This window comes from Komagataeibacter oboediens, assembly GCF_018491655.1.
GTDB lineage: Bacteria > Pseudomonadota > Alphaproteobacteria > Acetobacterales > Acetobacteraceae > Komagataeibacter > Komagataeibacter oboediens.
The window spans coordinates 1-57,671 of sequence record NZ_JABLUU010000014.1 but is presented as its reverse complement, the minus strand read 5'-3'; the positions used below and the strand labels follow the sequence as shown (position 1 = coordinate 57,671).

Below are 57,671 nucleotides of genomic sequence, written 5' to 3'. Positions count from 1 at the left end.
CGGCGTGCAACTGCAGGTTGAAAAACTGGATGTGACCAATGCGGCGGACCGTGACCGCTTCAGCGAAGTGGATGTTGACGTTCTGCTCAATAACGCGGGCATTGGCGAAGGCGGGTCCATGGTGGACATACCCGAAGCGGCGTTACGCCGGCAGTTCGAGGTCAACGTGACTGGCCCGGTAATGCTGACACAGGCCATCGCCAGACGCATGGTAGCGCGCCGGGCGGGGAAAATCGTTTTCATGTCCTCCTGCGCGGGACTGACCTCGGACCCGTTTACCGGGGCCTATTCCGCATCCAAACACGCCATCGAGGCCATTGCCGAAGCACTGGGCAAGGAACTGCAGGAATTCAGCGTGGCGGTGGCCACCATCAACCCCGGCCCGTTCCTGACGGGGTTCAATGACCGGATTTTCGATTCATGGAAAAACTGGCCCACCGAACGGGAGGATACGCTGTTTGATTATGAACGGATCGCCTATCCATACAAACAGTTCGATATCGAACCCGTGGTCGAGACGACGATTGGCGTGATCGAAGGCACGATCGACAGCTACCGCAATGTTGAACCGAAACAGAATGCCGCCATGCAGCGCCAGCAGATGGATGCTGCATGGACCAGAAAATCCAGCGAGAACCTGGGCAGGCGCTTCGCAATGGTCCAGACCGCCTACGACATGCAGCCCGCCACGCCGGCGGATGAATAGCGGACAGCCCGCCGGACAGTCGGGCAGACACGCCCGGTGCAGGAAACCGCCACCCCGCAACCCGTCAGGGACCGGTTTGCCCCCGGCCACCCGCAGGTAGGTGACGGGGGCCACATATCCCCGCCGGGACGACCGGGGCAGGGCGCTGGTGCCATCCTCCCCGGAACATGGGCTGGATACATACCTCACCTGCCCTGCGCGGGCATGGCCGCTGTCCGGTTCAGGCCAGCTGGTAGATCACGCTTTCCCACGGGCGCAGCGCTATGGTGCCGTCCGTTACCGGGGCCGGGGGCGTCATGTTGCCGATCAGGCACTGCGTGGCACGCAGCCCCGCGGGCAGGGTGAAGGATGCCGCGCTGTCGGAAAAATTCAGCACGACCACCGCTGCCGTCCCGCCATCACGGCGGGTATAGGCATAGACCTGACTGCCGGGGGGCGAGACATCCCCATACCGCCCGGCTGACAGGCAGCGCCATGCCCGGCGCAGGCGGATCATGGCGCGGTAGAAGGACAGGACGGAATCCGGGTCCGCACGTTCCGTCCGGACATTGACCTGCCGGTAATTCGGGTTGACCGCAAACCACGGCCTGTCTGCCGTGGTAAAGCCCGCATTGGGTGTGTCATCCCACTGCATGGGCGTGCGGGCGTTGTCGCGGCTGACCTGGGCCAGGTTGCGCAGGAATTCCGCAGCCGGGACGTGGCCCGACAGCACCTCGTTGCGCCAGCCATTATGGGCCTGCACGTCGTTATAGTCCTCGATCCGCCTGAAGGGGAAATTGGTCATGCCGATTTCCTGCCCCTGATAGATATAGGGCGTGCCCTTGAGCGACAGCATCATCGTGGCCAGCAGCTTGGCCGACCGCGCGCCATATTCCGGCATGCCGGAGCCATAGCGCGAGGCGGCACGGGGAAAGTCGTGGTCCTCCAGATAGACCAGCGGCCAGACATGCGGGTTGTCGTTGAAGGCGTTGTCCGCATTGAAGGCGCGCATGTCATCCAGCCTGCATGGCAGCTTGCGCCAGCCATCCGCATCCTTCAGTTGCAGGTCAAAGCGGAAGGCGGAGGTGATTTCCCCCCGCCGGTCATCGGTCATGTTGATGATCGCATCATGCGACGCCCCCCATGCCTCGCCCACGGTATACAGGTCGGTCCCGGCAAAGACATGAGTGTACATGTCATGCAGGTAGCCATCCAGCCGTGGACCCACTTCGGCAAAGGATGCCTGTCCTGCATGCTGTCCGGGCGTAAAATCCCCCATGGCCTGCGGCTTCGCCAGACTGGTGATCGCATCGAAACGGAAACCGCTGACCCCCCTTGCAGCCCAGAAGCGCAGGATGTCATACAGTTCGGCGCGGACCTTCGGGTTTTCCCAGTTCAGGTCAGGCTGCTTGCTGACAAAGGTATGCAGGTAGTACTGCCCCGTCGCCGCATCGAACTGCCATGCCGATCCCGCGCCAAAGGCCGCCTTCCAGTTATTGGGCGGCCCGCCATCCCGTCCGTCGCGCCAGATATAGTAATCCCGGTACGGACTGGTGCGTGAACTGCGGCTTTTGACAAACCATTCATGCTCGTCGCTGGTATGGTTGAACACCATGTCCAGTATGACATGAATGCCGCGCGCCTTTGCCCGCGCCATGAAGCGGTCGAAATCCGCCATGGTGCCGAAATCTGGCATGATCCGGCGGTAATCGCGCACGTCGTAGCCGTTATCGGCATTGGGGGAGTCAAAGCAGGCGGCAACCCAGACCGCCCCGATGCCCAGATCGGCCAGATGGTCCACCCGTTCGGCCATGCCCACGAAATCCCCGATCCCGTCGCCATTGCCATCGCAGAAGGAGCGGGGATAGATCTCGTATGCCACGACATCCTTCCACCATGCCGTGGTCGTGCCGGCACGCGCCCGTGCTGCGGCGGGTGTCAGGAACAATGCGGTTCCAAGCAGGCGGGTCATATCCCGGCGGGTCAGGTCCATGTCGTGCGTTTCCTGTCCTGATCAGTTATTGTGTGGTGCAGCCGAGCCCGGCAGGCGCTGGCGCAGGCTGTCGATCGCCATGGCAAAGGCGGTCAGCAGGTCCGCATCAACACAGACCGTCCCGCCCGACAGGCGGATGAAGCCTTCGGTCATGGCGTTCTGCACCATGCCTTCGGAATGCACGATCAGGCCATCGGCATCTTCCATGCCGCCGCTGCCGCCTGTTCCCTGCCGTTCACGCAGCGCATCGCCCCATGCCCGGCTGCGGTATTCCGCCACCTTGCGCGGATAGGGCCGCCCGTCCACGGTGTACCCCGCCAGCATCTTGCCCTGTGCCGCCATGTACCCGATCTCGACCGCGGTGCCGGGGTCCATGTCGGCTGCACGACGGAAGGGGTCCAGACAGAACACGCCCGCGTCGCACCCGTCCATCAGGTCACGGTCAAGGCGGGCGATCAGCAGGCTGGTTTCCGCACCGGGGGCCAGCGCGTCCACCTCGGCCTGCCCGTCAAAGGGGCAGACACCTTCCAGCCCGGCGGCGGTGCAGATATCCTTCATCGCGCGGAACAGTTCGGCGGCTGCGGGTCGGAAAACCGTATCGCCCGCCAGATAGATACGCGGCGCGCGGGTCGTCTTGGGCTGGGTGGTCATGTAGGATCCTGCCTGTTCGTTATGGATGAATAATAATAAATCCGTTCCTGCCTGTATCGCCTTTTCCGCCGGGCCGTGGTCCCATTGGCCGGAATGCCACATGCAGGGATGCGTATTTTTTCCATGGAGCCATCATGAAAATCATTATCGACACCGACCCGGGGCAGGACGATGCCCTGACCATCCTGCTCGCGCTGGCCAGTCCCGAGATCGAACTGCTGGGCGTCACCACGGTCGCGGGCAACGTGCCGCTGGCCCAGACCACCGAAAACGCGCTCAAGACCCTCGACCTTGCAGGCCGCCCCGACATTCCGGTGCATGCCGGCGCCGACCGCCCGCTGCTGCGCCCGGGCGTGACCGCAACCCACGTGCATGGCCGCACCGGGTTTGAAGGTGTCGACCTGCCGCCACCCGGGCGGCCTGCAACGCCGGGACATGCGGTGGATTTCATTATCCGCACGGTCATGGACAACCCGCCGGGCGCCATCACGCTGTGCACCATTGGCCCGCTGACCAATATCGCCCTTGCACTGGCGCGTGAGCCACGCCTGCGTGAACGGATCGGCCGGATCGTGATGATGGGCTGCGCCTTTTCCGAAGTGGGGAACATTACCCCGGCCGCCGAATTCAATGTCTATGTCGATCCCCATGCAGCGGAAATGGTGTTCGCCTCCGGTGTGCCGATTGTGGTGTTCCCGCTGGATGTGACGCATCAGCTGCATACCAGCGCGGCCCGGCTGGAACGCATTGCGGCCATTCCCAACCGGATCGGCCCGGTCGTCGCGGCATGGCTGCGATTTGAAAAACGCTTCGAGGCCACGAAATACGGCACGGATGGCGGCCCCCTGCATGATCCCAACACGGTTGTCTGGCTGCTGAAGCCCGAACTGTATCGCGGGCGGCAGGTCAACGTACAGATTGAAACGGGCAGCCCCCTGACCATGGGCATGAGCGTGGTTGACTGGTGGGGCGTAGGTACCGCGCCCCCCAATGCCGTGTTCATGCGCGAGGTGGATGTGGAGGGCGTATACGACCTGGTGGTGGAACGCCTGTCGCGGTTCTAGCGCCGGGTACGGGCGGCGGGATGTCCCTGCCGCCCGGCCTGGTTGGTCAGCGCGGCCGCAGGGCAGGGCGTTCGACATAGCGGCCCGCGCCGCGTGTCGCGCGCAGATCGCCATCGTCCCACACCAGTCGGCCCGCGCTTATGGTGCGGCGGGCAAGTCCGGTTACGGTCATGCCTTCATAAATGTTGTAATCCACATTCTGGTGGTGGGTGCGCGCCGAAATGGTGCGCGTGCCCTGCGGGTCCCACAGCACCAGGTCCGCATCCGCGCCCACGGCAATGCAGCCCTTGCGCGGCAGCATGTTGAAGATCCGCGCCGTGTTGGTGGAGGTGATTGCCACGAATTCTTCCGCACTCAGCCGCCCCGTCGCCACGCCATGGTGCCACAGGATGCTCATGCGGTCCTCGATGCCGGGAACACCATTGGGGATATGGGTAAAATTGGTGCGGCCCTTTTCCTTCTGCCCCGCACAGAAGCAGCAGTGGTCGGTTGCGGTGGTCTGCAACTGCCCCGATGTCAGGCCCGCCCACAGCGCATGCTGGTGGTGTTTCGGGCGGAAGGGGGGGCTCATGACAAAGCGGGATGCGGTCAGCCAGTCGGGGTCTGAATACACGCTGTCGTCAAACACCAGGTGCTGCGGCAGGACCTCGCCATACACGCGCTGTCCGCGCATGCGGGCGTCGGCAATGGCGTGGGCCGCCTCGGCGGTGGAGACATGGACGATATAAACCGGCGCATCCAGCAGGCCGGCCAGTGCGATCACGCGCTGGGCTGCCTCGCCCTCCACCATGGGCGGGCGGGATGCGGGATGCGCGTCCGGGCCGGTGCGGCCTTCCGCCAGCATCTGCGCCTGCATGTAGGCCACGGCGTCGCCATTTTCCGCATGGACGGTGCACAGCGCGCCCAGTTCCCCCGCACGGCGGATGGAATGCAGCAGTACGTCGTCATCCACCATCAGCGCATTCTTGTACGCCATGAAGTGCTTGAACGAATTGACACCGCACTCATTCACCAGCGTTCCCATGTCACGATGAACCTGATCGTCCCAATGGGTCACCGCCACGTGGAAGGAATAGTCGGACGCCGCCTTTTCCGCCTTTACCCGCCATGCCTTCCATGCCTCCAGCAGTGACGTGCCGGCGTCGGGAATGACAAAATCGATGATGCTGGTCGTACCCCCCGCCAGTGCTGCCGCCGTACCGGTATAGAAATCCTCGCTGGCGACCGTGCCCATGAAGGGCATTTCCATATGGGTATGCGGGTCGATGCCGCCGGGCATGACCAGCAGGCCGTCCGCCTCCACCACCGTGCACCCGGCGGGCGTGTCGATTTCGGGCGCGATCGCGGCAATGCGCCCGTCATCGCCGCACAGTATGTCGGCCCTGAACGTCCGTTCGGCTGTGACAATCGTACCGCCCCTGACATGAAGCATGATCGTCTTCCTCCTGTTCTGGTATTGCGCATTCGAAACGGGGTTGTCATTCCATATCGGGACCGTATTGTTATTCTGACTTGGCGGTCAAGATTATATCTTCCCGCGACGGACCAAAAAGGAATCCCCATGCCGGACAGTATCGATCGCATGGACAGCCACCTGGTGAACGAGGATCTTGCCCCCGTGCGGGCCCGAAGCTGGGGATGGTTCGATTACGTCTCGTTATGGATGTCCAACGTGCACAGCGTGGGCGGATACGTGACGGCGGGCAGCCTGTTCGCTGTCGGGCTGCCGGCGGGGGACGTGTTCATCGCCCTTGTCGCCGGTATCATGATCGTGCAGGTGATCTGTAACCTGGCGGGACGGCCCAGCTTTGAATCCGGTGCGCCCTATCCGGTCATGGCGCGCATGGCCTTTGGCGTGCGCGGCGCCGTGGTGCCCGCGCTGGTACGCGGCGTCATTGCGGTGGGGTGGTACGGTATCCAGACATGGCTTGCGTCAAACGCGGTGCTGATCCTGCTGCTGCGGCAGTGGCCCGCGCTGGCGCCATGGGCGGACGTGCGGCTGCATGGCCTGCTGGGCCTGTCCACGCTGGGGTGGGGGGCATTCCTGCTGCTGTGGGGCATTCAGGCGGCGGTTTTCTGGCGCGGCATGGAAACGATCCGCCGGTTCATCGACTGGGCCGGGCCGGTGATCTATGTCGTCATGATCGCGCTGGATGGCTGGCTGCTGTGGAAGGCGGGTGGCCACATATCGCTGGATGTATTTGACGCGCCGCCCCACGGCATGGGGTGGCGGCTGCTGGGCATTGTCAACGCCATGGCGCTGATCGTGGCCTATTTTTCGCCCATTGCGCTGAATTTCGGGGATTTTGCGCGGTACGGCGTCAGCATGCGTGACATCCGGCGCGGCAATTTCTGGGGGCTGCCGGTCAATTTCTTCGGTTTTTCCGTACTGACGCTGGTGACGATCGTGCTGACGCGCCCGGTCTTTGGCCGCGTGATCCTGGACCCGGTGGAAACCGTGGCCCAGATCGACAGCCCGACCGCCGTGGCCATAGGGGTGCTGACCTTCGTCACCGCCACGGCGGGGATCAATATCGTGGCCAATTTCGTCTCGGCCGCGTTTGATTTCTCCAATCTCGCACCGCACGCCATAAGCTGGCGCGGGGGGGGACTGATCGCGGCCGTGGGCGCGCTGGTGGTCACGCCATGGAACCTGTATGCCCGGCCCGAACTGATTCACCTGACGCTGGACATACTGGGCACGTTCATCGGGCCGCTGACGGGCGTGCTGCTGGCGGATTACTATGGCGTGCACAGGGCGCGCACGGATACCGCCGCCCTGTATACCGCCAGCCCGCAGGCGCCATACTGGTACCGCAACGGCGTCAACCTCACGGCCATGGCCAGCCTGCTGTTTTCGGTCCTATGCGGGCTGGGGCTGGTGTTTGTTCCCGTATTCGCACCGGTGCGCAACCTGTCGTGGTTCGTGGGCTTCGGCTGCGCGGTCGCAAGCCACCTGGCCCTGTCACGCCCTGGCGCACGCGGGAACTGACCGTCCGGCCATGCGTACCGCCCGCAGCGGAAGCGGGACAGAAATGTCAGGTGGCGGCGCGCCGGGTCCGGGCGGAGCGCACAGTGGTACGGCGGCGTCCGGGTCGGGTCTTGATTGTGTCCTGCACGGGCGGCGGGGCGACGGGATCGGGCAGGATGGACGTGGCCAGTTGTATGATGGTCCGGCAGCCTGCTTCAAAATCCACCGTCGTCAGGCGGGGCTTGTCCAGCACGGCGGCCATCTGCACCCCCATATCGGCATAGGCCTGCGTCATCGCCCACAGGCAGAACAGGAAATGCGTCGGGTCCACCGTCCCGATCAGGCCCGCCGCATGCCATTTTTCAAAGACCTCGCGCCGGTGTTCGACATGCCGGCGCAGGGTATCGACCAGAAAGCCGTGAACATACCGGCCACCTGACAGGATTTCGTGGGCGAACAGGCGCGACCCCTCGGGGCGCTGGCGTGAAAACGCCATCTTGGATCGGATGAAACCTTCCAGCCCCTCCCGCGGGGATCTGTCGGCAGACAGCCATTTGCTGGCATCGCCCAGCCAGTCTTCCAGCAACTGCTGCAACGTGGCGCGGTACAGGTCTTCCTTGGTACGGAAATAATAGTGGATATTGGCCTTGGGCAGGTTGCTGGCCTCGGCAATATCGCTGACCCGCGTGCCCGACAGCCCGTGGGCCGCGAATACCTTTTCCGCCGCGTCCAGGATCTGGCGCGTATTGTTCTGGCGGGGCACGCTGGCGCGCGTTTTGCGGGGGGAACGTGATGTCTTGGACAGGGGCATGGGCAGGACAGGATTACCGTAAAAGGAAAAAATGGTTGATGGTGGCCCCCAACTTCTCAAGCCGGGCATTTCGCGTCAATCCATTCCATGACGGGATTCCCGCGCGCAGGACCGCAATGGGCAGGACAGGCGTGCGTGGGCACCATTTCATACTTATACAAATAAATGCACAGCCATATATCATTCTTTATACGAGATAATCGCGACCAGGACACGATTGAGGAAAAAACCTGATCATATGGTCAGAAAAAACATTGCGGAGCGTTACCGAACGCCCCTAAGGTTGATCCCAACACACAGATGCTGGAGCGATCATGCCGCAAGGTCCCGATATAGCGCCCGGACGTCTTACCGATGTCGAACTTGCGCTTAATTTTTCCGATGCCCATCCCCCGCTGACGCACGCACAGGCCGTTGTCGAGGCCGACCGCTGCTTCTACTGTTACGACGCACCGTGTATCGAGGCCTGTCCCACCGGCATCGACATCCCGCGCTTCATCCGCGCCATTGCGACGGACAACATGGCGGGTTCGGCCAGAATCATCCTTGAATCCAACATCCTTGGCGGGTCCTGCGCACGCGTGTGCCCGACCGAGATCCTGTGCGAACAGAAATGCGTGCACAACACGCGTGAGGAAGGCCAGCCCATCCGCATCGGCCTGCTGCAGCGCCACGCAACCGACTGGCAGATGGATCATGGCGGCCAGCCCTTCACCCGCGCGGCCCCGACGGGCCAGCGCATCGCCGTTGTCGGCGCGGGGCCTGCGGGTCTTGCCTGCGCACACCGGCTGGCCATGCATGGGCACGACGTGGTGATCCATGACCGCCACGCGCTGGCGGGCGGGCTGAACGAATATGGCGTCGCCGCCTACAAGCTGGCCGATGACTTCGCCCAGCGCGAGGTGGATTTCCTGCTGTCCATCGGCGGGATCACGTTTGAGGGCGGAAAGGTGCTGGGCCGCGACATGACGGTGGCCAGCCTGCGCCGCGAATATGACGCGGTGTTCCTGGCTGTCGGCCTTGCGGGCGTGCGTTCGCTGGGGATCGAGGGGGAAGACCTTGACGGCGTGATGAACGCGGTGGACTTCATCGAGGGCCTGCGTTCGGCCAACCGCCAGACCGTGCCGGTCGGCCGCCGCGTGGTGGTGATCGGCGGTGGCAACACCGCGGTCGATGCCGCCGTCCAGGCCCGCAGGCTGGGTGCCGAGGATGTGACCCTTGTCTACCGCCGGGGCGCGGAAAACATGTCCGCCACGCCGGTGGAACGCGAATGGGCGCAGACCAACGGCGTCACGGTCCGGCTGTGGGCCGCCCCGGTCCGGCTGGTGGCGCGCGATGGCGTGCTGGACGGGATCGAGTTCGCACGCGGCCGCATCGGCCCGGACGGGCGGCCTGTATATGACCCGGATGATACGTTCGTGGTGGCGGCGGACATGGTGCTCAAAGCCGTGGGGCAGACCTTCATGCCCGACCCGCTGAACGGGGAAAGCATTGCCATTTCCGGCGGGCGCATCATGGTGGATGCAACGGGCCAGACCACCATGCAGGGCGTCTATGCGGGTGGCGACTGCACGCCGGGCGAGGACCTGACGGTCGCCGCCGTGCGCGACGGGCGCGACGCGGCAGAGGCAATTCACGCGGCCTACATGGCGGCAGGCAGGTAAGGAAACCGGATATGGCTGATCTACGCACGAATTTTGTTGGCATCCGCTCGCCCAATCCGTTCTGGCTTGCCTCCGCGCCGCCTACGGACAAGGAATACAATGTCCGCCGCGCGTTTGAGGCGGGCTGGGGCGGCGTGGTCTGGAAAACGCTGGGGGAAGACCCGCCGGTGGTCAATGTCAGCTCGCGTTATGGTTCGCTGGACTATAACGGCACCCGCATGATCGGGCTGAACAACATCGAACTGATTTCCGACCGGCCGCTGGCCACGAACATTGCCGAAATCAAGTCCGTCAAGCGCGACTATCCCGACCGCGCGGTCGTGGTCAGCCTGATGGTGCCCTGCGTGGAGGAAAGCTGGAAAGCGATCCTGCCCATCGTGGAGGAAACGGGCGCTGACGGGATCGAACTCAATTTCGGCTGCCCGCACGGCATGTCCGAACGCAACATGGGTGCGGCGGTCGGGCAGGTGCCCGAATACGTGGAAATGGTCACGCGGTGGTGCAAGCAGAACACCCGCATGCCCGTGATCGTCAAGCTGACGCCCAACATCACCAACATCCTCATGCCTGCGCGCGCGGCCCTGCGGGGCGGGGCGGATGCGGTATCGCTGATCAATACCGTCCAGTCGGTCATTGGCGTTGACCTCGACCTCATGGCCCCCATGCCGGTGGTGGATGGCCAGGGCACGCATGGCGGCTATTGCGGCCCGGCGGTCAAGCCCATCGCGCTGCGCATGATTGGCGACATCGCCCGTGACCCGGAACTGGCGCGCCTGCCCATTTCAGGTATCGGCGGGATCGGGTCGTGGCGGGATGCCGCCGAATTCCTGGCCATGGGGGCGACCACGCTGCAGGTCTGCACGGCGGCCATGCATTACGGCTTCCGCATTGTCGAGGACATGACCGACGGCCTGTCCGCATGGATGGACCAGAAGGGATACGCCACCATTGCCGACGTGACCGGGCGCGCGGTCGAACGCTTCGTGCCGTGGAACCGGCTGAACATGAAGTTCAAGACCATTGCGAAGATTGACCAGGACGCCTGCATCAAATGCGGCCTGTGCCATATCGCGTGCGAAGATACCTCCCACCAGGCCATCGCCCGCAGCAAGGTGGACGGGGAACGGCATTACGAAGTGATTGATGAGGAATGCGTGGGCTGTAACCTGTGCGCGCATGTCTGCCCCGTTGATGAGTGCATCACCATGCAGCCGCAGCCGGTGGATGGCGTGCTGACATGGCCCGAACACCCCAGCAACCCCGCCCGCGTAACCGTAGGGTCGTAACAGGCCAGCAAAGGGTGCAGCCCGGCATGGAAGGAAGCTTATGACACAGCATACAACCGCGACACATGGCAGCAATCTTGGCATTGACGGGCAGGCCCTGTGGTCTGACCTTATGGAAACCGCCCGGTTTGGCGGCACGCCAAAGGGCGGGATCCGCCGCCTGACACTGACGGCGGAAGACAGGCAGGTGCGCGACTGGTTCGTGCGCACGTGCGAGGCACTGGGCTGCACGGTCACGCATGATTCCATGGGCAACCAGTTCGCCCGCCGACCGGGGCAGGATGACAGCCTGCCGCCCATCACCATTGGCAGCCACCTTGATACGCAGCCCACGGGCGGCAAGTATGACGGTATCCTTGGCGTTCTGGGTGGCCTTGCCGTCCTGCGCGCGCTGCACCGGTCCGGTTACGTGACCCGCCACCCGATCGAACTGATCAACTGGACGAACGAGGAGGGGTCGCGCTTTACCCCGCCCATGATGTGTTCGGGCGTCTTTGCCGGCGTGTTTACCGAACAGGAAGTGCTGGACAAGCGCGACCGGGCGGGAAAGCGCTTCGGTGATGAACTGGAGGCCATCGGCTATCGCGGCAGCGAACCGTGCGGGCAGCATCCGGTCACCGCGTATTTCGAACTGCATATCGAACAGGGTCCGATCCTGGAAGCCGAGGAAAAGACCATTGGCATTGTCACCGGCGTGCAGGGCGCGCGGTGGTACGAGGCCACGGTCACGGGCAAGGACGCCCACGCCGGTTCCACCCCCATGCCCATGCGCCACGACGCGCTGCTGGCCGCCGCCCGCATGATCGAGACGGTCAGCGAAGTGGCCCTGTCCCATGCGCCCACTGCGGTCGGCACCGTGGGGCTGATTGAAAACCGACCCAACAGCAACAACGTGGTCCCCGGCGAGGTGTTTTTCACCATCGACATGCGCGACCCCGATGATGCGGTCGTGCGCAGAATGGAAGAGCAGCTGTACAGCCAGTTGCCCGAAATCGCGCAGCGCAGTGGCGTCACACTGGATATCGTGCGGATCTGGGACGCACCAGCCGTGCATTTCAACCCCGCCTGCATCGACATGGTCGAGGCCGCGGCAGTGGAAAGCGGCTACAGCGCCCGGCGTATCGTATCCGGCCCCGGCCATGACGCGGCCTACATGGCGCGCATTACGCCGACGGCCATGATCTTCGTCCCCTGTGCCGATGGCCTGAGCCATAACGAGGCGGAAAGCATTACCGAACAGGATGCGACGGCCGGGGCGGATGTCCTTCTCCGGGCGGTGCTCAAGGCGGACGCAGCCTTCAACAGCAGATAATCGCGCCATGCCTGTTCTCGTCCTGCATGGGCGGGGCAGACATGATACGCACGATGATCAGGCCGGTCCGCCCTTATGGGTGGACCGGCCTGAATGCGTCTGCGGGGTAAAAATCCGGGTATGGGCTTTTCCCGCAACACGGCCGCGGGGAATACAGTCCGTCAGAACGGGCGGTTTTCAGAAACGCCCCCCGGAAAATATGGTGCGGGCAGAAGATGTTTTTTGGTGACGCGTTGTTCAGGACGATTCAGGACACGCCGCCTTTTTGAAAAAGGCGGCACCCAAAAAACTTCTGTTGTTTTGCAAAAATCAACTGCCGCGCGGCAGATCAGGGCATGATGATGCCGGCTATGGCCGCACTCATCAGGTTGGACAGCATGCCACCCAGCACGGCACGCGCGCTTTTATGGGCAATTTCCTCACGCCGGTCCGGGCACTGGCTGCCAAAGGCCGCCACGGCAAGCCCCAGCGAACTGAGATTGGCGAACCCGCACAGGGCGAACGACGCAATGGCCGCCGCCCGGGCTGACAGACGGCCTGCCTGTATGTCCGGCCCCAGCCGCAGGTAGGCGACGAATTCGTTCAGCACGACCTTCAGCCCCAGCACCGATCCCACCGCGTCGCATTCACCCGCAGGCACGCCCAGCATCCATGCCAGCGGCGCCAGCAGCAGGCCCATGATGTATTCCAGCGACAGTGCGGGCAGGCCGACATGCCCCCCGATACCCTGCAGCATGCCATTGACCAGCGCGATCAGACCAATACACGCAACCAGCATGGCCGCCACCGCCACGGCGGTCTGGGCGCCCTTCATCGCGCCTTCCATCACGGCTTCGAAAAAGGCGCGATGATAGGCGGCACGCCCGGCATCTATCGGGCTGACCGGGCTGTCCGGTGCGCGGGGTTCCAGCATCTTGGCGAACATCAGGCCGCCGGGAATGGCCATGAAGGACGCCGCCACCAGATAGTCCGCCGGAATACCCAGACCGAAATACCCGACCAGCGTCGCGCCGGAAACGGACGCCGTGCCGCTGCACATCACGCTGGCCAGTTCGCTTGTGCTCATGGATGCAAGATAGGGACCAAGGGCGACCGGCAGTTCGCTCTGGCCCACGAAAATGGTGATGATGGCGCCAAAGGATTCAACCGGCGACGTGCCCAGCAGCCACTGCAGCCCACGCCCCAGCAGCCGGGCAAAGGCCTGCATGATGCCAAAATGATAGAGAACGGCAATCAGCGCGCTGACATAGACCAGCGAAGGCAGCACCTGAAACGCAAAGACATAGGATCCGTCGGGAAACAGGTCATGCATGCGGGGACCGACCAGCCCCCCGAACAGGAAGCGCGCGCCCTCGCTGCCATAGGACAGGACCTGGGTCACCATGTCCGATATGGCCCGCAGCGCGGCCTGCCCCGACGGCACACGCAGCACCAGCAGGCCAATCCCCGCCTGCAGCAGCAGACAGGCGCCGATAATGCGCAGGTTGATGCGTTTCCGGTCCGTGGAAAACACCATGGCAACACATATCAGGAATATAATGCCGATAAAGCCACGGATATGCATGAGGAAACTTTCAGGCCGCAGAAACGCAAAATGGAATTTTCTGACTATTTAGTTAGGTTATCGTAACATCATGCCGCCCATCGTCAAGCATCTGTCTTGTCCCGCACGCATATTCCACGCACCGGGCGAAGGGGCGGGCAGGACCGTATCCATCACGGGGCACATCTGCCCGTAAGCGCATGATGCGCCGTGTCCTGCCAGCGTAATGGGAATTACGGCTGCATCAGACAGGCAGCATGGCAATGCTGCAGGCTTTCCCTTCAGCCTTCATGCCATCAGCGAACACCCGCATAGATAGAACGGCATGATCTCCCCAATGGCACATACCGGTCAGCCAGTCCTGCGCAGGCAGGATCGACAATGTCCGGCCCGGACCGCCGGAGAGGACATGGTGGACAGTACGCCGCAACCGGGCCAGATTACGGGTAACCTCTGATTTTCAGTCCATAATAAAAATAACAAACATTCGTAATAAAAGGAGAAGCCAGGCATGAACCGGACAATCGTGGTGCAGCCCCCAGGCGGGTTCGCGAATGTGGTCATGACGGATCAGCCCGTGCGCGCGCCCGCCGCAGGTGAAATCAGGGTGCGCCTGCATGCCTCGTCGCTGAATTATCATGATTACGCCGTTGTGAGCGGCATGTGGGGACCGGCCGTGCCGCGCATTCCCATGGCGGACGGGGCGGGCGAGGTAGTGGAAACCGGGGCAGGGGTCACGGAATTCGCGCCCGGCGACAGGGTGGTCAGCACGTTTTTCCCCACCTGGCTTTCCGGTGCGCCACAGGTCATCGGGTTTACGACCGTACCGGGCGACGGGGTGGACGGATATGCGCGCGAATACGTCACCGCCCCTGCAACATCATTTACCCATGCGCCCCGCGGATGGACGCACGCGCAGGCCGCGACACTCACCACCGCAGGCCTGACCGCGTGGCGCTCCCTGTTTGTTGATGACCGGATCAGTCCGGGCAACACCGTTGTGGTTCAGGGCACGGGCGGGGTGTCCATATTCGCTCTGCAGTTCGCCAAGATGGCGGGCGCAACGGTGATCGCAACGTCCTCCAGCGGTGCCAAGCTCGACCGCCTGCGTGAACTGGGCGCGGATCACGTGATCAATTACCGCGAAAACCCGCAATGGGGGAAAACCGCATGGGACCTGACCGGCGGCAGGGGGGTGGACCATGTCATTGAAGTGGGCGGCCCGGCAACCCTGGCGCAGTCAATGGAGGCGATCAGGGTCGGGGGGCATATTTCCACCATCGGCATCCTGAGCGGCGTTTCGGGCCATCTGGAAATCGTGTCCATGCTGCTGAAGCAGTTCCGCCTGCAGGGGGTTCTGGTCGGTAGCCGGGCAGACCAGCAGGCCATGGTGCGGGCCTTTGACGCGCACGCCATCCGCCCGGTCATTGATCGCGCCTTTCCGCTGGAAAACATTGTGGACGCGTTCCGCTATCAGGAAAGCAACCGGCATTTCGGCAAGATCTGCCTGGAAATCCAGTAATACGGAAAAACTGCCCCTGCATGGTCAGGGGCAGTCACCGGCCTGCCTTCTGGCGGCATGAAAAACCCGGGCCACGGGCGTGACCTGTTCTCGCTGAGGATCAAGGGTTTCATCAACAGAAAGCCGGTTCATGTACCAGCATGACACCGCCGGTAGAGGCGCCCGGGCCTGTACCGCGCGAAGGCATACCCGCCATGGGCGCATGTCATGTCGCGGGGCGGGGCGATGGCGCCTGAAAGGGGTTGTGTGGTATGGATCGCCTGTTTCTTTCGGAACAGATGCAACCAGAGGACCGGACATGCCTGACGTATCCCCAAGGCCCCAGCACACAGGCGGACGCCCGACACCTGAAGTGTCGGCGCAGCTTGACCGGCAGGTCCTTGAGGTTGCGACCGCCCTTTTTGTCGAACAGGGATATGCCGCCACTTCGCTGGAAAAGATTGCCCGCGTCATAGGATGCAGCAAGGCCACGCTGTACCGTCGCTATTCCTCGAAAGAGGACCTGTTCAAGGCCGTGGTGGCCGAACGGGGCCGGTTGCTGCTGCACGAAGCGGGGGCCATGGAGGCATCGTCCAAAGACCCGCTGGTAGCAACACGTGAAATTGCCCGGTTCTTTCTGGACTTCATGCTGCGGCCGGAAACGCGCGAAGCCTACCGGATTGTCATTAGCGACGGGCACCGCATTCCATTCGTTGCCGATGAAATGATGGTCACCATCGTGGAACCCTTCGTAGCAACCATAAGCCGCCTGCTGCGTGTAGCAGCGGACGCGGGACGTATTGAATCCCACGACCATGAGGAAATGACGCGCGTCCTCATGAGCCTGGTGATCGGATGGCCGTTGCAGAACACCATGCTGGGCCAGAACCGGATGCAGGATGCCGCCGCACGAAAAAAGTTTTTTGACAGGGCATGGGGGATTTTCCTGTCCGGCATATGCACAAACGCCAGCGCCTGACCTACCTGCCGCATTAATCCCCTTTTGGGGCATTCGTAAGTAAATCAGGCTGAGCAGACCCGCCCGCCAGGTTCATGGCATGAATGACTATGGTCCCGTATCCATGCACCAGACATGCTGACCCACAGGTTGCGGACCGTCCAGCCGGCAGAATGTCTGCCCGGTGCATGTCTTGGTGCGCCAGCCTTGATTCATCTGTCAGATAGACAGGGCGACCGGTGGCGGGGTTAGCGCCCCCGCAAACGGGGTGCCGGAATGATCCGGCAGCCCGCACCTGATATGAAACTTTCAGGCTGCCGCGTCACGCCGCGCCATCGTGCATCGCACGCAGGCATTCGTCGCCGCTGGTGACGAAACCGAAGCACTGCCGCACGTTATAGACCGTCGCCTGCGCACAGAAATCGGGCGATGTCGTGGCGGCGCAGTCCTCCAGCAGAATGCAGTCATACCCAAGACAGCTTGCATCCTGCAACGTGGCCATGACGCACTGGTCCATATTGACCCCCGCGAACAGCAGCGTGTCCACCCGCAGGTTACGCAGCACGCTGTCCAGCACCGTGTCCCAGAAGCCGCTCATGCGGTATTTGTCCACGTGGAGGTCACGCGACGCATCAGCCGCCAGTTCATCCACGATGCCGGCACTCCAGCTGCCATGTTCCAGCACGTGGGCATCATGCACCGGGAGCGCCCCGCCAAGACCCACGCCGTGTCCCTCGGGGTCATAGACATGCAGCAGGGAAGGGGGAATATTGGCCAGATCCTTCCGGTTGCCCCAGTTCACCCATATCACCGGCACGCCTGCGCCGCGCAGGGCGGGCAGCAGGCGCGACAGTGGCGCGATTGGCGCGCGCGCGGGCGTGATGTCCACCCCGATCCCCGCCAGCCAGCCCTCGGGGTGACAGAAATCATTCTGCATGTCGATCACGATCATGGCCGTCCGCGCCAGGTCAAGCGTGACCTGCTTGGGCGGCGCGCTGAGCGTGACTAGACGCGGCGTGACGGGGGGGCGCACAAGGTTGGCGGTGGTGTCGGACACCTGCCAGCGGTTACGGGTGTTGCAGCCCAGCGGGTTCATCGGGTCTTCCTTCAGCCGCACAGGACCGCACGGTCCTCATCATCCAGTTCGACAGGCGTGCCGCGACGGATCAGCGCACCGAATTTTTCATCCGGCACCATGACCGTCAGGGTATAGAGCTTTTTATCGCCGGTATTTTCCACGATATGCTCCGACCCCGGCTTGACCAGCAGTGCATCCCCCTTGCGCAGTTCGGTGGCCTGCCCGTTGCACAGCGCGCGGCCCTGTCCGCTCAGCACGAAAAACAGTTCATCTGCCGCCCGGTGCGTGTTGGGCGGTGTCTTGCCGCCGACCGTGAAGATTTCCACAACGGCGACGCAGGTCGTCCCGCCATCCTTTTCATCAAACAGCAGCACGAAATAGTTGCTGTCATTGGGTGAAATGCGACGGGCCTCGATCTGGCCGACCGATCTCTTGTAAAAGGCGTTCATGTCATTCTCCGGCTGGTGAAAGGGGAAGATGCAGGCATGTGCCGCCATCCCCGGTCACGATGTGTACGGTGGTCACGGTCATGTCCGGCAGGGCGGCGTCACATGGCGCGACACCCGTACCGGGATTGAGGGGAAAGGCCGGAAAGCATGACAGGGAAACCGAAAGCCGCAGGGCTTCGCCCGCTTCCACCCGCGCACAGGTGGCACGCATGGGCACGGTGGTCTCTCCCGGTCCGGCCCTGGCATAACCTTCCGCAAGGGTATAGGCCTGCCCCGCTGCGCTTATGCGCGACAGAACGGCATGCAGGTCAAAGGACGGATGCGCGCTGCGCACCACAAACCGGCACATGACCTGACCACACAGCAGGTGCGGCGCAGTCAGTGACGGGGTGGTGAACGTCGCGATGTCAGACCGGGCATCCGTCCGGCTGCGGTCAACCGGGCCGACCGGCATGCCAAAACTGCCGCCCTGCGCCGGGGCGGGCCGCCATGGGTCAAGGGTCAGGGACTGCGGCACATCTGCATCCGGCCGGATCTGGCCTGCGGGCACAAGCCCCCCGTCGCGCGTATCAATGGCGGCACGCCCGGTTCCGGACAGGTGGAACATGGCCTGAGGTTCCGGCAGGTCGGCGCCATCGCGCCAGACATGCGCCCCCATATCAAACAGGCGCACGGGCGCGTCGGGCGTGGCGGGGGGACGGTCTTTCAGCCACTGGTCGAACCAGCGGACCTGCTGCTGGTCGATATCGGTTATGGCGTCATTGCCAAAATCCAGATCCCCGGTGCGCCGGTCCCACGGGAAATGCCCCCATGGTCCCACCAGCAGCCGCGCCGGAACATGGCCCGACAGCGCCCGCCATGCCGCCAGCGTGCCGGGCAGGTGGCTGTCGTACCACCCACCAATCAGGAAAACCGCCGGTTTACTGGCAATGATCGCGTCCACATGCGCGGCGGGCGAGATTGATGCCCAGTACGGGTCATCCGCCGGGGTATCCAGCCATGTGGTATAATGGCTGTACCGGCGCAGCAGGTCGAGAATGGGCGGCCTGACAGGTGTCGACCCGGAAAAGGACATGCCGCGCGATGCCGCGAACAGGGTCGCCTGTGCTGCGTGGTCCCCGGCAAGACGCGCGGTCTCGGCCGCAAGCTGTATCGCCCACCCCAGGTTGGCGCGCAGGGGAAAGGCGTCATTTTCATAGGCCCAGTCACGGCGCAGGTCCCAGCCGATCATGGCTGGTGCCAGCGCGCGCAGGGCAGGGCAGTCCTGGGTCGCGGCCAGTAGCTGGTTGGTTCCCTGAAAGGAAAACCCGAACATCCCGACCCGCCCCGAACTGCCTGGCAATCCGGCAGCCCAGTTGACCGTATCGACCCCGTCCTGCGCTTCATACCGGAACAGGTCGAACGTGCCGCCGGATTCACCACGTCCGCGTGCGTCCTGCATGACCACGATATACCCACGTGCCGCGTACCATTCCGGCGGCGCATAGCACAGCGATGTGCCGATACGCCGGCCATAGGCCTGCCGCATCAGCAGGACGGGAAACGGCCCGTCCCCTTCGGGCTGCCATATGTCGGCCACCAGCACCGTCCCGTCGCGCGCGCACATGCGTTCGGTGCGCGGCGCGGCCACGGCGTACAGCCTGTCCGTCATGCCGGGGTTTCCTGCGCCACCGGGGTAAAGCTGCGCATCTTGCCGGGATTGAGCAGGCCCATCGGGTCATTGCGCTGCTTGGCCGCCAGCAGTTCCGGGGCGATCTGCTGGCGCGGGCTACCGTCCTCCAGCGTATAGACATGGGGGTTGGCCACGCTGACCCCATGCGCGCGGAACAGGGCGATGATCGCATCCAGCCGGTCCTGCGTGGTGAACCGGAATACCGGCAGGCCCGCGCAGGCGATCTGGCCGCCAACATTCATGAACTCCAGGTGGAACATCACCTCCTCACCCAGCAGCCGCGTCATCGTATCCACGCTTTCAAGCATATCCTGCGCGGGATGGAGACATTGCAGGTAGGTAAAGGAGCGGTCCTTCTTCAGCACCTGCAGGGTCGTGTGGTTCCACGTCAGTTCATACAGCGGCATCCGCGTGGGGTCGTCCTCGGCCTCATGCATGGCGGCGCGGTAGCATATGCTGCCATTCTGCTGGCGTGCGAGGTCGTCTACCACCGCCACGGCTGCAGGCGCCACCATGGCAATGACGATCGCATGGCCCGGCGGCACGACATCGGATAGATGCGGGAAATAGGGGACAAGCCGCGCGTCGATCACGCTGACCAGTTTCCTGTCGATGCCCGGCTGCATGGCCAGTGAGCGCCCGAACGCGGTGGCCGCGGCAAAATCCGCAAAGCCAATGGCCAGATCCTGCCATGCGATCACCGGCTCGACCGGTACGTCCACTTCCGTCACGATGCCCGTGGTGCCATAGGCATGCTGCAGGCAGAACACCTCCCTGTCGCGCAGGTCCTGTACCTCGGGTTCGGCTGCGAGGGAGACAAGCCGCGCACCCAGCAGGTTGCCCGGATTGCTCAGCCCGCCCCATCTGACCGAACCGATGCCGCCGGACCCCCCGCAGTAGAAACCACCAATCGACGCCGTGCGCTTGGTGGAGGGGAACATGCGGATTTCCAGCCCCTGCCCACGCAGTTCACGGTCAAGGGCAAGGATATTGGCACCCGCCTGCACCCGGGCCACGCCGTGTTCCACCTTCAGCACGCGGTTCATTTCGGTCATGTCCACGATCACGCCCTGCTGCAGCGGTACGGCCTGACCATAATTGCCCGTGCCCCCGCCGCGCACGGTCAGGGGAACATTATGCCGCCGCGCCGCCCGGGCTATGTCCAGCACGTCATCCGTCGTGCGGGGCATGACCACCGCCTGCGCCGCCAGCCCGTGCAACCGCGCCTTCAGTGCCGGGCTGTACCAGTAGAAATCCCGGCTTTTGCGCTTGACGATGGCAGGCTCGGTCTGGGCCGCGACATGCGGCAGGTCGTTGAGGAACGTATCCAGGGTCATATGCGTCTCTCCTATCCCCGATCGGCCTAGCGCCCCAGGTCCGGCGTGACCGGGCGTATGCGCTCCAGCGGGTAGCGGGCGACTTCCGCCATCAGTTCCAGAAAGCCCTCGATGTACTTGTCCGCAACCAGCCTGCCTTTTTCCGCAGTCGCCCCCGATGCATCGCCACATGCACCCGCGGGGTGAAGGTCATGGGCATGCCAGCCGAACCCCACGCGGCCTTCGGCCTGCAGCCACTTGTATTCCCTGGCCATTTCTTCGGGCCATGACACGAAGTTTTCCGCCCGCTCCATCCGTACCAGGTCGGGGCGCAGGTAGCACATGAGCGACGTTTCGACATCGCCGCCATGAATGCCGTATTTCAGTTCCTGCGGGGTGAACAGCCCCTCGGGGCAGCCGAAACGCCCCCATGCCACGCACACCACAAACAGGTTGTGGGTCCGCCGCAGTTCACGCGCCACGATGTCGAGTATCTGCGGCTGTCCCCCATGGGAATTGAGCAGCACCAGCCTGCGCACACCCGCGCGCGCGACGCTCGCCCCAAGGTCCAGCAGCACATGTAGCAGCGTATCAGCCGACAGCGTCAGCGTGCCGGGGTAGGCAATGTGTTCGTCACTCTTGCCCACGGCCTGCAGCGGCAGCGCCGTGATCGGCAGGTCGACGGGCGCGCGTTCTAGCGCACGTTCCAGCAGCCCCGCATTGATGCAGCTGTCCACGCTGACAGGCAGGTGCGGCCCGTGCTGTTCAATCGCGCCCACGGGCAGCACCGCGACCGTATTGTCCGGCAGCTCACGGAACTCACGCGAGATCATGTCCTGCCAGTAGCGACGGGGAAGGGTATTGGTCATATCAGGTCAGATTCCGAAAAAAAGGGGAGCAGGCGTCATGTGACCGGGCGCATCCAGCGCCCGAGCAGCAGGCGTTCGATGGTGGTCATGCCACCATGCAGAACCAGCCCCGTGACAGTGATGAGGAAAAGGGCGGCGAACATGCGCGGTATGTCCATCTGGAAGCCTGATTGCAGGATTTCATAGGCCAGTCCCGCGCTGTTGCCCCCCGTACCGGCCACGAATTCCGCCACGACCGCGCCGACAAGGGCCAGCCCACTGGCGATCCTGACACCGGCCATGAACATGGGCAGCGCACTGGGAATGCGCAGCCGCAGCAGCATCTGCATGCGCGTGGCCTTGTGCATGCGGAAATAGGCCTCCAGCCCCGGATCAACGGAGCCAAGGCCGATCAGCGTGTTGGAAATGACGGGAAAAATGGCAATCAGCGTGGCGCACAGCACCAGCGCCATGGACGTTGTCTTGACCAGCACGATGATCAGCGGCGCCACCGCCGCGATGGGGGTGACCTGCAGGATGATGACATACGGCATGAAACTGGCCTGCAGCAGCCTGTGCTGCACCAGCACGACCGCGATGGCCGTGCCCAGCAGGACCGAAACCAGCAGCGACACAAGGGTGACATACAGCGTGCTGCCCAGCGCATGAAGCAGCATGGGCCCGTTGGCATACAGCGAGGCCACGATATCGGACGGCGCCGGGAACAGGTACGTGGGAACGGCAAACAGCCGGCAGGCCGCCTGCCATATCCCCAGCGTGCACAGCCCCACCAGCACCGGTGCGAGCAGGCCCAGCCGTGCCGCATTGCGCGCGTTCATGGATTTACGCCCTCCGCGCCGGCAAAGGTTGCATGGGTTGCCTCCGTCAGCATCTGGCTCAGGTCGCGGCACATATGGGCGAACCCGTCGCTCAGCCGGAATGCGTCGTCACGGCGGATGGCGGGGTCGATATGGTATTCACCAAATATCCGCCCCGGATTGGCCGCCATGACAATGACACGCGACGACAGGAAAACCGCCTCGTACAGCGAATGCGTGACAAAAACCGTGGTCAGCCCGTTTTCGTAGCACAGGCGCGCCATTTCCCCATCCAGCCGGTCGCGGGTGAATTCGTCCAGCGCGCCGAACGGCTCATCCATCAGCAGCAGGTCGGGCCGCGTCACCAGTGCGCGCGCGATGGAGGTGCGCATTTTCATGCCGCCCGACAGCTGCGCAGGGTAATGCCGCAGCACATGGCCCAGCCCGACCTGTTCCAGCGCGGCACGGACCTGCGGCGCAGCGGTGGAGACGGGCACGCGTTCCAGGTCCAGCGGGAGGCGCACGTTATCTTCCACCCGCGCCCATGGCATGAGTGTCGGGTCCTGGAATACGAAGGCCATCCTGTGCCCTTCGGACCCCACATGCGTGAAATCGCGTCCCCACCACCGCACCAGCCCGGCCGTGGGCGGGTGGATGGAGGCAATGACCTTGAGCAGCGTGCTCTTGCCACAGCCGGACGGGCCGATCAGGCTTATGAATTCACCGGGCTGGATTTCCAGGTCAACCGGGGCAAGCGCGCGGACGCCACTGCCAAAGACCTTTTCGACCCCCCACAGGCCAACGACCGGGCTCATGCTACGGTCGTGCTCAGATGCGACACGAATTCGGTCGTATAGGCCCTGCGCCACGCCGGTGTGTCGGGAAACTGGCCATCAGCCGTGACAAGGTCATGCAGCGCCGCCCACTGGGCATCATCCATCATGCCGATCACGCTTCCTTTTTCCCCCAGCGCACTGATCCGGCGCAGCGCATCGCGCGAATAGGCAAGCTGGGCCGCCGACATGGACGGATTGTCAACGACGATATCCCTGTCCCCCGCCGTCGCATCGCCGTACAGGTACGTGTTCCACCCCACCGCACTGGCGCGCAGGAAGCGGGTCACGTCGTCCCCGCGCCGGGCAATGACATCACGCGTGGCCAGAAGCACGTTCCCGTATGTGCGATAGCCGGAATCAGACAGAAGCAGGTAATTGAAGGGGATGTTCTTCTGTGTCGCGGCAAAGGGTTCGGAGGTTACGAAGGTCTGGATCGCCAGACGCGGGTTCATGACGAATGGCTGGATGTTGTAAGTATAGACACCGGCCTGCGCGTCCGAAAAACCAAATCGCGCGCGCAGCCACGGCCAGAAGGTGGCCCGCCCCTCGGTATTGATCAGGATGGGGTGCCCCTTCAGCTGGTCAAGCGCGGTAATGTCCTTGTGCACCATAAGGCCGGTCACGGATTTCTGGAACGACGTGCCTATGGCCACAACCGGCAGGTCCTTTGCCGCGGCAAGCAGCGCAAGTTCCATGCTGCCGATCATGATGTCGGCCTGACCGCCAAGCAGCAGCTGCATGTTGTTGACCTGCGGCCCGCCCATTCTGATGGAGACGGGAACCCCGGCCTGCGCATACAGGCCGTCGGCCCGGGCCTGGTAAAAACCACCGTGTTCTGCCTGGGCATACCAGTTTGTCAGCAGCCGCAGCGTCGGCTGGTCCGCCGCTGCGGGGCGCGGGCGCATGAACATGGTGGCCATCATGGCGCCGCCGGCCGCCAGCATGCTACGTCTGCCTATGCCCTGATGGTGCATCGTCTTCCCCATTAACCCGGACGGCTGAATTTACAACGGCAGCGTAACATTATAGAATCGTATTGATAAAGCGGTATTTTTAACATGTCGTGTTGCTTAACTGGCATCATGCTGTTCCATTGCAATCGCGGCCGGATGCGGGATTAATGATACGATTCCGTTCTGGACAGGCCGCGCGCAGGGGCATGGCAGGCAGGCGGCATGGACCCGGGACATAATGATGGATCTTGCACTTTTCCCCGATAATGACGCCTACGTACTGGCCGATGCCACACTGCCCGCAGCCGATGGCAGCCTGCTGCGCCGCAATCTGGTCATCGAAGGCGGGCGGATCGCCGCCATATCCGAACGCGCGCCCGATACGGCCCTGCCGGTGGTGGCGCTGGATGGCGCCATGGTCTGGCCCGCCATGGCGGATATCCACACCCATCTGGACAAGGGGTTCATATGGGACCGGACCCCCAACCCCGACGGGACCTTCATGGGGGCGCTGCAGGCCGTCAATCAGGACCGCGAAGCTTACTGGAGCACGGAAGACGTACGCCGCCGCATGACATTCGCGCTGCGCTGCGCATACGCGCATGGCACGCAGGCGGTGCGTACCCATCTGGACACCATGGGTACGCACGGGCAGCGGGTGTGGCCACTGGTCCGGGACATGCAGGCGCAGTGGGCGGGCCGGATCGCGCTGCAGGCCGTCTCCCTCGTCATGCCGCAGTCCTACGCAGGGGAAGACGGCGAACGCATCGCGCGCGATGTTGCCAGCACGCCGGGCGCGTGTCTTGGCGCGGTGCTCATGCACGACAACGCCACGCCGGAACATCTGGAGCGCCTGTTCGCACTGGCGGAACGCTTTGGCTGCGGGCTGGACCTGCATGTGGACGAAAACAACGTGCGCGGCGGCACCGCCCTGCAGACCGTGGCCGAGACGGTCATGCGACGGCGCTTCAGGCTGCCGGTGCTGTGCGGGCACTGCTGCAGCCTGTCGGTGCAGGATGCGCCGCATCAGGCCGAGATCGTGAAAAGCGTGGCCGATGCGGGCATTGGCATCGTCAGCCTGCCCATGTGCAACATGTACCTGCAGGACCGCACGCCCGGCCGCACCCCGCTGTGGCGCGGCGTGACAATGGTGCACGAACTGCACGCGGCGGGCGTGCCGGTCATGTTCGCCAGCGACAACACGCGCGACCCGTTCTATGCCTATGGCGACCTTGACATGGCGGAGGTATTTTCGCAGGCCGTGCGTATTGCGCATCTTGACCATCCGTTCGGCGGGTGGTGGCAGTCCGTGTCCGTCACCCCTGCGCGATGGATGGGGCTGGACACGACGCTGCGGGCCGGCAGCCCCGCCGACCTGGTAATTTTCGCGGCCCGGGACATGAACCAGCTTGTCACCCGGCCCACGGCGCCACGGGCCGTCATACGCCACGGAAGGGCGATCGATGCACGCGCGCCCTCATACGCCGAACTGTGACAGGTCGCGCAAGCGTCCGGCCACACCCCTTTTTCTTTTGCTACCAGTTCTGAAAAATGGATAGACCATCATGAAGCCAATCGGAAAAAGAACCCTGCTGGCAGCCACGATGCTGTGCCTGCTGCCATTTGCCCATGCGGGTGCTGCGGACAGCCAGCCATCGTTTCTTGTAAAGAACGCTTATATATTTTCCATGTCGGATAAATATAAGAAGCCCTTTACCGGATACATGCTGATCGACGCCAATGGCACGATCCTGTCCGTTGCGCCCGGCACACCCGGCGCGGGCATCCATGCCACGACCACGCTTGACGCGCATGGCCACTGGATCATGCCGGGCTTCATTTCCGCCCACAGCCACCTGTGGCAGGCCGCCTATCGTGGTCTGGCGCAGGACAAGACGCTGCCGGGATGGATTGACGCGTTGTATGACAAGGCTGCCAGCCGCGCGCAGGCCGAGGATTTTTACTGGTTTACGCTGGATGGCGCGCTTGACCACCTGCAGCATGGCGTGACGGCAGCCTATAATTTCAATTACGGCAATCACTGGGGCCAGCCGAAAACCGAACGTGACAACGTGGACCACCAGCAGTTCCGCGCGGAAATGGATTCCGGCCTGCGCTTCGTACACGGCATCAACCCCACGGCGGACGCCGCCGACCATTCGCTGGATGGCGCGCGCCAGCACCTGCGCGGCTTCATTGACTGGTCAAGGGCGCAGCCTGCCAGCACCACATTCCTGTCCGTCATGCTGAATGGTACCGTCGCCTTTCAGGACAGTCCGGCCCATGCCCAGTCGGAAGCAATGCTGGAAGCGGCCCTGATGAAGGAATTCGGGGTCAGCAACCAGACCCATTACCTTGAACCGCCCGATACCATCGCGTCCGAACAGGCGGTCTTTCCCTATTTCGCGCAGAGCGGGATGATGGGGCCGAACCTGATCTTCGGGCACTTCATCCATACCACGCCCGAAATCCTGTCGCAGACAGGCCATGCAGGGGCCGCCATGTCATGGAACCCCCTGTCCAACGGGCGGCTGGCCTCGGGCACGGCTGACATTCCCACCTACCTCAAGGACGGCATCCGTGTGGGCATGGGCGAAGATGGGGAGGCGAGTGCCGATCTGGCCGATCCGTTCGAAAACATGCGCACGGGGCTGTACGCCATCCGCGACAAATACCAGAGCGCCAGCATCATGAGCCCCTATGACGTGCTGCGCCTGCATACGGTTGGCAGCGCGTCCGTCCTGCAGGTTTCCGACCGCCTGGGCAGCCTTGAAGTAGGCAAGCTTGCCGATTTTCTTGTGATCGACCCGACGCATCTCGCACATGTGTTTGATCCGTACGCAACGCTGGTCCTTGCCGCGTCCGAGCGGGATCTGGAACAGGTCTATGTTGGCGGCAGGCTGGTGGTGGACCACGGCAGGGTGCTGACGCAGGACATCAGCGCGGTGGAAGCGCAGGCCGACCGGCGCGTGGCGGCATCGCTGCCGCACCATGCCGGTCGCCATAAATAAGACGCTGCCTGAAATCAGCTGATTGATAAAAAACAGATAAAAGTTTGCGGGTGTCGCCTTTTCCCAAAAAGGCGACGTCTCCCGAAGCTTTCCGCAGATTTACCGGACGTTTCGCAAGGCGGCTTTCCAGACAGTCCTCAATAAAAAAGCTGTATGCTTCCGGGTGCCGTTTTCCAAAAGGCGACGTGCACGGCTCCGGACAGCCATGCAGGGCAGGGGAAATACTGCCTCCAGCCCCGGCAGGCCGATACGGGCAGGTGTCAATTAAAATGCAACAGCGTGTGGCCGTCTTTGTGTCTGGCGCAATCTTGCCGCATCTGTAACGTTTACCGGTCCCTTCACCTGATGTGATGATCCGGCCATGCCGGACGCGTGGCATGGTCCATGGGCAACCGGGAACGATCAGGGGCGGCAGCGCCGTTGTGCCGCTTTCGGATGCATCCGGATTTCATGGTGGGTGTGGTCTGGAAACGAAAGCGAAAGTATTTGATGGCTGACCAGAGGCGAAGCAGGTTTCCTGCCGGTATTTTTACATCTGTCATGCTTGCGGGCGCGGCCTGTCTGCCCATGGCCGCGCATGGCGCGACACCTGCGCAGGAAGTCAGGTTTGTTGTCGTAACTAACTGGGAAAATGGCGCGGATAGCGGCGATGAACCCGGTGAGTACCAGAACTGGGTTGAACGCGAACATCTGGATGAAAAAGTGCCCGTCCGCGGTGTGCCCGACGTGGTCCGCCGCAACAGGGCAGGGCTGTATGGCCTGGTGCTGCGGCACGGCGTAACGGACCTTGCGGCGTTCGTCCTTGATCCGCGTTTCGACTTCCATCACACCTACTGGCTGTTTACGGGCATTTCGGGTGTTGACCCCAATGCGGCCTCGGTCGGGAGCGTTGCATGGGCGCGCTGGGTCGTGGATGGTGATGCCCTGCGTGAAATTGATGACCGCACCATTCCCAAGGACTGGCCTTACGGGCTGTACGCCATCGGCGCATCGCGCCCCAACACCCTGCCCGAAGCGCCGAACCATTATGGATCGGTGACGGATGTGGCGGAACTGACACGGGCGTATCCGCTTAACCAGGGGCTGGCGCGCTGGGCATTCGCACTTAGCCAGCGGGTCAACCTGGCCGATGACCCGGCCATTGCCCTGCGGCGCAAGGCATGGACGGGCTTCGATCAGGCCCGCAAGCCACCCTTTGTCCTGATGGGCGAGACACTGGGCGCGGAACGCTACTGGCATGGCGCGCCGCGCAACCGCTGGGCACAGGACTGGGTCAGGCTGTGGACACACGGGCAGGGCAAATTCGTCATGACGAATGAGGAAAGCCAGACCTACCAGCGTGAAATGCGCACGCTGGCCACGCTGGGCTTTGTCGATCCCGACCGGATCATGGTGCTGCGTTCAGGCAGCAATTTCTCGGTCCCGCCGCCGGGCGTGCCCGTGACGCAGTCGATGGGGGATGAAGGACCGGGGCAGTCACTGGCGTTTGACAATAATGAACGGGCAGGGGAGCCGGTGATCGAGGAAATCCTGTCGAACTGGAAAAAATACCGCGACAATGTTCCCTCATGACAAATCTTCTTAATAAATACACATAAGTGCTGGCGGCAGTGGTTTAACAGGACCTGCCGGATGACCGGGACATTCCATCCGGCAGGCACACCGATGAGGAGGCAACGTCACGATGAGCAGCAGGTCTTCCGATACGCGCGCCAACAGGCGCACGCCGGTCTGGTGCATTGGCGCCGCACTCCTCGGCCTGTCCATGTGTCCCGACCGGGCGCATGCATGGGGTATGGAAGGCCACGAAGCCATTGCGGCACTTGCATGGAAATACATGACGCCGGATACCCGTGCGAAGGTTGATGCCATTCTCGCCACGGATCACGACACGCTGACCGCGCCGGACCTTATGTCACGCGCAACATGGGCCGATAAATGGCGTGCCGCAGGACACCCGGAAACAGGGCCATGGCATTTCATCGACCTTGAGATCAACCACCCCGACATGGCCGCCGCCTGCCAGACCCCGGCGCAGGGCGGGGGACAGGCCTGCGTCACAAGCCAGCTTGAACGCTTTGAGCATATCCTGTCCAACCCAGCTTCCACAGACACGGACCGCGTGCTGGCGCTGAAATATGTCATTCATTTCGTGGGGGACATGCATCAGCCCCTGCACGCGGCGGACCATGACGACCGGGGCGGCAACTGCGTGCGGATCAGCCTGGGCGGCCCGCGCACGACCAATCTGCACAGCTACTGGGACACGGCGGTGGTCACGGAAATAGACCCGGACGCCCGGCATCTGGCCGATCGGCTGTTCGACCAGATTTCCGTCACGCAGAAAGATGCATGGCAGGCCGGCACCCCCACGCAGTGGGCCATGGAAAGCTTCGGCCTGGCAAAGACATACGTATATGATTTCAATTCCCCGGCCGGGTGTGACGCCAACAGCGCGCCCCTGTCGCTGCCTGCGGGGTACGACGCAACGGCACGCACGGTCGTGACGGAGCAACTGGAAAAAGCCGGCGTCCGGCTGGCATTCGTCCTGAACCGGGATCTGGCGGATGCAAGCGTTAGGGCCCCACGGTAACGGGATGGCCTGCATGCCGTGTGCGGCGCATGGGCGGCCCGGCGGCATAAACCGTATTTTCCTGCAATCCCTGCGGGAAACAGAGCGGTTTTCATGTTCATTTCAAAGAAGGGCGATACGCCGTGATCCTTTTTTCAGACAGCATTCTTTCGCGCAATACATCCCGACATGGCCGCCTGCGCTGGCTGGCGGGCTGCGCCATGGTCATGGCCGGCCTTGTCGCAAACGGCAACGTGGCCCGTGCGGATGACAGCACGCAGCGGAATTTCCAGATCGTGGAAAGCGTGCCGGAAAATTCCCTGTACGGCCAGCCCGGCATCGCCCGCACCAAGGATGTCTGGCTGGACATGATCCACCACGCCCAGCATTCCATTGACGCGGCGGTTTTCTATATTACAGACAAACCCGGCCACAGCATGTCCGACATCCTCGACGCCCTGACGGAACGCGCCAGGGCGGGCGTGCAGGTGCGTATCGTGGTGGAGCAGTCCTTCCTGAAGGAAACGGGAAGCGTTCTGGAAAAACTGAAGACCATTCCCAATATCTCGACCGCCATCCTGCCCGGCCATATGCTGACGGGTGGCATCCTGCATGCCAAATACATGGTTGTTGACAATAACAGCGTATTCGTGGGCAGCCAGAACTGGGACTGGCGCGCGCTTGAACACATTCATGAAATTGGCGCACGGATCGACAATGCGCCGATAGCACGCGATTTTGAATCGGACTTCAACATGCTGTGGATGCTGGCGCAGGGCGCGCCGCTATCCAATGCCTATGCCAAATTCGCGGCGACACCGGATTTCGCGCCCGTGACGCAGGCCAACCCGGTTATCCTGTCCGACGGGACACAGCCGCTGATTGCCTTTCCCGCCTTCAGCCCGGCGGTCATGATGCCGTCCTCCCTGACGACCGAGGAAAAGGCGCTGGTGGACATGATCCACGGCGCGCGCAAGACCCTGCGCCTCCAGGTCCTGACCATGAGCGCATTCAACCATTACGGCGCGCGTGGCTACTGGCCGGTACTGGATACGGCCCTGCGTGATGCAGCCGCGCGGGGGGTGGAAACCCAGATCATCGTGTCCAACTGGTCACTGTCCGAACCGATGCAGTCCTATCTCAAGTCATTGTCCGTCCTGCCGCATGTCACCGTCAAATTCAGCACGGTTCCCGACATGCCGGGAGAGAAGATACCGTTCGCGCGGGTTGAACACTGCAAATACGCGGTTGCGGATGACAATGCGGTCTATATCGGGACCGGCAACTGGGAACCCAGCTACTTCACGACAACGGTCAACGCATCCATTTTCGTGCATGGCGCGTCACCCGCCCGGGACCTGAACGCCATTTTCATGCATGACTGGACCGGGCCATACGTAACCCAGCTTGAAGCGGGCAAGACCTACGCCATGCCAAAGCGCGACTGACCCGGGCACACAGGCATCTTTCATCCACATTACATGGATCTGCCGCATGGCGACACGGGCAGGCTGCCCTGACGCCATGTGACACCCCAACCCGCTTGGCACGTCCTTTTTGTAATGATAAGGAAATGAAATGAACGACAATCAGGTGGTGACATGCAGGAACGGACGTTAGCACGCGGGCTTCTTACGGCTGTTTTTGCCGCCGCCACCGGCATGCTGGCAGCATCGGCGGCGCAGGCCGCCACCCCGTCGGTCACGGCACCTGTTGGCGTGATTTCGGGCATGACGCAGGGGAATGCGGATATTTTCCTTGGCGTTCCGTTCGCCGCCCCGCCCATGGGGCAGGGCAGGTGGCAGCCATCCACGCCCCTTGCGTCCTATCCCGCTCCCGTCCGGGCCACGACCGCACGCATGGGCTGCGCCGCCCCGATCAGCGCCGATGTGGGCGAGACGGTGAATGAGGACTGCCTGTACCTCAACATCTATCGCCCGGCGGGCGTGGATGCGCATGCCAGCCTGCCGGTAACCGTCTTCATTCATGGTGGTGGCAACCAGACCGGCACGCCCGCCAGTTATGACGGGACGGAATTCGCCACGCGCACCCATTCCATCGTGGTCATTCCCACCTACCGGCTGGGGGTTTTCGGTTTCCTGGCCCTTGGGGGGGAACGGGGGCAGCCGCAGGGGGACCTGGCGCTCAGCGATATCATATCGGCGCTGAAGTGGACCCACGACAATATCGCGGCATTTGGTGGCAATGCCACGGGCATGAGCGTGGTGGGCGAGTCAGCCGGGGCTGCGAACATATGTGACGTGCTGACGGCACCTGCGGCCCACGGGCTTGTCACGCAGGCAATCATGCAGAGCGGCTTCTGCCCCGGCCGCCCCACGCGCGCGGTGATGGAGGCGATCGGCACGGCAACGGCACAGGCGGCAGGCTGCACGGGGCCTGACCCGCTGTCCTGCATGAAACGCCTGCCGGTTCCGGCCCTGCTGGCGGCATGGAATACGGTATGGCAGCAGCCAACCGTCCGGCTGAAGGACGGGACATCCGTCTCCCGCCCCCTGTTTCCGGTCACGCCGTCCGGCAGCACACTGCAGCCCAAGCCAGTGGACGCGGCAATCCGGGCGGGCGCCGTGGGTTCGGTTCCCGTCCTGATCGGCTTCAACCGCGACGAATTGCGGACGTTCCTTGCCGGCTATTATCCGCTGTCAACCGACCGGTACCACGCGCTGCTGAAGCAGGATTACAGTGGGTTCGCAGCCGACCTGCAAAAGGAATATCCCCTTACCCCGGGACAGGACCCGGTCTATACCCTTTCCGCCCTGCGCACGGACCAGATGCTGATCTGTCCCGCGCTACGGGCCGCGGCGGTGCTGAATGGCCCGACGCATGTTGCCGTCTATGAATTTGCCGACCGCACCGCGCCGCCCTTCCGCTCGCTGGCCATGAAACTGCCGGATGCGCCGGGATTTGACCGTGGCGCGTCCCATACGGCGGAACTGCTGTACCTGTTCGGTTACAAATCCGTCGCGGGTCCGCTATCCCCAGTGCAGCAGGCGCTGTCCGCACAGATGATGGATATGTGGGCCACATTTGGACGGTCGGGCACGACCGCGCCATGGCCGGCATGGACCCCGCAGGCCCCCGATGTCACGGTGCTGGCGCCGCCGGCCGATGGGGGGATCCGGGTCGAGCACGACGTGGCGACCCGTCACCATTGCGGGTTCTGGGGCCGCCACCCCGCCATTCCCAACAGCCTTTTCCCGTGATCGCGCGTCACCCGCGCCGGACACCCGATGGCGGGCATGTGACGCGGGTCCATCATACCCAGACAGGAAAGTCCCCGCCGTTCATGAATGCTGAACCCTTTATCGTGTCCGATGTCCGCGTGACGGCACGTGCCCGCAGCCGGACATCCGCATTCCTCCGGCAGGCCTGTGGAACCCGGACCCTTCTTGCCGCCCTCGCCATGCTGACATGGGGCGCTGCCGCCCATGCGGCGACGGGGGCGCGCTGCACTGTCCGGGCGGGTGCGGGGGAAACGGTGATCGACGCCATTCTCCTTAACGACACGCCCGACCCAAAGCCGGGGCGGGTCATCATCGACGCCCACGGCATCATCCGGTGTGCCGGTGCCACATGCCAGCCGACCGCGCCACATCCGACCATCATCAGTTGCCCGCAGGACAGCCTTTCACCCGGTTTCATCAACCCGCATGACCATATCGACTTTACAGGTGATGCGCCGCTACCCGATACGGGGGAACGGTTTGAACACCGGCATGAATGGCGCAAGGGCCTGGACGGTCATACCGAACTGAAAGGTGCCGATCCCGACACCAGTCCGGAACTGATCGCATGGGGCGAACTGCGTTTCCTGATCAGTGGCATCACGGCCATGGTCGGGGGCAACATGGCGCCTGGCCTTGTGCGGAACATGGATTTCGCCACGGGCCTGGAAGGGCTGCCACAGCACGCCGTAACCTATCAGGTCTTTCCGCTTGATGACGGACCGGGGATCATGCGCACGCATGACTGCAATTACGGGAACCACCCATCCACCCCCGCCGATGTCGCGGCCACGCCCGCCTTCCTTGCCCATGTGGCGGAAGGCACGAACGGGGCGGCCCGTAATGAATTCCGCTGCCTCAGTTCCAATACCTATGATCGCACGCCACAGCAGGGCGGTGGCGGCATCAGTCAGGACATGATGCAGCCGGGCATGACCATCCTGCATGGGGTGGGGCTGGGCGCGAATGATTTTGACCTGCTGCACAACCGGGGGATCAGCCTTGTCTGGTCACCACGCAGCAATCTTGCGCTGTACGGGCGGACCGTGGACATTCCCGCCGCCCGCGCCCGTGGCGTAACCATTGCCCTTGGCACGGACTGGCTACCCTCGGGGTCCATGAACATGAGCCGGGAATTCGCCTGCGCCGTGCATTACAGCCACGACCACCTTGCCAGCGCTCTGTCATCACGCGACCTGTGGCGCATGGCGACGCAGGGCGGGGCCGCAGCCGTACATGGCGACAGCGTAATGGGCGCGATCGCGCCGGGCCACGTGGCAGATCTTGTCCTGTTCCGTCCGCAGGGCCAGACACCGTACGACGCGGCGGTCCAGTCCACACCCGGTACCATCGACATGGTCATGCGGGGCGGGCATGTCCTTTATGGCGATCGCAAGATCATCCGCCGCCTGCATCAGCCCGGCTGTGAAAAGGTGGGTATTGACGGGCAGGCCAAGGCGCTGTGTATCCGCACGGACCAACGTTTTTCCTTCGCGACCCTGAAACGTGACATGACGCGGCGACATATCTATCCGCTGGTCACCACCGGCACGCCCCCAAATGAGCCCCCCTGTGAAACACTGGAAGAAACCCGCGCACGCCTGCCCAATGCGCGCCTGACACGCCCGGAATAAAAAGTTCCGGGTAATGTGCCTTCTTTAAAAAAGGTGACATCTCATGAAAAGATGGCACCCGGACACTTATAACTCCGTCATATATTGTAAGACATCGCCAGCCACGCCGTCTTACCGGTTAACAAAATAGAAGTCTTTGGATGTCGCCTTTTTTCAAAAAGGCGACATCCAAAGCTTTTTGAAAAAAGCTTCACCAAAAACGTTCAATCTGTTTACAGAATGTTTTGTAAGCCGGGTTTTTCAGACAAAACAGTCTTTCATGCTTTCAGGGGGCGCAGTACAGGCGACGTGGCGGCCGGATCGGTAATGCCGGACGCCCCCGTCGGGACCAGTCCGGCCAGTTGTGTCAGCGTATGGCGTTCGTGGCGGACAGACACGCCGAAATCATACCAGCCACTGCTGGCCGCAAGCCCCATTTCATGCCGGATCGTTGCACCGGCGGGTACGGTCAGGTGAATGGCATGCTGATGGTAGGCATTATCATGGATCCGCACATGCCGCGCATGGTCGCTGTGATTGGTCAGTTCCAGCACAAGTGACTGGCTATCCCCCACATGACGGGCCGCAACCCTGATGGAGGATGGACCGGCACGGTGAAAACGGCGCAGGAACCCGTTGGGGCCGGTCACGCTCCAGACATCCACGCCATGCGTCGACAGCGCCAGCGTGTCGGTCAGGCTGTCGCCCGCACCCACCGTATGGCGGCGCGGCACATCGTCAGTATGTTCATGATAGACATAGAAACACGCACCCAGCGCACCGTGGCTGGAAAATTCCAGCGCCAGTGCGCCTGCGTCCGTGCCCATGGTTTCGTTTACCGCCAGATCGTAAGACGTGGGGCGCAGCGGACGGGTGCCACTTTCCTGTATACCCATATCCCCGGCCGCGCTGCGGGCCGGAGGGGCCGGATCGACACGGTGGCGGGCCTGTTCCACCTTCTCACGGTAGTCGCGCGTGTCAGGCAGTCCGCCCAGGCGCGTCTGTCCCGGGGCCGAGAAATCAAATGCCGTGGTCAGGTCGCCACAGACGGAGCGCCGCCACGGCGTGATGTTTGGCTCATCCACCCCGAAACGGGCGGCGATAAAACGGATGACCGATGTGTGGTCGAATACATCCGAACAGACAAATCCGCCCGTGCTCCATGGTGAAATCGCCAGCATCGGCACACGCGGCCCAAGACCGTAGGGCAGGTTATCAACCGTATAGGCCTGAGGTGAGAAATCCATGAGCCGGTTGTGGATTTCACCCCGGGTGCTGACCGTGCTGCGTCCCGGCAGTACCGGGGTAGGCGGCTGCGGCGGGGGCATGTGATCGAAATAACCATCATTTTCGTCATACATCAGCAACAGGACGGTCTTTGACCATACGTCCGGGTCCGCCGTCAGGGCATCAAGAATGCGGGCGATGTAGGCCGCGCCATAATCCGGCGTCCAGCGCGGATGTTCGGAATAGGCCGCAGGCGGCAGCAGCCACGATACCTGTGGCAGCCGGTGCGCCAGCACATCCGCGCGCAGGTCATCCAGCGTACGGCGCGTCATCGCACGTGCATGCAGGGACGACCCTTCGGGCGCATGAACGAAATTGCGGAAATTCATCAGGATATTGGTCCCGAAATTCCCGTTTTCCAGATCACGCCCTTCCAGCCCCTGCTGGTAAACCTGCCATGACACGCCGGCCTTTTCCAGCCGTTCGGGGTAGGTTGTCCATGTAAAAGGCGGCGGCACGTGACCATATGCCGCCCGGTCCACCCAGTCGATGTTGTCAAGGATCGGGCCACCGCCCGTCCCCTCGGCATCGACCATGCCGGTCATCAGGTAAAAACGGTTGGGATGGGTCTGGGTGGGGGTGGAGCAGAAATAATGATCACATACCGTAAAGGCATCGGCCAGCGCATAATGGAATGGAATGTCATCCCGCGTGTAATAGCCCATGGTCATGTCGGTCTTGTTCGGCGGCCAGCGGTCATTGCGCCCCGCGTTGATGGCCGCATGGGTCGGCTTCCAGCTATGGTCCAGGTCCACCACGCACTGCGCACTGGTCGAACGCGTATCCAGATGGAACGGCAGGATATCCCCATGCCCCGCCTTCAGCCGGGGCTGGAACCAGACGGGCCTGCCATCGGGCCGCAGCACGGGATGCCGGTCATTGATGCCACGCACGCCATTCAGGTGGCCATAGTAATGGTCAAACGACCGGTTTTCCTGCATGAAGACGACAACATGCTCGACATCTTCGATTGTCCCGGTCCGGCGGCTGGCGGGAATGGCCAGCGCACGGTTGATGGAAGACATCAGCATGGCGGACATCGCGGAACCGGCGCCTCCCTTAAGGAAAGACCGGCGGGAGATGCGTGGCATGAACTTTCTTCCTTCTGCTATGGCTGTATCCGTACCGCATCCCGGCGCGGCGGCGCCGCATGAACAGGACATGCCCTTCCGCCCCGCCGCGCTGACGTGAAACCACCACCCGTCATCCGCCGGGGCAGGGCACCGCAGCACCCTGTCGCGCGGAACGTTTCAGTCTGAAAATCCCGCTCCATCGCCTTGCCTGACAGCCAGGCTACGGTACATGTCATGCCCCCACCAGCAGGCCGATATTACCCGGCCTGCGCCGTGACCGGCCACGTGGGAACATGGAAACGGGCGGGGCAGTTGTCCTGCACATCCGGTGATGGCAGGAAGCCCGAAGCGGCGGGAAAGCGTCCGAGCCCCCTGGGGTCAAGCGTGAACCACAACTGCGCCAGGATCGGCTGGCCCTGTGCGTCCGTGTTGCAGCGGAACTGCAGTCCTCGCTCGGGCAGGGTGCCGTATGTCCTTTCGAACAATCCGATCACGTCGGCCTTGCTGATATCGCGACCGGCATCATGGTCCAGCTCACGCCCCACGGGACCTGCGGCAAAACGGTCGCGCAACGTGCTGGCCACGGTAAAGAACCGTTCGGCATTCATGCCGAAGCATTGCACATGCTTGGTGTATTCATGGGTGACAAGGCTGGAACGGGTATGGGCCACCGTACCCGACAGCCGCTTCGACAGCGCGGGGGACAACTGCGGTGGCGTATCGTCATGCTGGTAAATGTCACATCCCTTGATCCACCACTGGGTCACGGGCAGGCCCTCACGCATCAGGTCGGACGGGCGCGAGGCCCATAGCCCATGCAGCCCGATCAGCGGCGCATGCGGCTGGTCGGGCTGGCAGCTTGGCCCGTGCTGATCCGTGCAGAAGCCGGGCTGCCATGTCAGCGCCAGCGTATAATGCCCGAAATCACCATGCCGGGTCACGGGTATCGACAGCGCGTCCGTATGGGTGGACGGCGGCGTATGCGCGCATCCGGCCATAAGGCACAGGGCCGGGACAAGCGCGGCCAACGTCGGATGCAGGCCACGAAGGGCGGTCAGGGCACGGTACGGCATGAGGGGTTATTTCCCGGTGGAATGCAGGTCGAGGGCAGTCGTCAGGTCACCCAGCGGATGACCGGTCGCCGCCTGTATGGCACGGTCACGTACCGTCAGCCCGTCCAGCGGGCGCAGGTGAAAGCGTTCGGTCAGGAATTTCAGGATCGAAGTCGTGTCCTGCACCGTATGGTCTACGTATCCACGCCGCGCATAGGGGGAGACGATGATGGCGGGAATACGTGATCCCGGCCCCCACCTGTCGCCCTTTGGCGGGGCGACGTGGTCCCACAGGCCGCCGTTTTCGTCATAGGTCACGATTACCAGCATGTGCGGCCACTGGGGACTTTTCTCCAGATGGTCGATCAGGTCGGCGATATGCTGGTCCCCGGACTGGATATCGGCATAACCGGAATGTTCGTTCAGGTTGCCCTGCGGCTTGTAGAACGCGACCTGCGGCAGGGTGCCGTGGTCAATCGCGTCGATGAACCGCGCGCCTGCCAGCCCGCCATCACGCAGGTGCGCCTGCCGTGCCGCAGTGTCGGGGGCATAGTTCAGGTAATAGTTGTAGGGCTGGTGATGGTACTGGAAATCGGGGGCGGGGTAATGGTTGCCGTGGTCCAGCACGTCCTGCCAGGCACCTGAATACCACGCCCATGTAATGCTGCGCTCGCTCAGCCGGTCGCCAATCGTGGGTTCGGTCTGGGGGGGAAGGGTTGTTGGGCTGCCGGGGTCGGCAAAGCGTGCATCCTGCCCTGCCGCCGCCGGGTTGCCGCTGGGCTGATAGGCAGGCTGCATGGTGTTGACGGCGTGGAAGTCCGGCGTCAGGTTGCCATCACGGACGAACTTGGGCACCCCGTCCAGCGCCGAATGCGGGGAATTGGACGCGACCACCAGCGCCTTGCCCGACGGATCGACCACCGAGATGACCGGATGCGCCGGGCTGGTGTCAGCCTGCGGATAGAAGGGCGCGCACGCACAGGCCAGCCACTGGTGGTTGAGGAACGACCCACCGAACGCCCCCATGAAGAAATGGTCCGCCATCGTATACTTCCGCGCGACGTCCCACATCCGCATCCTGCTCCCGTCCCAGTAGCTCATGGGCATGGCGCCGGAATCCGCCCATGCCACGAACATGTCGTTCCGGCCGCCGTTGATCTGCATCTGGTTTTCATAAAAACGATGCCAAAGGTCGTGGGTCAGCGTGCTGAGCGGTACGTTGAACCCCTTCGGGTCATCCACGCGGAACGGCTGGTTGGGCAGGTGGGCACTCATGGCCTGCGTTACGGCGTTACGCACGCCCCGACCGGTCAGGCCGCCCCAGACGGGGGGAAGTTCGCGCATGATCGAGCCGTCGCGGTCACGCTGGGCAAAATCGGAAAGGGGCCTGCCCGCGAACGTATCCGCACCGGGAAAACCGTTATACAGGTTATCGAACGAGCGGTTTTCGGCAAAGATGACCACCACGGTCTCGATCTGGTCCAGCGGCCCTGCTGCTGCAGCCTGCACCGGCCCCGCCGGAAGGGCGGTCAGGACCGTGCTGGCAAGTATGCCAAGACCGAGCAGTCGCCCACTGCCACGTGCCATGAAACGGAAATGTTCGGTAAGAATGCGTCCCGGCATGAATCCCCGATCTGCTCGACTTGGGTTATTGTACGGTCTGGATCATAACGGGAAAATAACAGACAGTGCAATCAGCCGATGGGCCATAATTCCACCCGGCGGCCATCCGCCCCGACGCGCCGCGCATTCCGTTTGCCACCCGGCCGTGCCGTGCTAACGGTCATGACGCTTTTTTGAAACAGACCTTCCCCGACAGGTACGCCGCCCGTTCATGCAGACCCCATCCGATCCCAATTCATCACGTGCGCTGCACCACCAGATCGCCCAGGATCTGACCAGCCGGATCGGCCGGGAAGAAGGCTATTGCGACCGGCTGCCTTCTGAAGCGACGCTGTGCCGGATCTACGGCGTCAGCCGCGTGACCATCCGCCATGCACTCCAGCATCTGGAAAATGCCGGGCTGGTCTGCCGCAGGCAGGGCAGGGGCACGTTTGTCGTCCCGGCGGCAGAACGCACGACAGCCCCGCAGCCTGACCCGGTCATGGGACTGAGCGACATCCTGCAGGCGCGCGGCATGAAGGTGGAAACGGAACTGCTGGCGTTCGGACTGGAACCCGCACCGCCGGAGGTCATGGCGGCGCTGGAACCCGACGGGCGGCAGGCCCTGCTGCTGCGCAGACGGTACCTGATCGACCACGTGCCGGTCGCGCTGACGGAAGTGTACTATCCGCCCGCCTTCCGGGCGTTCATTTCCGAACATGATGCCCGTGTCCATTCATCGCCCCGGCTCATGGTGGATCATATCGGCCTGCGGCTTGGCCGTACCCACCTGACGGTGGACGTAACGGAGGCCCGGCATGCCCTGGCGGCCGAACTGGACCTGCCATGCGGCAGCCCGGTCATGGTCATGCGCCGCATAACCTGTGATGACGCGGGCACGGCGTGCGAGCACAGCACCCTGCTTGCCCGGCCCGGCATTGCGCGGCTGTCCATCACGGCCCATGGCGGCAACCTGCCCGATACCGACTTCGTACCCCGTGACCCGTGGCCGCCTGCCGGGTAGCCCTTACGGAAAAAGGCTGCATTCGGTTGTTGATTGTCCACCGAAACGAATATAAGACAAGTTAATACAAGTCGCATGCCACCATGGCACGCGCCACGGTTGCCGGAGTGTCAATGAAGACAAATCTGCTGGAACGCCTGTTTCACCTGCGGGCAGCCGGAACCACCGCCGGGCGGGAAGTCCTGGCCGGGCTGGGCACGTTCGCGGCCATGGTCTACTGCGTTGCAGTCAATCCTGCCATCATGAGCAACGCGGGCATGGACCGCGCCAGCGAACTGACGGCCACCTGTCTGATCGCCATCATTGCGTCCGCCACGATGGGGCTTCTGGCCAACCTGCCGCTGGGTCTTGCGCCCGCCATCGGATCAAACGTGGTGTTCGCCGTTGTCATGGTCCAGCAGATGGGCGTGCCGTGGCCCGCGGCGCTGGCCATCGTGTGCCTGACGGGCATCGTGTTCATGATCCTGACGGTGACAAGGGTGCGTGAACGCATGGCCGACGGCATGCCCGACTGCCTGCGGGTGGGAATTCAGATCGCGGTCGGGCTGACCATCATGTTCATCGGCCTGCGCAATGCAGGTTTCGTGGTGGCCAACCATACGACACTGGTCACCATGGGCGCGCTGTCCAGTCCCGCCGTCATGCTGACATTTGCCGGGCTGGTCATTACCCCGGCGCTTGTGGCGGCCGGCGTGCCGGGGGCGCTGATCATCTCGATTGCGGGGCTGACCGTCATCGGGCTGTTCGTGCCGGACGGGCATGGCGGGACGATCACCCACTGGCCCACGCGCATGTTCGCCATGCCCGTCTGGCCATCGGCCACGGCATTCCACATGGACCCGGGCTACATCTTCCACAATTTCTTCTACGTCCTGCCTGTCATCATCTTTTTCCTGTGCACGGAACTGTTTGGCACGCTGGCCAACCTGCTGGGCATTGCCAGTGCGGGGGGCATGCTGCGCAAGGACGGATCGATCCCCAATGCCACGCGGGCCTTTGCGGCTGATGCAGCCGGGACGATCCTGGGGCCGGTGCTGGGCACGGCGGTTGTGGCGGTCTATCTGGAATCCGTGATCGGGGTGCAGATGGGCGGGCGCACCGGGCTGGTGGCCGTGGTGATCGCGCTGGGATTTGTCGCGGCCCTGTTCCTGTGGCCGCTGTTCATGATCATCCCGCCACAGGCGACCACGCCTGCGCTGGTCATGGTCGGGATCCTGATGTTCGGCGCCATATCGCGGCTGGACCTGAAGGACATGACACAGTCCGTACCCGCCATCATGACCTTCATGTTTGCGGTGCTGACAGGCAACCTGCTCAACGGCATGGCCTTTGGTACGTTTTCCTACATCGTCATGAATGTCGCGGCCGGGCGGTGGCGTAACGTCACGCCCACCGCGTGGGGCCTCGGGCTGATCATGGCGCTCTTTTTCATCGTCAGCATGAGCATGCGCCATTAACGCACGGCCATGTGGCGACCCATCCTTCCATCATGAAAGAACAGGACATATGAGCTCACCATATCCCGACCTGAATGATCCAGCGCTGCGTGACCGGGCCGTCCGGGCGGCACAGGGGCAGGAGGCATTCGATACCCTGCTGGTCAACGGCCGCGTAGCCGACGTGGCGACGGGTGAGGTCCGCGATGCGGATGTTGGGCTGGTCGGCCCGCTGATCGCCAGCGTCCACCCGCGCGGCACCTTTCGCGAAGCGGGCGAGGTCATCGACCTTGGCGGGCGCATTGTCGCACCCGGGCTGATTGACTCGCACCTGCATATCGAAAGTTCCATGGTCACGCCACGCACCTATGCCGGCGTTGTCGTGCCGCAGGGGACGACCACCATCTGCTGGGACCCGCATGAAGTGGGCAACGTGGGCGGGCTGGAGGCGGTGCGCTGGGCCATTGCCGCATCGCGCGGGCTGCCGCTGCGCATTATCGTGCTGGCGCCATCCTGCGTGCCGTCCGCACCGGGGCTGGAGCGTTCGGGGGCTACGTTCGACGGCACGGCCATGCAGGAAATGCTGTCCTGGCCGGAAGTGGGCGGTGTGGCCGAGATCATGGACATGCGCGGCGTGCTGGCGCGCACCCCCCTCATGCGCAGCATCACGCAGGCGGGGCTGGACAGTGGCAAGCTGGTCTGTGGCCATGCGCGCGATCTGGCAGGCAAGGGGCTGCAGGGCTTCCTTGCGGCGGGGATTGAATCCGACCACGAGATCACCAGCGAGGCCGACCTGCTGGAAAAGATCCGCGCGGGCATGACGATCGAACTGCGTGTCTCGCACGAGGACATCCTGCCGCAGGCGGTGGCCCTGTTCCACAAGCTGGGATACGTCCCGCAGACCGTCACCCTGTGCACGGACGACATCTTCCCCGATGATCTGGTCAGCCGTGGCGGCATGGCGTACATGCTGCGCCGGCTGGTACAGCTCGGGCTGGACCCGGTCCAGGCACTGCGGGCGGCGACGCTAAATACCGCCATGCGCCTGCAGCGCCGTGACCTTGGCCTTGTCGCACCGGGGCGGCGGGCCGATCTGGTTGTGTTTGACGACCTGACGGAATTCCGGGCGCATCACGTCTTTGCATCCGGCCGCCACGTGGCGGAAAACGGGGAACTGTGCGAAGCATTGCGGCCCGATCCCGTTGCCGCGCCGACCGAGACCATGAAGCTTGCGCTGACGACGGAGCAGTCCTTTTACATCCGTGCCAGCGGAACCCATGCCCGCGTGCGCACCGTGGCAATACCCCGTACCACCCGGTGGGGTGAACGTGATGTTGCGGTGAAGGACGGCCATGTCGTCATTCCTGAGGATGCGGCGCTGATGGCCGTGTTCAACCGCTATGGCGCATCCGACGTGCCGGGCCTTGGCATTCTGGAAGGCTGGGGGGAATGGTCGGGCGCGGTCGCGACCACCGTGCTGCATGACAGCCATAACCTGGCCGTGATCGGCCGGGGGGAAGCGGACATGATGCTGGCCGCCAATACCCTGATCAAATCGGGCGGCGGCATGGTGGCCGTGCGGGACGGCAAGGTGCTGGCGCATCTTGAACTGCCGGTCTGCGGCCTGCTGTCGGCTGCCGCGCCAGAGGAGGTCGCCCGCCAGTTCAACGCCGTGCGCGACGCCTGTGCATCCGTCACGACATGGAACGGCCATACCGCCGTCATCAAGCTCATGATCGGTGCAAGCCTTGCCTGCAATCCCGGCCCGCATGTGACGGATATGGGCATTACATCGGGCATGACCGGAGAAGTCGTGACGGACTGCGTGCTGGCCTGATGCGTGCATCCGCCGCCGGGTGGACAACCGCCCGGCGGCGGATTGCATGTCCTGATTACAGACGTAGCGCCTGATAGGCGGCCAGGGTGGTCAGGTCGGGATAGGTAAAGTCCACTCCCGCCTGCCTGCTGGCGGCATGTACCGTGTTGGCCAGCAGGATGCCCGTCGTCATCGGGCCGACACCATCGGGGACAGCCGTAATGGCAGCGGCCTGCTGCGCCACGGCAGCCGCATTGATGTCACCCACCACACCCGGCCTGCCGGTCGGGTCGGCATTGATGCCAATGTCAACCAGCACCGCACCGGGTGACACCCATGCCCCATCCACCAGCCCGGCATGGCCGGCAGCCGCGAAAATGACCTGTGCCCGACGGGCATGGTCCGCGATGTCACGGGTCCGGATATGCACGATTTCCACCGTCGCCCCCCGGTCGAGCAGCTGCAACGCCAGCGGGCGGCCAACACTGGCCGATGCCCCGATCACGGCGCAGTTCACGCCGGCAAGATCACCCAGCATCCCTTGCGCCAGCATCACGGCCGCCGTGGCCGTGCATGGCAGATAAAGCGGTGTTCCCGCCATGACCCGGCCCAGATTGAGCGGCTGCTGGCAGTCCACGTCCTTGTCCGGGTCCATCTGCGCCATGACCTGCGGCACACTTGTGCCAGCAGGCAGGGGCAGCAGCACGATCATGCCATTGACCCCTGGCGTGGCCGACACGGCCGCGACCTGCGCACATAGCGCCGTGCCATCCATCCGCGTATCCAGCGGCACCTCGTGGCAGGTGATGCCGGCCTGCGCGGCAGTGGCGCGGATGCGCGCGGCATAGGCCGCACTCCCCGCGTTTTCAGCCGCGCGGACAATAGCCAGCACGGGCGGTGCACCCGTCACCTGCGCCGCGCGCCCGGCGGCGGGACGCAACGCGCCCAAAAACGCATCCAGTAATGGGCGGCTGTCGATAATACGCATCATGATGATGTCTCCCTACAGGGCAGTGGCAATGTAGCGCGCGCATTTCTGCAGGTTTGGCACGATGACGCCCAGCAGGTGGTCCATGTCATACTGCCCGTCGGGATAGACAATGCCCAGCGCCCCGACCGCGTCATCCGTCTTCAGCCCGAAGGCGGGCACGGCAATGGCGCAGAAACCCCGGTCATCCGCGTTGGTCATATGGGCAAATCCCCGGGCGCGGATGGTGGCAAGAACAGGTGCCAGCGCCTGCCTGTCAGGCATGGACAGGCCGCAGGATGGGGAAGGGACGTCGTCCGCCGCACGGAAGGCCAGCGTGGCCTGCCCCATGGCCGTTGTCGCAAGCGGCAGGCTGCTGCCGATGGTATAGCCTGCTGTCTCGATCTCGGCGGAGGTCGGGGCATGGACGACATAAATCAGTTCAGGGCCCGACAGCAGCGCCAGCGAAATCGGTTCCCCCAGCATGACGGATTCCTCACGCAGGACAGGGCCGATCAGTTGCCCCACCGAACGGCTCTGCAGGAAACCCAGGCCCAGCTTGAGGGTCTGCGGTGTCGGCATGTAGAGGGCGTTGTCCACCGTGACATATCCCAGCGTTTCCAGCGTGCGGACCAGCCGCCGCGTCGTGGCGCGGGTATAATTCAGCTTTCGGGCCAGATCGGCCATCGTCATGCCTTTTCCGCCCGCATCGAATGCGCGGAGAACGGCCAGCCCCTTGGCGAAGGTCAGGGAGGTTTCGGGATCGGCTTCGGTCATTTCAATCCGTCAGGACAGGTGGGAAGGGAAACCGCAACCAGCAGGCATGCGGGCGGCAATGATGCAGCTTCGAAATAATGTCTTGCGCGAGAAAATCATATCTGACTAACATAAATCAATAACGAACTTATGTTCGATTTTCGAACACATTCTTCCACCATGTCGGTCAGGCTGCGCCATGAAAGTACACGTCATCTATGCCCATCCCCTTACGGACAGCTTCAACGCCGCCCTGCATGAACTGGCGGTACGCTCGCTCAAGCAGGCCGGGCATGAAGTGGATGACCTTGATCTTTATCGGGAAAACTTCAATCCGGTCCTGAGCGCGGAAGACCGGGAGATCTATCATGATCCCGCCATCAACCAGAAGCACGTGGCCAATTACGTGCGCCGCCTGCAGACGGCCGAAGCACTTGTGCTGTGCCACCCGGTCTGGAATTTTGGCTGGCCCGCCATCCTCAAGGGATATTTCGACCGCGTCTTCCTGCCTGATGTGTCGTTCAAACTGATCGACGGCGTACTGTCGCCCGGTTTTTCCAACATCCGGCGCATCTCGACCATCACCACCTATGGCTCCCCACGGCACCGGGCGTTCATCCTGGGTGATCCGCCGCGCAAGAACGGCACCCGTTTCCTGCGCGCGGTCATGAACCGCCGGGTCAAGGTGGATTATCTGGCGCTTTACAACATGAACAACACCACGCTGGCAGCGCGCGACCGTTTCATGGGGCGCGTCAGGGACACCATGCTCAGCTACTGATCGCACTGAAACGGCGGAACGATGATGGCCAACCTTTTCAACCTCGACCTCATCACGGCACGGCTTATGGACAGCGCCCGGCAGCGCGCGGGGGAACTCGCGCGCCGGGGTGTGACACCCGCGCTCGCGCTGCTCAGTGTCGGGGCCGATGAACCGAGCCGCCTGTATATTTCCCGCAAGGTGGAAAACTGCCGTGACGCGGGCATTCATGTCGATGCGCACGACCTGCCGCCCACCATCGGGCAGGCCGCGTTACTGGAGCATATCGCCCGGCTGAATGCCGACCCGCTGTATCACGGCGTCATGGTCCAGTTGCCGTTGCCGCCCCACCTGGATGAGCGCGCCATATGCCGCGCCATTGCAGTCCACAAGGACGTGGATGGACTGCATCCGTACAATATCATCGCGCTGCATGATGCAACGCCCGGCATCATTGCATGCACCGTGCGCGGGATCGCCCACATTCTGGCCCGGGTCCACCCGGACCTTGCGGGCCTGCAGGTCACGATCATCGGGCGTGGGGAACTTGTCGGGCTGCCTGCGGCCCTCCTGCTGGGGGGCAGAAGCGTGCATGGCAATGCCGATGTCACGGTCGTGCACAGCCGGTCGCGCAATATTGCGGACAGCACGCGGCAGGCGGATATCGTCATTGCCGCCGCTGGCGTTCCCGGCATGCTGACACCCGGCATGCTGCGCCCCGGTGCAACCGTGATCGGCGTTGGCATGACCTGGCATGACGGACGGATGACGGGCGACCTGTCTGCGGACATGACCATGCATGATGGCTGGATCACACCGCCCGCTGAAAGTTTTGGCGGCATGACCCGCATGATGCTCCTGCACAATATCCTGGATGTGGCGGCCACGAATGTCTGATCCCAAATTCCGCGCGGCGGTTGACCGCACGACCCGGCGTCTGGTGCATGAAAGCTCCATCGAAATGACGCCCGCCTATGTCAGCACGACACGGCGGCGGCCCGATGCGCTGCCGCCCGGCACCACCGTTTTCATAACCTGGCTGACGGGCATGCCATTCGGGCCGACGCTGGCGGCCTGCCATACAATACGGCAATGGGGCTGCGTGCCCGTGCCGCACCTGCCCGTACGTGCCATAACCGATTTGCCCATGCTGCAGATGATCGCGCAGGCCGTGACACAGGAACTGCAGACGGACCGGGTACTGCTCATCGCGGGCGGCGGGGCGACACCGGCAGGCTGTTTTGCCGATACGGTTGCAGTCCTGCGCACGCGCGTTCTGCAGGACTGCGGCATACGCCGGATATACGTGGCCGGCCACCCCGAAGGATCGCCCGTCATGACACCGGAAGAGGCGCTGTCCTTCCTGCGCATGAAGCAGGACATCGGCCAGAAGGACGGTCTTGATATCCGTATCGTAAGCCAGCTCTGCTTTGATCCCAGCCCGCTGCTGCAATGGGAACGGGGGCTGCGCGATAACGGGATCATCCTGCCGGTGCATGTGGGATTGCCCGGCCTGATTTCCCCGCGCATGCTGGTCCGTTATGGCCTGAAATGCGGGGTCGGGCAGTCACTGCAGTTCCTGAAGGGCCAGCGCCACCGGCTGCATCGCTGGTTCTGGCCCGGCGCACCCGAACAGGTGATCCAGCCCGTCGCCCGGGCGGTCGCCGGTGACGGGAATTCCCTGTTCCAGGGCTTCCATTTCTTTCCATTCGGGGCCGTGGCGCGTACGCTGGGCTGGCGGGAGGCCAGCGGCAGGCCATAGGACACGTGCCGCCAGTGGCATATGGCGGCATAATTCATCTTCAATACGTTACGTTATCGTCATAGTCTTCTCCATTCATTCGTTCATCCGGGATATGCCCATGTCCGATACGCGTCCCTTCTTCCTGTCACTTCTGGCGACCTGCGCCATCATGGCGGCCACACCGGCCCCTGCCGCGACGCCGCCAAACGCGGCCAGTCCGTATGGTGATGGCGGCGTCAGCGCCTTCTACGACACCGACGGGGTAACGCTGCCCGCACCCGGCACCATGATCCGGACGGAAGACATGGATACCGCCCACCTGCCGGACGGGGCCACACGCGGCATCCGCACGCTGTACAGCGCGACAAGCGGGGTGGGGGCGGCCACGACTACTGCCGTCTCGGGCCAGATCCTGCTGCCACGCGGCAAACCACCCAGGCATGGCTGGCCTGTTATTGCATGGGAACATGGCACAACCGGGGTGGCAGATGTATGCGCGCCATCATGGCGGGGCTATTCATCGCGCGACCGGGCCTATCTGGCGCGCTGGCTTGCCGCCGGTTTCGCCATTGTCGCAACGGACTATCAGGGACTGGGCACGAAGGGGCCACACCCCTACCTGCTGTACCGTCCCGAAGGCTACAGCGTGCTGGATGGCCTGCATGCGGCGCTGAAGCAGTTCCCCACGCTGCTGCGCAACAGGATCGTGCTGGTGGGACAGTCACAGGGATCGGGCGCCGCACTGGGCACGGCATGGCTTGCGCCCACCTATGCCCCGGACCTGAACATTCTGGGCGTGGTGGCGACGGGTGTCGTGGCCGGGTTCAGGGTTCCCGCCAATGCGCCGCATTCCCCCATTCCCGCCGTGTATACCGACCCGACACAGATGGATTCAGCGTTTGCCATGCTGCGTGTGGAAGGCACGGACCAGAGCCTGAACCCGACACGGGACGCCAGCACGGTGCTGACGCCGAAAGGGAAAGATTACGCCCGGCAGGCCCAGACGTCGTGCCTGCATAACCTGTTCGACTATGCGGCGAAGAAGCACATTTCGTCACCCGCGCTGTTCAACGCGAAACTGGCGGATTATGAAAAAAGCCATGAGGACGCGTTCGAGATTCCCGATGGCCATATCCACATGCCTGTCTTTGTCGGCACCGGCCTGGCGGATGGCGAAGCCGGAACCGCGGGACAGTACAATGCGGTGGCCGCGATGTGCGACGCGGGCACGACGGTCAGCTGGCATGAATATCCGGGGCTGACCCATAACGGCGCGGTCAATGTCTCGGCGCAGGATTCCCTGCCATTCGTAAAACGGCTGATGAAGGGGAAGCATATCGCCAGCACCTGCGCCACGCTGGCGCCGCCGGGCCCCATCCAGCAGGCAACACCGGGCATTCCCTGGAACAACTGAAAAGGCGAACGGTCATGAACCGGGACAAGACGTTCAATATCGGCCTGATCCTGATCATCTACCTCTATGCCGCCGCGTCCATGGCGGTGGTGGGCCTGGTCGTACCGTTCATCCATACCATAGCGGACATCCAGCATGTCTCGCCCGGCGTGGTGGGCAAGGGCCTGTCCTTCTTTGCACTTCCCGCCGCGATCCTGTCCTTCATATTCGGCATGACCGTGGACAGGATCGGCGTGCGCAGGAGCTTCGCGCTGTCCGTCTTCCTGACGGTGGCGGGCGATGTCCTGCTGATGAGCGCGCATGATATCTGGCCCTTCCGCATCGGGCTGATGCTGGCGGGGTGCGGGTTTGCCTATGCCACCACCACATCGCCCGCGCTGCTCATGAACTACCTGCCGCAGGACATGCGGTCACGCGCGCTGGCCTTCTGGTCGACTTTCGCGCCGGCGGGCTATTCCGCCGGGCTGCTGCTGGCGGTGCCCTTCCTGCACAATGGCAACTGGGCCATGGCCTGCCTGTTCCATATCGGGCTGATGGTCATCGCCCTTGTGGGGGGGTGGATGTTCCTCATGCGCCTGCGTGAAGACGGGCCAGCCCGCGAAGCCGCGGCCACGGAAAACACACCACAGGTGCGCCCGGCCTTTGCACGGGTGCTGACGCTGTCACTCAGCGTGGCGCTGCCCAACGGCATTGCCTACGGGACCAGCCTTGTCGCCCCGACCTATCTTGCGCATGCCCATTCCGTAAGCCTTGGCACCACCTCGACCGAAGTGGCGCTGATCAAGATTGTCGTCATGCTGCTTGGTGGTGGCCTGATCAGCCTGCTGGCCAGCACGCAGCAGCGTGCGCTCATGCTGTTCGTCATCATGGCGGCTGTGGGGACGGGGGCGCAGTTCATGCTGTTCTTCCCGCCTTCGGGCATCATCCTTGCCTCTGTCGGGCTGTTCGTATGGATGTTCGCCTATAGCAGCCTCAGTGGCAGCGCCATGTCCCTGTTACCCGCCGTGGCCGGCAGCGGCAACGCGCGCGGGGTGGTATCGGGCATTGTGGGGCAGTTCATATCGGTATCGTCCGTGCTGGTGCCCTCGCTCTATTTTTCCACGACGACATGGACCGATTACTTCCTGTTTGCCGTCATCGCCCTGGTGGCGGCCACGGCACTGCTGTTCCTGACCTATCGCGCCATCCGCCAGCCGCGCCTGGCCGTCGCCTGACGGAACCGGCTGGCGGCCCGGCGGGCTATGGCCCGCGGGTCACAGCCACCCGTTGGCGCGGGCAATGCGGCCAGCCTCGATCCGGTTGGCCGCCCCCAGCTTGCTGGCCGATTCAGACAGGTAGTTGCGCACCGTGCCCGGCGACAGGTTCAGCGCAAGCCCGATGGCCTTGTTCGACAGGCCTTCCTCGGCCAGGCGCAGGATCTCGCGCTCGCGTTCGTTCAACGGGTCGGGCTGGGCGTCCCATGCGGTCTCGATCAGTTCGGGGGCCAGCACATTGCGTCCGGCGGCAACCTGTCGCACGGCGTCCGACAGCACTTCGATCGGGCTGTCCTTCAGCAGGTACCCACGCACCGATGCCTCCATGGCGCGACGCAGGTAACCCGGCCGGCCAAAGGTCGTGACGATCAGGACCTGCGTCGGCAGGTTGTGCGCATGGATATGCCGCGCAACCTCGATCCCGGTGCAGCCGGGCATTTCAATATCCGATACGATCACGTTCGGACGCAGTGTCTCCACCAGTTTTATGGCGTCATGCCCATTGGTGGCCTGCCCGATGACCTGCATGTCCTCTTCCAGTCCCAGCAGGGCTGCAACCGCACCCAGCACCATGGTCTGGTCTTCCGCAATCACGATGGAAATCATGCCTGTTCTTCCCGCATGCGGGCCAGCAGGCACGTGCCCTGCCGGCTGCTTTCTATAACAAGTTCCCCCCCGGCCGCCTGCAGCCGCGCCTGCATGCCCGACAGGCCACGCCCGAAACGGTGGGGGGAGGTTCCCGTTCCGTTATCCAGTACCGACAGGGTAATGACATGCCGGCCCGACAGCAGGCGGATCGTGCTGGCCGTGGCACCGGAATGGCGGATGATGTTGGTCACGGCCTCCCGCAGCGCCATGGCGAGGACGGCATCACAGGGCGCGGGGACGCTTTCGAACGAACCGGACACCGTGCATTTTATGCCCGCCGCCTGCAGGGCCGCGCGGGCATGCCCCAGTTCATGGATCAGGGTTGCGTTCGTCATGCCCGTCAGCGCCGCACGCAGTTCCGTCAGTCCCTGCCGGGCAATGGCGGCGATATTGCGCACTTCTTCCGTCGCACGGGCGTCATCATGCGGCGCAAGCCGCGCGGCCAGATCTGCCTTCAGCGCGACAAGGGTAAGGGTCCGGCCCAGCAGATCATGAATGTCACGGGCAATGCGCTCACGCTCGGCCGTGCGGCTGAGCAGGCGCACCTCGTCCTGCGCGGCCAGAAGCGAGCGGTTCTTGTCCTGCAGCATGGCCGTGCAGATGCACCACGTCCCCACGCACAGCCCCATGATGGTGGTGGGCAGCCAGTTGGGCCAGAATTCGTGTGTAACCCAGACAAACCCGATGATCAGCAGCAGGAAGGAGATGATCGTGACCGCCGCCAGCATGACCGGCCGGGCCAGACCCGCCAGTGCGCAGGCATAGACAATGAAGATTTCCCATCGCCCGTGGAACGGGCTGATCACGAACGCAGCAAGCAGCACCGCGCAGCCATACAGGCAGGGCGTGAAGGAGCGGGTCGTCATGGCTTCCCACACCCCACGCAGGAACAGCGCCGAGATCGTCAGGATGCCGATCCCGCCTATGACAAGATCCTGCCGGGTATGGGGCACCCACACCCATGGCAGCGTATAGACCGGCAGGAACAATAGCGAGAGGCATATCGCCAGATGCCACGCCAGACGCGGCAGCCGGTTCTTCCTGCCCGGTGACGGCAGGCCGACGGGGGCAGGGGCATCATCCATCATGTCCATGATCCCTCGTGCCGTGACATGGGGGGCGGGCGCATCCGGCCGGGGTGAAACCGGGCGTGGGCTGTCTTCATGCTACCTTACCCCTTGCGACGGAACCGGCGGGCGCACTGGTCCATGACCAGATAGACCACAGGCGTGGAATAAAGCGTCATGACCTGACACACAACCAGACCACCCAGAATGGCAATGCCAAGCGGGCGCCGCATTTCCACCCCGTAACTGTTGCCCAGAACCAGCGGCACTGCCCCCATGGCAGCCGCCAGCGTGGTCATCAGGATCGGGCGGAAACGCTTGACGCAGGCCATCTCGATGGCGGTGGCCACCGGCAGGCCGCCCTCACGCTGTGCCCTGAGCGCGAAATCAACCACCAGAATCGAATTCTTCGCCGCCATGCCCACCAGCATGATGACGCCGATCATGCCGACCAGCGAAAACGCCTGCCCACACAGCCACAGGCTGCCCGTCGCCCCCAGCATGGCCGACGGCAGGGTGGAAATGATGGTCAGCGGCTGGCTGTAGCTTTCATACAGTATACCCAGCGTAATGTACATCACCACGATGGCCGACAGGAACGCCAGCACCTGGTTGACGATGGCGGCATGGAAGTCGGCAGATTCGCCCACAAACGCCCCGTGCACGCCCGACGGGATGTGAAGGCGCAGCATGCTGCGCTGTATGGCTTCCTCCGCCTGGCTGAGCGATCGGCCAGGCGCCAGGTCAAAGGAAATCGTGCCGGCAATCGCACCGCCCTGGTGGCTGATGCTCAGCGGCGTGCCCTGCCTGCGCAGATAGGTCACGTTGCTCAAGGGAATCATGGTTTCGGTGGAGGACGACACCGCCGAGCCACTGGACGCACCCGCACCACCTGCCAGCCGGTTGGCAATGGAGTTGCGGAAGGACTGCTGGCTTATGGCCGCAAGCCCGGTCAGCGACGCGGCGTCGGTACGGGTCACGCGGATGGTGTTGGACACCGTGCCGCCACCTGCCGATCCGCCCGCGGTCGATATCCACATGTCATGTACGATATCGGGATTTTCACGGTACCGGGCCGCCGTTTCCATGACGACATGATAGGCCGTGAACGGCGTGGAAATGTTGGAGGCCGTCCGCTCCCCATACGCATCGTACAGGGAATTGGAGATCAGCTGCGGCGTGATCAGGTACCGCGCCGCGGTATCGCGCGCGATATCTACCATAAGGGAATCCGCGTTGTCCTCCACCCGCGTGGTGACGCCCATGAGGTCCGGCTCCTGCCGCAGGGCATCCGCCAGACGGGGCACCCAGGTATAGACATCATCCGCATTGTCGGAGTGCAGCACGTAGCTGTAATTCCCGTCATGCTGTCGGCCGCCGCCACCATTCATATCGCCCGCATTGGACAGGTTGACCTGTATGCCCCCAATCGTGCGCAGGGACGCGCGCAGGCGCTGGCTGATTTCGTCGGGCGTGGAATGGCGCTGGTCACGGTCCACCAGCTGGATGAAGAACTGCGACTGATTGGTCGCTTCTTCCCCCGTCAGGGCAATGACATCACGGATATCCGGGTCGGCGCGCAGCCGCCGCACGACTTCGCGCGTGCGTGCGGACATGGCCTGAAAGGAGATGTTCTGGTCCGCCCGCGCATATCCCTGCATGATGGAAATATCCTGCGCCGGGATCATGGTTTTCGGGATATGGGCCATGATGATGACGCTGCCCACCAGCGTCAGCGGCAATGACAGAATCACCAGCCACCTGTGGCGCAGCGCATAATCCAGGCTGCCGCCATACCATGCCGTGCAGCGCACGAACCCCCGGTCCAGCGCCTGACCCAGCCGGTCGCGCCAGCGATCCCCGCGCGCGGGGGCATGGCGGTGCAGCAGGTGCGCGCCCATCATCGGCGTCAGGCTGAGCGACAGCAGCAGCGACACGCTGACAGCCAGCACCAGCGTCATGGCGAATTCGAACAGGATCTTTCCCGGCGTGCCCCCCATGAACAGCATGGGCAGGAACACCGCAACCAGCGAGACGGTAATCGCCACGATGGTAAAGGCGATTTCCTCCGCCCCGGCAAGGGTCGCCTGCATGCGGCTGGCGCCGGCTTCCATGTGGCGGACAATGTTTTCCACCACCACAATGGCATCATCGACGATGAAGCCGGTGACGATCGTCAATGCCATGAGGGACAGCGTATCGAGCGAAAAGCCCATCAGGTACATGCCCGCCACCGCGCCCGCCAGCGAGATCGGAACGGTAATGACCGGTATGACCGTCGACCGCCACGACTGCAGGAATGCAAGGACCACGACGGTGACAAGCACGATGGCGAAAAACAGGGTGAACTGCGTATCCAGCAGGGCAGCACGGATGGTCAGCGACCGGTCACAGGTAAAGGTCAGCCTGACATCCGCCGGCAGGGCCTGCTGCAGCAGGTGCGTGCGTGCCTTGATCTGGTCGGTAATGGCGATCACATTCGCACCGGGCTGCGGGCGGATGATGGCCACCACGGCGGGGTCATCATTGGCCCATCCGGCCCGACGTTCGTTTTCGGGTCCATCCTCCACATGGGCGACATCCGCCAGCCGGACGGGGCGCCCGCTGCGGTAGGCGATGACCAGGTCGCGGTACTGCGCCGCATTCCGCGCCTGATCGTTGGTGGCCAGCGTGAAACGCCGGTCACCCGTCTCGATCACGCCCTTGGGGGTATTGGCGTTGGCCGATGCCAGGGCCGCGCGCACATCTTCATACCCGATCCCGAATTTGTACAGCATCCATGGCTGCACATCCACGCGCACCGCAGGCTTGGCGGTTCCCGCCACCTGCACCCAGCCCACGCCATGAATCTGGGACAGCATGGGCAGAAGCCGGGTTTCCGCCATGTCGCGCAACTGGTACAGCGGACGGGTGGGGGAAGTGAGCGAGGCGATCATGACCGGCATGGAGGCCGGGTTGGCCTTGTAATACTGCGGGGTAATGCGCAGGGTCGGCGGCATGTCGGCGCGTGCGGCCTGAATTGCGGCCTCCACGTCCCGCGCGGCACCATCGATATTGCGCGTGTCATCGAAAAACATGAGCAGGAAGGCAAAGCCGTCGTTTGAATCCGACTGGATCGTGCGCAGTCCGGCAATGGTGCCCAGACGGCGTTCCAGCGGGGTGGTGACGGAACTGGCCATCTGCTGCGGGGAACTGCCCGGCTGGCTTGCGATGACATAGATGACCGGCACCGAGAAATTCGGCATGTCCGCCACCGGCATGGCCCGATACCCCACCACCCCCGCGAACAGCAGGGCCATGGCCATAAGCACGGTGCCGACGGGCCTCAGTATGAAAGGCCGACAGATATTCATGCCCGGTCGTCCCTACCGGTTCGTATCGCGCTGGATGAAGGCTGGAAGGAAGGGATTGTCCTTCTGCAGCGCCGCCTTCGTGGGCAGGCGTGACGTATCCCATCCCCCGCCCAGCGCCTCGACCAGGTTCACGCTGGCCACCATGCGCTGCTGGCGTATGCCCAGCACCGTTTCCGCATCCCCCAGCGCCGTCGTCTCGCTGGTAATGACGGTGGTATAGATCGTAATGCCAGCCTGATACTGGTTGAGGGAAACCTCCACCGTCCGGTTGGCCAGATCCAGCGCCGCGGCCTGACGCACGTCTTCATCGGCCAGTATCCGCAGGTTGGACAGCTGGTCTTCCGTGCTCTGCAGTGCCGAAAGCACGGTCTGGCGGTAGGTGGCCACCGCGCTGTCATACTGGGCATCGGCCTCATGCACTGCAGCGGTGCGTGATCCGCCCGAAAACAGGGTTTCCGATGCGGCGGCCCCAAGGGACCAGACGCGGTTGGCCATGCTCATAAGCGAGGTGACCGGATCGCCGCCGCTCTGTTCATAGCTGGCGTTGATGGTGATGTCGGGATAGAACGCGGCCATGTCCGCGCCGATCATGGCGTTGTATTCCTCCATTTTCCGCTCGGCCGACGCAATGTCGGGACGGCGCTGCAGCAGATCGGCCGGAACGCTGACGGGAATGGGGGGCACCTCACGCGTCAGCGGCGCAGGCGTGATGGTGACATCGGCGGGCGGCCTGCCAATCAGCACGGCAATCGCATGTTCATACTGCGCGCGGTTGATCCCCGCCTGTATCAGCGATGCACGGTTCTGTTCCAGTGTCGTGCGCGCCTGCAGCACGGCGGTCGGGTCATTTATGCCCGCGTTGAACCCGTTTTCGGTAATGGCCAGCGCCTGTTCATTGAAATGCACGTAGCGCCTCAGCAGGTCCTGCAGGGAATCCTGATACCGCAGGTTGAAATAGGCGATGGCAAGCTGTGCCTGATACGACAGCGTGGCATTGGCCAGGTCGGCGGCACTGGCCTGCGCCGCGGTCACCTGTTCCTGCACCTGCCGCCGGATCTTGCCCCATATGTCCAGATCCCAGCTGGCGCTGGGGCCGATGTCATAGGTGTTATAGGCGGTTCCGGCCTTGGCATAGTTACTGCCTGAGGAGGACAGCGAACCCGCGCCATGCCCGTCACGGTTGAAGCCCAGACTGCCGCTTATGGTCGGGAAAAGCTGTGCGCGCACGCTGTCGATCAGGGCGCGGGCGTTGCGGTAGCTGGCCTCGTACGCCTTGACGTTCTGGTTGGACAGGGCGACCTGCGCCTCCAGCCCATCCAGCACCGGATCGTTATAGATGCGCCACCACTCCATCTTGGGCCGGGCCGCCAGCTGGGGGGATGCCTGCTTCCAGCCCTGCGCGGGCCGCAGTTCCTTGAACTGCGCGGAAATGATGGCGTCTGGCCGGTGATAGCGCGGTCCCACCATGCAGCCCGCCAGCATGAGCGGCAGCACGATACCGTAAAACCTGGAAATCATGCCGGGTCTTTCACGTTGGAGGAAGAGGATGGCCCGCCCTGTCCCAGCCGCCGC

General features: G+C 63.4%; 45 protein-coding genes (1 of these 45 running past the window's edge). 23 read left to right on the top strand and 22 right to left on the bottom strand.

The window, feature by feature from the left end; translation table 11 throughout:
* Positions 1-706, top strand: partial view of an SDR family oxidoreductase gene (locus HNO79_RS11760; RefSeq protein ID WP_214165505.1) — the 3' portion only. 146 nt of this gene lie to the left of the window's left edge; 706 of the gene's 852 nt are visible here — the last part of the coding sequence; the start codon falls outside the window, past its left edge; it ends in the stop codon at positions 704-706.
* 220 nt (positions 707-926) lie between these two features.
* Here the strand turns inward: HNO79_RS11760 and HNO79_RS11755 are convergent, their stop codons facing one another.
* On the bottom strand, positions 927-2,678 hold the full coding sequence (locus tag HNO79_RS11755) for an alpha-glucosidase (protein ID WP_214165504.1): 1,752 nt from the start codon (positions 2,676-2,678) through the stop codon (positions 927-929).
* Between the two features lie 21 nt (positions 2,679-2,699).
* On the bottom strand, positions 2,700-3,329 hold the full coding sequence (locus tag HNO79_RS11750; RefSeq protein WP_029329478.1) for a nucleoside 2-deoxyribosyltransferase: 630 nt from the start codon (positions 3,327-3,329) through the stop codon (positions 2,700-2,702).
* Between the two features lie 134 nt (positions 3,330-3,463).
* Between HNO79_RS11750 and HNO79_RS11745 the strand changes: the two genes are divergently transcribed.
* Positions 3,464-4,393, top strand: a complete 930-nt coding sequence (locus HNO79_RS11745; protein WP_048855450.1) for a nucleoside hydrolase — start codon at positions 3,464-3,466, stop codon at positions 4,391-4,393.
* Between the two features lie 46 nt (positions 4,394-4,439).
* Here the strand turns inward: HNO79_RS11745 and hydA are convergent, their stop codons facing one another.
* Positions 4,440-5,825, bottom strand: a complete 1,386-nt coding sequence (gene hydA / locus HNO79_RS11740) for a dihydropyrimidinase (protein WP_200409201.1) — start codon at positions 5,823-5,825, stop codon at positions 4,440-4,442.
* A 129-nt stretch (positions 5,826-5,954) separates the two neighbouring features.
* On the opposite strand from hydA, the gene HNO79_RS11735 reads away from it, so the two are divergent.
* A complete protein-coding gene (locus HNO79_RS11735; protein ID WP_214165503.1) occupies positions 5,955-7,385 on the top strand; it encodes an NCS1 family nucleobase:cation symporter-1 in 1,431 nt (476 codons plus the stop codon).
* Positions 7,386-7,431: 46 nt separating this feature from the next.
* Here the strand turns inward: HNO79_RS11735 and HNO79_RS11730 are convergent, their stop codons facing one another.
* A complete protein-coding gene (locus HNO79_RS11730) occupies positions 7,432-8,175 on the bottom strand; it encodes a TetR/AcrR family transcriptional regulator (protein ID WP_214165502.1) in 744 nt (247 codons plus the stop codon).
* Between the two features lie 314 nt (positions 8,176-8,489).
* Here HNO79_RS11730 and HNO79_RS11725 point away from each other — a divergent pair, with 314 nt between their 5' ends.
* The 3 genes from HNO79_RS11725 to HNO79_RS11715 are packed head-to-tail and all read left to right on the top strand — an operon-like array spanning position 8,490 to position 12,437.
* Positions 8,490-9,839, top strand: a complete 1,350-nt coding sequence (locus HNO79_RS11725; protein ID WP_048855454.1) for an NAD(P)-dependent oxidoreductase — start codon at positions 8,490-8,492, stop codon at positions 9,837-9,839.
* An 11-nt stretch (positions 9,840-9,850) separates the two neighbouring features.
* The gene (gene preA, locus HNO79_RS11720) at positions 9,851-11,125 is read left to right on the top strand and encodes an NAD-dependent dihydropyrimidine dehydrogenase subunit PreA (RefSeq protein ID WP_010514459.1); all 1,275 of its coding nucleotides are present in this window, start codon (positions 9,851-9,853) and stop codon (positions 11,123-11,125) included.
* Positions 11,126-11,165: 40 nt separating this feature from the next.
* On the top strand, positions 11,166-12,437 hold the full coding sequence (locus HNO79_RS11715; RefSeq protein ID WP_214165501.1) for a M20 family metallo-hydrolase: 1,272 nt from the start codon (positions 11,166-11,168) through the stop codon (positions 12,435-12,437).
* A gap of 328 nt (positions 12,438-12,765) precedes the next feature.
* On the opposite strand, the gene HNO79_RS11710 is transcribed toward HNO79_RS11715, so the two are convergent.
* Positions 12,766-14,001, bottom strand: a complete 1,236-nt coding sequence (locus HNO79_RS11710) for a NupC/NupG family nucleoside CNT transporter (RefSeq protein WP_010514461.1) — start codon at positions 13,999-14,001, stop codon at positions 12,766-12,768.
* A 490-nt stretch (positions 14,002-14,491) separates the two neighbouring features.
* Here HNO79_RS11710 and HNO79_RS11705 point away from each other — a divergent pair, with 490 nt between their 5' ends.
* Positions 14,492-15,502, top strand: coding sequence for a zinc-dependent alcohol dehydrogenase family protein (locus HNO79_RS11705; RefSeq protein WP_214165500.1), 1,011 nt, complete (start codon positions 14,492-14,494; stop codon positions 15,500-15,502).
* 298 nt (positions 15,503-15,800) lie between these two features.
* On the top strand, positions 15,801-16,460 hold the full coding sequence (locus tag HNO79_RS11700; protein WP_042658849.1) for a TetR/AcrR family transcriptional regulator: 660 nt from the start codon (positions 15,801-15,803) through the stop codon (positions 16,458-16,460).
* Between the two features lie 301 nt (positions 16,461-16,761).
* Here the strand turns inward: HNO79_RS11700 and HNO79_RS11695 are convergent, their stop codons facing one another.
* The 8 genes from HNO79_RS11695 to HNO79_RS11660 are packed head-to-tail and all read right to left on the bottom strand — an operon-like array spanning position 16,762 to position 24,400.
* Positions 16,762-17,535, bottom strand: a complete 774-nt coding sequence (locus tag HNO79_RS11695; protein WP_214165499.1) for a cysteine hydrolase family protein — start codon at positions 17,533-17,535, stop codon at positions 16,762-16,764.
* An 11-nt stretch (positions 17,536-17,546) separates the two neighbouring features.
* On the bottom strand, positions 17,547-17,966 hold the full coding sequence (locus HNO79_RS11690; RefSeq protein ID WP_048855484.1) for a cupin domain-containing protein: 420 nt from the start codon (positions 17,964-17,966) through the stop codon (positions 17,547-17,549).
* Position 17,967: 1 nt separating this feature from the next.
* A complete protein-coding gene (locus HNO79_RS11685; protein ID WP_214165498.1) occupies positions 17,968-19,617 on the bottom strand; it encodes a CocE/NonD family hydrolase in 1,650 nt (549 codons plus the stop codon).
* Complete coding sequence (locus tag HNO79_RS11680; protein ID WP_214165497.1) at positions 19,614-20,975, bottom strand: FAD-binding oxidoreductase; 1,362 nt, start codon at positions 20,973-20,975, stop codon at positions 19,614-19,616. Before HNO79_RS11680 ends, HNO79_RS11685 begins: the two co-directional genes overlap by 4 nt.
* Before the next feature lie 26 nt (positions 20,976-21,001).
* Positions 21,002-21,823, bottom strand: a complete 822-nt coding sequence (locus HNO79_RS11675) for a creatininase family protein (RefSeq protein ID WP_010514469.1) — start codon at positions 21,821-21,823, stop codon at positions 21,002-21,004.
* 35 nt (positions 21,824-21,858) lie between these two features.
* Complete coding sequence (locus HNO79_RS11670) at positions 21,859-22,641, bottom strand: ABC transporter permease (RefSeq protein ID WP_214165496.1); 783 nt, start codon at positions 22,639-22,641, stop codon at positions 21,859-21,861.
* Positions 22,638-23,435: an ABC transporter ATP-binding protein gene (locus HNO79_RS11665; RefSeq protein ID WP_010514472.1), complete on the bottom strand. Its 798-nt coding sequence runs from the start codon at positions 23,433-23,435 to the stop codon at positions 22,638-22,640. Before HNO79_RS11665 ends, HNO79_RS11670 begins: the two co-directional genes overlap by 4 nt.
* Positions 23,432-24,400: an ABC transporter substrate-binding protein gene (locus tag HNO79_RS11660; protein ID WP_110507174.1), complete on the bottom strand. Its 969-nt coding sequence runs from the start codon at positions 24,398-24,400 to the stop codon at positions 23,432-23,434. The genes HNO79_RS11665 and HNO79_RS11660 overlap by 4 nt, the downstream gene beginning before the upstream one ends.
* A gap of 247 nt (positions 24,401-24,647) precedes the next feature.
* Here HNO79_RS11660 and HNO79_RS11655 point away from each other — a divergent pair, with 247 nt between their 5' ends.
* The 7 genes from HNO79_RS11655 (at position 24,648) to HNO79_RS11625 (ending at position 34,868) form a co-directional block, all read left to right on the top strand.
* A complete protein-coding gene (locus HNO79_RS11655; protein ID WP_214165495.1) occupies positions 24,648-25,904 on the top strand; it encodes a cytosine deaminase in 1,257 nt (418 codons plus the stop codon).
* Positions 25,905-25,974: 70 nt separating this feature from the next.
* A complete protein-coding gene (locus tag HNO79_RS11650) occupies positions 25,975-27,420 on the top strand; it encodes an amidohydrolase family protein (RefSeq protein WP_214165494.1) in 1,446 nt (481 codons plus the stop codon).
* A 489-nt stretch (positions 27,421-27,909) separates the two neighbouring features.
* Positions 27,910-28,992, top strand: coding sequence for a purine-nucleoside phosphorylase (locus tag HNO79_RS11645; protein ID WP_214165493.1), 1,083 nt, complete (start codon positions 27,910-27,912; stop codon positions 28,990-28,992).
* Between the two features lie 112 nt (positions 28,993-29,104).
* Positions 29,105-30,013, top strand: coding sequence for a S1/P1 nuclease (locus tag HNO79_RS11640; RefSeq protein ID WP_214165492.1), 909 nt, complete (start codon positions 29,105-29,107; stop codon positions 30,011-30,013).
* A 122-nt stretch (positions 30,014-30,135) separates the two neighbouring features.
* The gene (locus HNO79_RS11635) at positions 30,136-31,440 is read left to right on the top strand and encodes a phospholipase D-like domain-containing protein (RefSeq protein WP_214165491.1); all 1,305 of its coding nucleotides are present in this window, start codon (positions 30,136-30,138) and stop codon (positions 31,438-31,440) included.
* A 153-nt stretch (positions 31,441-31,593) separates the two neighbouring features.
* Positions 31,594-33,213: a carboxylesterase/lipase family protein gene (locus tag HNO79_RS11630; protein ID WP_214165490.1), complete on the top strand. Its 1,620-nt coding sequence runs from the start codon at positions 31,594-31,596 to the stop codon at positions 33,211-33,213.
* Between the two features lie 83 nt (positions 33,214-33,296).
* On the top strand, positions 33,297-34,868 hold the full coding sequence (locus HNO79_RS11625; protein ID WP_048855468.1) for an amidohydrolase family protein: 1,572 nt from the start codon (positions 33,297-33,299) through the stop codon (positions 34,866-34,868).
* A 257-nt stretch (positions 34,869-35,125) separates the two neighbouring features.
* Here the strand turns inward: HNO79_RS11625 and HNO79_RS11620 are convergent, their stop codons facing one another.
* The 3 genes from HNO79_RS11620 to HNO79_RS11610 form a co-directional block, all read right to left on the bottom strand.
* On the bottom strand, positions 35,126-37,225 hold the full coding sequence (locus HNO79_RS11620; protein WP_214165489.1) for a phosphocholine-specific phospholipase C: 2,100 nt from the start codon (positions 37,223-37,225) through the stop codon (positions 35,126-35,128).
* 239 nt (positions 37,226-37,464) lie between these two features.
* Positions 37,465-38,280, bottom strand: coding sequence for a ribonuclease T2 family protein (locus tag HNO79_RS11615; RefSeq protein ID WP_214165488.1), 816 nt, complete (start codon positions 38,278-38,280; stop codon positions 37,465-37,467).
* A 6-nt stretch (positions 38,281-38,286) separates the two neighbouring features.
* Positions 38,287-39,882, bottom strand: coding sequence for an acid phosphatase (locus HNO79_RS11610; RefSeq protein ID WP_214165487.1), 1,596 nt, complete (start codon positions 39,880-39,882; stop codon positions 38,287-38,289).
* Positions 39,883-40,093: 211 nt separating this feature from the next.
* On the opposite strand from HNO79_RS11610, the gene HNO79_RS11605 reads away from it, so the two are divergent.
* The 3 genes from HNO79_RS11605 to HNO79_RS11595 all read left to right on the top strand — a co-directional run bounded on the left by HNO79_RS11605 (position 40,094) and on the right by HNO79_RS11595 (position 44,158).
* Positions 40,094-40,885, top strand: coding sequence for a GntR family transcriptional regulator (locus tag HNO79_RS11605; protein WP_214165486.1), 792 nt, complete (start codon positions 40,094-40,096; stop codon positions 40,883-40,885).
* A gap of 113 nt (positions 40,886-40,998) precedes the next feature.
* A complete protein-coding gene (locus tag HNO79_RS11600) occupies positions 40,999-42,342 on the top strand; it encodes an NCS2 family permease (RefSeq protein WP_010514491.1) in 1,344 nt (447 codons plus the stop codon).
* A gap of 49 nt (positions 42,343-42,391) precedes the next feature.
* On the top strand, positions 42,392-44,158 hold the full coding sequence (locus HNO79_RS11595) for an adenine deaminase (protein ID WP_048855473.1): 1,767 nt from the start codon (positions 42,392-42,394) through the stop codon (positions 44,156-44,158).
* Positions 44,159-44,213: 55 nt separating this feature from the next.
* Here the strand turns inward: HNO79_RS11595 and HNO79_RS11590 are convergent, their stop codons facing one another.
* A complete protein-coding gene (locus HNO79_RS11590; protein WP_214165485.1) occupies positions 44,214-45,128 on the bottom strand; it encodes a bifunctional 5,10-methylenetetrahydrofolate dehydrogenase/5,10-methenyltetrahydrofolate cyclohydrolase in 915 nt (304 codons plus the stop codon).
* Between the two features lie 12 nt (positions 45,129-45,140).
* Positions 45,141-45,881, bottom strand: coding sequence for an IclR family transcriptional regulator (locus tag HNO79_RS11585; protein WP_048855475.1), 741 nt, complete (start codon positions 45,879-45,881; stop codon positions 45,141-45,143).
* Positions 45,882-46,059: 178 nt separating this feature from the next.
* Here HNO79_RS11585 and HNO79_RS11580 point away from each other — a divergent pair, with 178 nt between their 5' ends.
* The 5 genes from HNO79_RS11580 (at position 46,060) to HNO79_RS11560 (ending at position 50,992) form a co-directional block, all read left to right on the top strand.
* Positions 46,060-46,641: an NAD(P)H-dependent oxidoreductase gene (locus tag HNO79_RS11580; protein ID WP_214165484.1), complete on the top strand. Its 582-nt coding sequence runs from the start codon at positions 46,060-46,062 to the stop codon at positions 46,639-46,641.
* A 21-nt stretch (positions 46,642-46,662) separates the two neighbouring features.
* Complete coding sequence (locus tag HNO79_RS11575) at positions 46,663-47,517, top strand: bifunctional 5,10-methylenetetrahydrofolate dehydrogenase/5,10-methenyltetrahydrofolate cyclohydrolase (RefSeq protein ID WP_214165483.1); 855 nt, start codon at positions 46,663-46,665, stop codon at positions 47,515-47,517.
* Positions 47,510-48,382, top strand: a complete 873-nt coding sequence (locus HNO79_RS11570; protein WP_214165482.1) for a methylenetetrahydrofolate reductase — start codon at positions 47,510-47,512, stop codon at positions 48,380-48,382. Before HNO79_RS11575 ends, HNO79_RS11570 begins: the two co-directional genes overlap by 8 nt.
* A gap of 100 nt (positions 48,383-48,482) precedes the next feature.
* The gene (locus tag HNO79_RS11565) at positions 48,483-49,778 is read left to right on the top strand and encodes a lipase family protein (RefSeq protein ID WP_214165481.1); all 1,296 of its coding nucleotides are present in this window, start codon (positions 48,483-48,485) and stop codon (positions 49,776-49,778) included.
* 14 nt (positions 49,779-49,792) lie between these two features.
* Positions 49,793-50,992, top strand: coding sequence for an MFS transporter (locus tag HNO79_RS11560; protein ID WP_214165480.1), 1,200 nt, complete (start codon positions 49,793-49,795; stop codon positions 50,990-50,992).
* Positions 50,993-51,031: 39 nt separating this feature from the next.
* Here the strand turns inward: HNO79_RS11560 and HNO79_RS11555 are convergent, their stop codons facing one another.
* From HNO79_RS11555 to HNO79_RS11540, 4 genes are all read right to left on the bottom strand, one after another.
* Positions 51,032-51,637 carry a response regulator transcription factor gene (locus HNO79_RS11555; protein WP_010514500.1) on the bottom strand — a complete coding sequence of 202 codons (606 nt, stop codon included), beginning with the start codon at positions 51,635-51,637 and terminating at the stop codon, positions 51,032-51,034.
* Positions 51,634-52,767 carry a sensor histidine kinase gene (locus tag HNO79_RS11550; RefSeq protein ID WP_214165479.1) on the bottom strand — a complete coding sequence of 378 codons (1,134 nt, stop codon included), beginning with the start codon at positions 52,765-52,767 and terminating at the stop codon, positions 51,634-51,636. The genes HNO79_RS11555 and HNO79_RS11550 overlap by 4 nt, the downstream gene beginning before the upstream one ends.
* A gap of 83 nt (positions 52,768-52,850) precedes the next feature.
* Positions 52,851-56,099, bottom strand: coding sequence for an efflux RND transporter permease subunit (locus HNO79_RS11545; RefSeq protein ID WP_214165478.1), 3,249 nt, complete (start codon positions 56,097-56,099; stop codon positions 52,851-52,853).
* 12 nt (positions 56,100-56,111) lie between these two features.
* Positions 56,112-57,617, bottom strand: coding sequence for an efflux transporter outer membrane subunit (locus HNO79_RS11540; protein WP_214165477.1), 1,506 nt, complete (start codon positions 57,615-57,617; stop codon positions 56,112-56,114).
* Between the last annotated feature and the right edge of the window lie 54 nt (positions 57,618-57,671).

Coding starts and splice junctions, on each gene's coding strand:
- HNO79_RS11730 (WP_214165502.1), bottom strand. CDS start 8,175: ATGCCCCTGTCCAAGACATCACGTTCCCCCCGCAAAACGCGCGCCAGC.
- HNO79_RS11690 (WP_048855484.1), bottom strand. CDS start 17,966: ATGAACGCCTTTTACAAGAGATCGGTCGGCCAGATCGAGGCCCGTCGC.
- HNO79_RS11620 (WP_214165489.1), bottom strand. CDS start 37,225: ATGCCACGCATCTCCCGCCGGTCTTTCCTTAAGGGAGGCGCCGGTTCC.
- HNO79_RS11615 (WP_214165488.1), bottom strand. CDS start 38,280: ATGCCGTACCGTGCCCTGACCGCCCTTCGTGGCCTGCATCCGACGTTG.
- HNO79_RS11705 (WP_214165500.1), top strand. CDS start 14,492: ATGAACCGGACAATCGTGGTGCAGCCCCCAGGCGGGTTCGCGAATGTG.
- HNO79_RS11540 (WP_214165477.1), bottom strand. CDS start 57,617: ATGATTTCCAGGTTTTACGGTATCGTGCTGCCGCTCATGCTGGCGGGC.
- HNO79_RS11715 (WP_214165501.1), top strand. CDS start 11,166: ATGACACAGCATACAACCGCGACACATGGCAGCAATCTTGGCATTGAC.
- HNO79_RS11630 (WP_214165490.1), top strand. CDS start 31,594: ATGCAGGAACGGACGTTAGCACGCGGGCTTCTTACGGCTGTTTTTGCC.
- HNO79_RS11650 (WP_214165494.1), top strand. CDS start 25,975: ATGAAGCCAATCGGAAAAAGAACCCTGCTGGCAGCCACGATGCTGTGC.
- HNO79_RS11545 (WP_214165478.1), bottom strand. CDS start 56,099: ATGAATATCTGTCGGCCTTTCATACTGAGGCCCGTCGGCACCGTGCTT.
- HNO79_RS11560 (WP_214165480.1), top strand. CDS start 49,793: ATGAACCGGGACAAGACGTTCAATATCGGCCTGATCCTGATCATCTAC.
- HNO79_RS11605 (WP_214165486.1), top strand. CDS start 40,094: ATGCAGACCCCATCCGATCCCAATTCATCACGTGCGCTGCACCACCAG.
- HNO79_RS11695 (WP_214165499.1), bottom strand. CDS start 17,535: ATGAACCCGCTGGGCTGCAACACCCGTAACCGCTGGCAGGTGTCCGAC.
- HNO79_RS11555 (WP_010514500.1), bottom strand. CDS start 51,637: ATGATTTCCATCGTGATTGCGGAAGACCAGACCATGGTGCTGGGTGCG.
- HNO79_RS11625 (WP_048855468.1), top strand. CDS start 33,297: ATGAATGCTGAACCCTTTATCGTGTCCGATGTCCGCGTGACGGCACGT.
- HNO79_RS11570 (WP_214165482.1), top strand. CDS start 47,510: ATGTCTGATCCCAAATTCCGCGCGGCGGTTGACCGCACGACCCGGCGT.
- HNO79_RS11745 (WP_048855450.1), top strand. CDS start 3,464: ATGAAAATCATTATCGACACCGACCCGGGGCAGGACGATGCCCTGACC.
- HNO79_RS11675 (WP_010514469.1), bottom strand. CDS start 21,823: ATGACCAATACCCTTCCCCGTCGCTACTGGCAGGACATGATCTCGCGT.
- HNO79_RS11665 (WP_010514472.1), bottom strand. CDS start 23,435: ATGAGCCCGGTCGTTGGCCTGTGGGGGGTCGAAAAGGTCTTTGGCAGT.
- HNO79_RS11725 (WP_048855454.1), top strand. CDS start 8,490: ATGCCGCAAGGTCCCGATATAGCGCCCGGACGTCTTACCGATGTCGAA.
- HNO79_RS11735 (WP_214165503.1), top strand. CDS start 5,955: ATGCCGGACAGTATCGATCGCATGGACAGCCACCTGGTGAACGAGGAT.
- HNO79_RS11565 (WP_214165481.1), top strand. CDS start 48,483: ATGTCCGATACGCGTCCCTTCTTCCTGTCACTTCTGGCGACCTGCGCC.
- HNO79_RS11710 (WP_010514461.1), bottom strand. CDS start 14,001: ATGCATATCCGTGGCTTTATCGGCATTATATTCCTGATATGTGTTGCC.
- HNO79_RS11645 (WP_214165493.1), top strand. CDS start 27,910: ATGGCTGACCAGAGGCGAAGCAGGTTTCCTGCCGGTATTTTTACATCT.
- HNO79_RS11755 (WP_214165504.1), bottom strand. CDS start 2,678: ATGGACCTGACCCGCCGGGATATGACCCGCCTGCTTGGAACCGCATTG.
- HNO79_RS11580 (WP_214165484.1), top strand. CDS start 46,060: ATGAAAGTACACGTCATCTATGCCCATCCCCTTACGGACAGCTTCAAC.
- HNO79_RS11680 (WP_214165497.1), bottom strand. CDS start 20,975: ATGACCCTGGATACGTTCCTCAACGACCTGCCGCATGTCGCGGCCCAG.
- HNO79_RS11685 (WP_214165498.1), bottom strand. CDS start 19,617: ATGACGGACAGGCTGTACGCCGTGGCCGCGCCGCGCACCGAACGCATG.
- preA (WP_010514459.1), top strand. CDS start 9,851: ATGGCTGATCTACGCACGAATTTTGTTGGCATCCGCTCGCCCAATCCG.
- HNO79_RS11750 (WP_029329478.1), bottom strand. CDS start 3,329: ATGACCACCCAGCCCAAGACGACCCGCGCGCCGCGTATCTATCTGGCG.
- HNO79_RS11600 (WP_010514491.1), top strand. CDS start 40,999: ATGAAGACAAATCTGCTGGAACGCCTGTTTCACCTGCGGGCAGCCGGA.
- HNO79_RS11670 (WP_214165496.1), bottom strand. CDS start 22,641: ATGAACGCGCGCAATGCGGCACGGCTGGGCCTGCTCGCACCGGTGCTG.
- HNO79_RS11655 (WP_214165495.1), top strand. CDS start 24,648: ATGATGGATCTTGCACTTTTCCCCGATAATGACGCCTACGTACTGGCC.
- HNO79_RS11585 (WP_048855475.1), bottom strand. CDS start 45,881: ATGACCGAAGCCGATCCCGAAACCTCCCTGACCTTCGCCAAGGGGCTG.
- hydA (WP_200409201.1), bottom strand. CDS start 5,825: ATGCTTCATGTCAGGGGCGGTACGATTGTCACAGCCGAACGGACGTTC.
- HNO79_RS11550 (WP_214165479.1), bottom strand. CDS start 52,767: ATGATGGATGATGCCCCTGCCCCCGTCGGCCTGCCGTCACCGGGCAGG.
- HNO79_RS11700 (WP_042658849.1), top strand. CDS start 15,801: ATGCCTGACGTATCCCCAAGGCCCCAGCACACAGGCGGACGCCCGACA.
- HNO79_RS11640 (WP_214165492.1), top strand. CDS start 29,105: ATGAGCAGCAGGTCTTCCGATACGCGCGCCAACAGGCGCACGCCGGTC.
- HNO79_RS11660 (WP_110507174.1), bottom strand. CDS start 24,400: ATGCTGGCGGCCGGCGGCGCCATGATGGCCACCATGTTCATGCGCCCG.
- HNO79_RS11610 (WP_214165487.1), bottom strand. CDS start 39,882: ATGCCGGGACGCATTCTTACCGAACATTTCCGTTTCATGGCACGTGGC.
- HNO79_RS11595 (WP_048855473.1), top strand. CDS start 42,392: ATGAGCTCACCATATCCCGACCTGAATGATCCAGCGCTGCGTGACCGG.
- HNO79_RS11590 (WP_214165485.1), bottom strand. CDS start 45,128: ATGATGCGTATTATCGACAGCCGCCCATTACTGGATGCGTTTTTGGGC.
- HNO79_RS11575 (WP_214165483.1), top strand. CDS start 46,663: ATGATGGCCAACCTTTTCAACCTCGACCTCATCACGGCACGGCTTATG.